General features: G+C 72.3%; 57 protein-coding genes and 2 pseudogenes. 26 read left to right on the forward strand and 33 right to left on the reverse strand.

All coding sequences use genetic code 11. The features are described 5' to 3' along the window. The coding region (locus ACZ7EG_RS19790) for a DMT family transporter (RefSeq protein WP_471080047.1) at positions 1–1,133 on the reverse strand (1,133 nt) is incomplete at its 3' end. Positions 1,134–1,361: 228 nt separating this feature from the next. Between ACZ7EG_RS19790 and ACZ7EG_RS19795 the strand changes: the two genes are divergently transcribed. The 5 genes from ACZ7EG_RS19795 (at position 1,362) to ACZ7EG_RS19815 (ending at position 7,833) form a co-directional block, all read left to right on the forward strand. Next, positions 1,362–2,099, forward strand: coding sequence for a (2Fe-2S)-binding protein (locus ACZ7EG_RS19795; RefSeq protein WP_471080421.1), 738 nt, complete (start codon positions 1,362–1,364; stop codon positions 2,097–2,099). 39 nt (positions 2,100–2,138) lie between these two features. Beyond that, positions 2,139–3,290: a glycogen synthase gene (gene glgA / locus ACZ7EG_RS19800; RefSeq protein WP_471080050.1), complete on the forward strand. Its 1,152-nt coding sequence runs from the start codon at positions 2,139–2,141 to the stop codon at positions 3,288–3,290. Between the two features lie 51 nt (positions 3,291–3,341). Then, entirely contained in the window at positions 3,342–4,562 is a 1,221-nt protein-coding gene (gene glgC / locus ACZ7EG_RS19805) for a glucose-1-phosphate adenylyltransferase (protein ID WP_471080053.1), read from the forward strand. Between the two features lie 319 nt (positions 4,563–4,881). After that, positions 4,882–6,225: a wax ester/triacylglycerol synthase family O-acyltransferase gene (locus ACZ7EG_RS19810; RefSeq protein WP_471080056.1), complete on the forward strand. Its 1,344-nt coding sequence runs from the start codon at positions 4,882–4,884 to the stop codon at positions 6,223–6,225. 105 nt (positions 6,226–6,330) lie between these two features. Next, positions 6,331–7,833, forward strand: coding sequence for an SDR family NAD(P)-dependent oxidoreductase (locus tag ACZ7EG_RS19815; RefSeq protein WP_471080059.1), 1,503 nt, complete (start codon positions 6,331–6,333; stop codon positions 7,831–7,833). 122 nt (positions 7,834–7,955) lie between these two features. On the opposite strand, the gene ACZ7EG_RS19820 is transcribed toward ACZ7EG_RS19815, so the two are convergent. Beyond that, positions 7,956–8,405 carry a hypothetical protein gene (locus ACZ7EG_RS19820; protein ID WP_471080062.1) on the reverse strand — a complete coding sequence of 150 codons (450 nt, stop codon included), beginning with the start codon at positions 8,403–8,405 and terminating at the stop codon, positions 7,956–7,958. Positions 8,406–8,861: 456 nt separating this feature from the next. Here ACZ7EG_RS19820 and ACZ7EG_RS19825 point away from each other — a divergent pair, with 456 nt between their 5' ends. Together ACZ7EG_RS19825 and ACZ7EG_RS19830 are read left to right on the forward strand one after the other, a co-directional pair. Then, a complete protein-coding gene (locus tag ACZ7EG_RS19825) occupies positions 8,862–9,035 on the forward strand; it encodes a hypothetical protein (protein ID WP_387847215.1) in 174 nt (57 codons plus the stop codon). A gap of 56 nt (positions 9,036–9,091) precedes the next feature. Beyond that, positions 9,092–9,574 (forward strand): GNAT family N-acetyltransferase, encoded by a 483-nt coding sequence (locus ACZ7EG_RS19830; protein ID WP_471080066.1) that lies wholly within the window; start codon positions 9,092–9,094, stop codon positions 9,572–9,574. A 22-nt stretch (positions 9,575–9,596) separates the two neighbouring features. Here the strand turns inward: ACZ7EG_RS19830 and ACZ7EG_RS19835 are convergent, their stop codons facing one another. The 3 genes from ACZ7EG_RS19835 to ACZ7EG_RS19845 form a co-directional block, all read right to left on the reverse strand. After that, on the reverse strand, positions 9,597–10,016 hold the full coding sequence (locus ACZ7EG_RS19835; RefSeq protein ID WP_471080069.1) for a VOC family protein: 420 nt from the start codon (positions 10,014–10,016) through the stop codon (positions 9,597–9,599). 207 nt (positions 10,017–10,223) lie between these two features. Beyond that, entirely contained in the window at positions 10,224–11,567 is a 1,344-nt protein-coding gene (locus tag ACZ7EG_RS19840) for an amidase (RefSeq protein ID WP_471080072.1), read from the reverse strand. Positions 11,568–11,697: 130 nt separating this feature from the next. After that, complete coding sequence (locus ACZ7EG_RS19845; RefSeq protein WP_471080075.1) at positions 11,698–12,723, reverse strand: alpha/beta hydrolase family protein; 1,026 nt, start codon at positions 12,721–12,723, stop codon at positions 11,698–11,700. A gap of 167 nt (positions 12,724–12,890) precedes the next feature. Between ACZ7EG_RS19845 and ACZ7EG_RS19850 the strand changes: the two genes are divergently transcribed. After that, the gene (locus ACZ7EG_RS19850) at positions 12,891–13,364 is read left to right on the forward strand and encodes a carboxymuconolactone decarboxylase family protein (RefSeq protein ID WP_471080078.1); all 474 of its coding nucleotides are present in this window, start codon (positions 12,891–12,893) and stop codon (positions 13,362–13,364) included. A gap of 33 nt (positions 13,365–13,397) precedes the next feature. Here ACZ7EG_RS19850 and ACZ7EG_RS19855 read toward each other — a convergent pair whose 3' ends face one another. Then, entirely contained in the window at positions 13,398–14,819 is a 1,422-nt protein-coding gene (locus ACZ7EG_RS19855; RefSeq protein ID WP_471080081.1) for a lipase maturation factor family protein, read from the reverse strand. A gap of 297 nt (positions 14,820–15,116) precedes the next feature. On the opposite strand from ACZ7EG_RS19855, the gene ACZ7EG_RS19860 reads away from it, so the two are divergent. After that, the gene (locus tag ACZ7EG_RS19860; protein WP_471080084.1) at positions 15,117–17,204 is read left to right on the forward strand and encodes a SpoIIE family protein phosphatase; all 2,088 of its coding nucleotides are present in this window, start codon (positions 15,117–15,119) and stop codon (positions 17,202–17,204) included. Between the two features lie 22 nt (positions 17,205–17,226). Beyond that, on the forward strand, positions 17,227–18,090 hold the full coding sequence (locus ACZ7EG_RS19865) for an Fpg/Nei family DNA glycosylase (RefSeq protein ID WP_471080087.1): 864 nt from the start codon (positions 17,227–17,229) through the stop codon (positions 18,088–18,090). A gap of 19 nt (positions 18,091–18,109) precedes the next feature. Here the strand turns inward: ACZ7EG_RS19865 and ACZ7EG_RS19870 are convergent, their stop codons facing one another. The 4 genes from ACZ7EG_RS19870 to ACZ7EG_RS19885 all read right to left on the reverse strand — a co-directional run bounded on the left by ACZ7EG_RS19870 (position 18,110) and on the right by ACZ7EG_RS19885 (position 21,417). Further along, positions 18,110–19,291 (reverse strand): PP2C family protein-serine/threonine phosphatase, encoded by a 1,182-nt coding sequence (locus ACZ7EG_RS19870; protein ID WP_471080090.1) that lies wholly within the window; start codon positions 19,289–19,291, stop codon positions 18,110–18,112. A 110-nt stretch (positions 19,292–19,401) separates the two neighbouring features. Next, positions 19,402–20,055 (reverse strand): zf-HC2 domain-containing protein, encoded by a 654-nt coding sequence (locus ACZ7EG_RS19875; RefSeq protein WP_471080093.1) that lies wholly within the window; start codon positions 20,053–20,055, stop codon positions 19,402–19,404. Between the two features lie 151 nt (positions 20,056–20,206). Further along, the gene (locus tag ACZ7EG_RS19880) at positions 20,207–20,719 is read right to left on the reverse strand and encodes a hypothetical protein (RefSeq protein ID WP_471080096.1); all 513 of its coding nucleotides are present in this window, start codon (positions 20,717–20,719) and stop codon (positions 20,207–20,209) included. A gap of 152 nt (positions 20,720–20,871) precedes the next feature. After that, the gene (locus ACZ7EG_RS19885; protein WP_471080099.1) at positions 20,872–21,417 is read right to left on the reverse strand and encodes a sigma-70 family RNA polymerase sigma factor; all 546 of its coding nucleotides are present in this window, start codon (positions 21,415–21,417) and stop codon (positions 20,872–20,874) included. Between the two features lie 222 nt (positions 21,418–21,639). Between ACZ7EG_RS19885 and ACZ7EG_RS19890 the strand changes: the two genes are divergently transcribed. Next, positions 21,640–22,794 (forward strand): CapA family protein, encoded by a 1,155-nt coding sequence (locus ACZ7EG_RS19890; protein ID WP_471080102.1) that lies wholly within the window; start codon positions 21,640–21,642, stop codon positions 22,792–22,794. 207 nt (positions 22,795–23,001) lie between these two features. On the opposite strand, the gene ACZ7EG_RS19895 is transcribed toward ACZ7EG_RS19890, so the two are convergent. Then, the gene (locus ACZ7EG_RS19895) at positions 23,002–23,463 is read right to left on the reverse strand and encodes a universal stress protein (protein WP_471080105.1); all 462 of its coding nucleotides are present in this window, start codon (positions 23,461–23,463) and stop codon (positions 23,002–23,004) included. 104 nt (positions 23,464–23,567) lie between these two features. On the opposite strand from ACZ7EG_RS19895, the pseudogene ACZ7EG_RS19900 reads away from it, so the two are divergent. Together ACZ7EG_RS19900 and ACZ7EG_RS19905 are read left to right on the forward strand one after the other, a co-directional pair. Further along, positions 23,568–24,025, forward strand: a pseudogene (locus tag ACZ7EG_RS19900) (phosphatidylglycerol lysyltransferase domain-containing protein); the annotation flags it as partial. A gap of 111 nt (positions 24,026–24,136) precedes the next feature. Further along, on the forward strand, positions 24,137–24,982 hold the full coding sequence (locus ACZ7EG_RS19905) for a polysaccharide deacetylase family protein (RefSeq protein WP_471080108.1): 846 nt from the start codon (positions 24,137–24,139) through the stop codon (positions 24,980–24,982). A gap of 40 nt (positions 24,983–25,022) precedes the next feature. Here ACZ7EG_RS19905 and ACZ7EG_RS19910 read toward each other — a convergent pair whose 3' ends face one another. Further along, positions 25,023–25,691: a class F sortase gene (locus ACZ7EG_RS19910; RefSeq protein ID WP_471080110.1), complete on the reverse strand. Its 669-nt coding sequence runs from the start codon at positions 25,689–25,691 to the stop codon at positions 25,023–25,025. A gap of 351 nt (positions 25,692–26,042) precedes the next feature. On the opposite strand from ACZ7EG_RS19910, the gene ACZ7EG_RS19915 reads away from it, so the two are divergent. Then, entirely contained in the window at positions 26,043–26,528 is a 486-nt protein-coding gene (locus ACZ7EG_RS19915) for a hypothetical protein (protein WP_471080113.1), read from the forward strand. Positions 26,529–26,637: 109 nt separating this feature from the next. Here the strand turns inward: ACZ7EG_RS19915 and ACZ7EG_RS19920 are convergent, their stop codons facing one another. The 3 genes from ACZ7EG_RS19920 to ACZ7EG_RS19930 form a co-directional block, all read right to left on the reverse strand. Further along, positions 26,638–27,165, reverse strand: a complete 528-nt coding sequence (locus ACZ7EG_RS19920) for a hypothetical protein (protein ID WP_471080116.1) — start codon at positions 27,163–27,165, stop codon at positions 26,638–26,640. 224 nt (positions 27,166–27,389) lie between these two features. After that, positions 27,390–28,154, reverse strand: coding sequence for a bestrophin-like domain (locus ACZ7EG_RS19925; RefSeq protein WP_471080119.1), 765 nt, complete (start codon positions 28,152–28,154; stop codon positions 27,390–27,392). A 24-nt stretch (positions 28,155–28,178) separates the two neighbouring features. Next, on the reverse strand, positions 28,179–28,310 hold the full coding sequence (locus ACZ7EG_RS19930) for a hypothetical protein (RefSeq protein WP_033308025.1): 132 nt from the start codon (positions 28,308–28,310) through the stop codon (positions 28,179–28,181). Between the two features lie 136 nt (positions 28,311–28,446). Here ACZ7EG_RS19930 and ACZ7EG_RS19935 point away from each other — a divergent pair, with 136 nt between their 5' ends. The 4 genes from ACZ7EG_RS19935 (at position 28,447) to ACZ7EG_RS19950 (ending at position 33,337) form a co-directional block, all read left to right on the forward strand. Next, the gene (locus ACZ7EG_RS19935) at positions 28,447–28,779 is read left to right on the forward strand and encodes a hypothetical protein (RefSeq protein ID WP_471080122.1); all 333 of its coding nucleotides are present in this window, start codon (positions 28,447–28,449) and stop codon (positions 28,777–28,779) included. Positions 28,780–29,071: 292 nt separating this feature from the next. Further along, the gene (locus ACZ7EG_RS19940; RefSeq protein ID WP_471080125.1) at positions 29,072–30,058 is read left to right on the forward strand and encodes an SCO0930 family lipoprotein; all 987 of its coding nucleotides are present in this window, start codon (positions 29,072–29,074) and stop codon (positions 30,056–30,058) included. 325 nt (positions 30,059–30,383) lie between these two features. Continuing rightward, positions 30,384–31,196, forward strand: coding sequence for an SAM-dependent methyltransferase (locus tag ACZ7EG_RS19945; protein WP_471080128.1), 813 nt, complete (start codon positions 30,384–30,386; stop codon positions 31,194–31,196). Next, positions 31,193–33,337, forward strand: a complete 2,145-nt coding sequence (locus tag ACZ7EG_RS19950) for a putative bifunctional diguanylate cyclase/phosphodiesterase (protein ID WP_471080133.1) — start codon at positions 31,193–31,195, stop codon at positions 33,335–33,337. Before ACZ7EG_RS19945 ends, ACZ7EG_RS19950 begins: the two co-directional genes overlap by 4 nt. 115 nt (positions 33,338–33,452) lie before the next feature. Here ACZ7EG_RS19950 and ACZ7EG_RS19955 read toward each other — a convergent pair whose 3' ends face one another. Next, positions 33,453–33,977: a TetR/AcrR family transcriptional regulator gene (locus ACZ7EG_RS19955; protein WP_471080136.1), complete on the reverse strand. Its 525-nt coding sequence runs from the start codon at positions 33,975–33,977 to the stop codon at positions 33,453–33,455. A 57-nt stretch (positions 33,978–34,034) separates the two neighbouring features. Here ACZ7EG_RS19955 and ACZ7EG_RS19960 point away from each other — a divergent pair, with 57 nt between their 5' ends. Then, positions 34,035–34,259 (forward strand): hypothetical protein, encoded by a 225-nt coding sequence (locus ACZ7EG_RS19960; RefSeq protein ID WP_471080139.1) that lies wholly within the window; start codon positions 34,035–34,037, stop codon positions 34,257–34,259. 5 nt (positions 34,260–34,264) lie between these two features. Here the strand turns inward: ACZ7EG_RS19960 and ACZ7EG_RS19965 are convergent, their stop codons facing one another. After that, positions 34,265–35,149, reverse strand: coding sequence for a LysR family transcriptional regulator (locus tag ACZ7EG_RS19965; protein ID WP_471080142.1), 885 nt, complete (start codon positions 35,147–35,149; stop codon positions 34,265–34,267). Positions 35,150–35,232: 83 nt separating this feature from the next. Between ACZ7EG_RS19965 and ACZ7EG_RS19970 the strand changes: the two genes are divergently transcribed. Genes ACZ7EG_RS19970 through ACZ7EG_RS19980 form a run of 3 tightly spaced genes read left to right on the forward strand, consistent with a single transcriptional unit; the run spans position 35,233 to position 38,635 of the window. Continuing rightward, positions 35,233–35,940 (forward strand): succinate dehydrogenase, encoded by a 708-nt coding sequence (locus ACZ7EG_RS19970; RefSeq protein WP_471080145.1) that lies wholly within the window; start codon positions 35,233–35,235, stop codon positions 35,938–35,940. A gap of 2 nt (positions 35,941–35,942) precedes the next feature. Further along, positions 35,943–37,892: a fumarate reductase/succinate dehydrogenase flavoprotein subunit gene (locus ACZ7EG_RS19975; RefSeq protein ID WP_471080148.1), complete on the forward strand. Its 1,950-nt coding sequence runs from the start codon at positions 35,943–35,945 to the stop codon at positions 37,890–37,892. After that, the gene (locus ACZ7EG_RS19980; RefSeq protein ID WP_402700059.1) at positions 37,889–38,635 is read left to right on the forward strand and encodes a succinate dehydrogenase/fumarate reductase iron-sulfur subunit; all 747 of its coding nucleotides are present in this window, start codon (positions 37,889–37,891) and stop codon (positions 38,633–38,635) included. Before ACZ7EG_RS19975 ends, ACZ7EG_RS19980 begins: the two co-directional genes overlap by 4 nt. Before the next feature lie 160 nt (positions 38,636–38,795). On the opposite strand, the gene ACZ7EG_RS19985 is transcribed toward ACZ7EG_RS19980, so the two are convergent. From ACZ7EG_RS19985 to gvpO, 8 genes are read right to left on the reverse strand one after another with little or no spacing between them, the layout of a single operon-like run. Beyond that, positions 38,796–39,089: a gas vesicle protein K gene (locus ACZ7EG_RS19985; protein ID WP_471080152.1), complete on the reverse strand. Its 294-nt coding sequence runs from the start codon at positions 39,087–39,089 to the stop codon at positions 38,796–38,798. Next, positions 39,086–39,334, reverse strand: coding sequence for a gas vesicle protein (locus ACZ7EG_RS19990; RefSeq protein ID WP_471080155.1), 249 nt, complete (start codon positions 39,332–39,334; stop codon positions 39,086–39,088). Before ACZ7EG_RS19990 ends, ACZ7EG_RS19985 begins: the two co-directional genes overlap by 4 nt. Further along, positions 39,331–40,188 (reverse strand): GvpL/GvpF family gas vesicle protein, encoded by an 858-nt coding sequence (locus tag ACZ7EG_RS19995; protein WP_471080158.1) that lies wholly within the window; start codon positions 40,186–40,188, stop codon positions 39,331–39,333. The genes ACZ7EG_RS19990 and ACZ7EG_RS19995 overlap by 4 nt, the downstream gene beginning before the upstream one ends. Continuing rightward, the gene (locus tag ACZ7EG_RS20000; RefSeq protein WP_471080161.1) at positions 40,185–40,529 is read right to left on the reverse strand and encodes a gas vesicle protein; all 345 of its coding nucleotides are present in this window, start codon (positions 40,527–40,529) and stop codon (positions 40,185–40,187) included. Before ACZ7EG_RS20000 ends, ACZ7EG_RS19995 begins: the two co-directional genes overlap by 4 nt. Further along, complete coding sequence (locus ACZ7EG_RS20005) at positions 40,526–40,789, reverse strand: gas vesicle protein GvpG (RefSeq protein ID WP_471080164.1); 264 nt, start codon at positions 40,787–40,789, stop codon at positions 40,526–40,528. The genes ACZ7EG_RS20000 and ACZ7EG_RS20005 overlap by 4 nt, the downstream gene beginning before the upstream one ends. A gap of 4 nt (positions 40,790–40,793) precedes the next feature. Then, positions 40,794–41,561 carry a GvpL/GvpF family gas vesicle protein gene (locus tag ACZ7EG_RS20010; RefSeq protein WP_471080167.1) on the reverse strand — a complete coding sequence of 256 codons (768 nt, stop codon included), beginning with the start codon at positions 41,559–41,561 and terminating at the stop codon, positions 40,794–40,796. After that, the gene (locus tag ACZ7EG_RS20015; protein ID WP_471080169.1) at positions 41,558–42,034 is read right to left on the reverse strand and encodes a gas vesicle structural protein GvpA; all 477 of its coding nucleotides are present in this window, start codon (positions 42,032–42,034) and stop codon (positions 41,558–41,560) included. The genes ACZ7EG_RS20010 and ACZ7EG_RS20015 overlap by 4 nt, the downstream gene beginning before the upstream one ends. A 37-nt stretch (positions 42,035–42,071) precedes the next feature. After that, a complete protein-coding gene (gvpO, locus tag ACZ7EG_RS20020; RefSeq protein ID WP_471080172.1) occupies positions 42,072–42,395 on the reverse strand; it encodes a gas vesicle protein GvpO in 324 nt (107 codons plus the stop codon). 220 nt (positions 42,396–42,615) lie between these two features. Between gvpO and ACZ7EG_RS20025 the strand changes: the two genes are divergently transcribed. Both ACZ7EG_RS20025 and ACZ7EG_RS20030 read left to right on the forward strand, forming a co-directional pair. Beyond that, positions 42,616–43,383 carry a GNAT family N-acetyltransferase gene (locus ACZ7EG_RS20025; RefSeq protein WP_471080175.1) on the forward strand — a complete coding sequence of 256 codons (768 nt, stop codon included), beginning with the start codon at positions 42,616–42,618 and terminating at the stop codon, positions 43,381–43,383. After that, complete coding sequence (locus tag ACZ7EG_RS20030; RefSeq protein ID WP_471080178.1) at positions 43,383–44,198, forward strand: lysophospholipid acyltransferase family protein; 816 nt, start codon at positions 43,383–43,385, stop codon at positions 44,196–44,198. Before ACZ7EG_RS20025 ends, ACZ7EG_RS20030 begins: the two co-directional genes overlap by 1 nt. A 323-nt stretch (positions 44,199–44,521) precedes the next feature. Here ACZ7EG_RS20030 and ACZ7EG_RS20035 read toward each other — a convergent pair whose 3' ends face one another. Then, entirely contained in the window at positions 44,522–46,867 is a 2,346-nt protein-coding gene (locus ACZ7EG_RS20035; RefSeq protein ID WP_471080181.1) for an ATP-binding cassette domain-containing protein, read from the reverse strand. 21 nt (positions 46,868–46,888) lie between these two features. Then, complete coding sequence (locus ACZ7EG_RS20040) at positions 46,889–47,875, reverse strand: LLM class flavin-dependent oxidoreductase (RefSeq protein ID WP_471080184.1); 987 nt, start codon at positions 47,873–47,875, stop codon at positions 46,889–46,891. A gap of 128 nt (positions 47,876–48,003) precedes the next feature. On the opposite strand from ACZ7EG_RS20040, the pseudogene ACZ7EG_RS20045 reads away from it, so the two are divergent. Then, a pseudogene (locus ACZ7EG_RS20045) lies at positions 48,004–48,717 on the forward strand (nucleotidyltransferase domain-containing protein); the annotation flags it as partial. Here the strand turns inward: ACZ7EG_RS20045 and rpmF are convergent. Continuing rightward, entirely contained in the window at positions 48,700–48,870 is a 171-nt protein-coding gene (gene rpmF, locus ACZ7EG_RS20050) for a 50S ribosomal protein L32 (protein ID WP_471080187.1), read from the reverse strand. The pseudogene ACZ7EG_RS20045 and the gene rpmF overlap by 18 nt on opposite strands. Before the next feature lie 114 nt (positions 48,871–48,984). On the opposite strand from rpmF, the gene ACZ7EG_RS20055 reads away from it, so the two are divergent. Continuing rightward, positions 48,985–49,479 carry a phosphatase domain-containing protein gene (locus ACZ7EG_RS20055; RefSeq protein WP_471080191.1) on the forward strand — a complete coding sequence of 165 codons (495 nt, stop codon included), beginning with the start codon at positions 48,985–48,987 and terminating at the stop codon, positions 49,477–49,479. A gap of 33 nt (positions 49,480–49,512) precedes the next feature. Here ACZ7EG_RS20055 and ACZ7EG_RS20060 read toward each other — a convergent pair whose 3' ends face one another. From ACZ7EG_RS20060 to egtA, 5 genes are all read right to left on the reverse strand, one after another. Then, the gene (locus ACZ7EG_RS20060) at positions 49,513–49,728 is read right to left on the reverse strand and encodes a dodecin (RefSeq protein WP_471080198.1); all 216 of its coding nucleotides are present in this window, start codon (positions 49,726–49,728) and stop codon (positions 49,513–49,515) included. Between the two features lie 125 nt (positions 49,729–49,853). Further along, positions 49,854–50,816 (reverse strand): L-histidine N(alpha)-methyltransferase, encoded by a 963-nt coding sequence (gene egtD / locus ACZ7EG_RS20065; RefSeq protein ID WP_471080201.1) that lies wholly within the window; start codon positions 50,814–50,816, stop codon positions 49,854–49,856. After that, complete coding sequence (gene egtC, locus ACZ7EG_RS20070; protein ID WP_471080204.1) at positions 50,813–51,604, reverse strand: ergothioneine biosynthesis protein EgtC; 792 nt, start codon at positions 51,602–51,604, stop codon at positions 50,813–50,815. The genes egtD and egtC overlap by 4 nt, the downstream gene beginning before the upstream one ends. Further along, a complete protein-coding gene (egtB, locus tag ACZ7EG_RS20075) occupies positions 51,604–52,941 on the reverse strand; it encodes an ergothioneine biosynthesis protein EgtB (protein ID WP_471080207.1) in 1,338 nt (445 codons plus the stop codon). Before egtB ends, egtC begins: the two co-directional genes overlap by 1 nt. Beyond that, positions 52,938–54,239 carry an ergothioneine biosynthesis glutamate--cysteine ligase EgtA gene (gene egtA, locus ACZ7EG_RS20080; RefSeq protein ID WP_471080210.1) on the reverse strand — a complete coding sequence of 434 codons (1,302 nt, stop codon included), beginning with the start codon at positions 54,237–54,239 and terminating at the stop codon, positions 52,938–52,940. The genes egtB and egtA overlap by 4 nt, the downstream gene beginning before the upstream one ends. Positions 54,240–54,275: the final 36 nt, after the last annotated feature.

Consider the following 54,275-nt stretch of genomic DNA (forward strand, 5'->3'; position numbering starts at 1 on the left):
CCCGGTACGAGCACCGCCGCCGACATCCCGGACCCCGGAGCGGGTACCGCCGAAGGCGTCGCCGCGCCGGGCCCCGCCGCGAGCACGTCCTCCACCAGGAGTCGCCCACCGGCGGGCACGTCTTCCACCAGGAGTCGCCCACCGGCGAGCACGTCTTCCACCAGGAGTCGCCCACCGGCGGGCACGGCCTCGGCCGCGGCGGCCACCGTCACAGGCTCGGGCCGTCCGCCCGAGTTCTCGGGGGCGGCCACGGCCTCTGTCGCAGGCCCGGTCGCCGGCAGGCTCCCCGGACTCGTCGGCTGCCCGTGCGTGAGCCGCTCCGTCGTCAGCAGGATCAGGCCACCCGCCGCCACCACACCACAGCTCAGCGCGAGCGCCGTCCCCGTCGTGCCGTAGCGGAAGGTTTCTCCGAACATCGTGATGCCCACCGCCGCCGCCACCACCGGGTTCACTACCGTCAGCGTGGCCAGCGGGGCGGCGAGGCCGGCGCCCCGGTAGGAGGCCTGGGACAGCAGCATGCCGGCCGTGGCGAGGACGCCGATCACGGCGAGGGAGGGCACGTCCGCCGCCGACACCCCGCCGGTCCAGTCGACCGCGACGGTCTTGGTGAACACCGAGGACATGCCGAACGCGATACCGGAGGCGGTCGCCAGCAGCATGCTGCGCACCGCCGGGTGCCGGTGCGCCGCCCGGGCGGCGACCATCAGCGCCACGACCACACCCGCGGTGACGACGGCGACGGCCACCCGCTGCGCCGTGTCCAGCGACCGCGCGTCGGACGCGGCGACCAGGGAGAGCAGACCGGCGAGCCCCACCGTCGCCATGATCGCGCCCCGCCAGGCCGTGGCGCCGGCCTTGCGGCCGACGAACAGGGCCGCCATGGGAAGCGCCACCACGATGGTCAGCGCGCCGAGCGGCTGCACCAGGCTCAGTGGACCGTAGGCCAGTGCCACCACGTGCAGCAGTCCACCGAGGCCGTTCAGCCCGACCGCCGCCCACCAGCCCGGCCGGCGCAGCGGCGCGTACTGCTCGCCCGGCGAGGACTCCGCCACCCGCTCCTGCACGATCGCCCCGCCCGCGTAGGCGAACGCGGAGACGAGGGACAGCAGGACGGACAACGCGAGGGCGCTCATCGGCTGCTCCTCTGCGTGAGGCGGGGACGCTCGGCCCGGCGCGGCGAAAGGTGGGCTTTCATGACCAACACCCTGCCGTGTCCAGGTCTTCCCGTCGTCGTCCCTGAGCACTCATTGGGTCCTACTGCCGATGGAGTACGAGGGGACCCCCATCATCCCCAGGGTGGGCGAGTCCGGTCGGGGGCCACCGGGTCGCGTCCCTTAGGGGCCTTGGTACTACTGCTCTTCGTGGACCTCGACCCCGACCTCGCCGCGCTCCGCCCGCTCGCCGGCTTCTTCGTGCTGCGCACGGAAGGAGTACCGGCGGGGTCCCTTCCCACTCTCGCACAGGCGTATGCCACGACATCACCGGATCTGTCAGGAAATCCCCTGATTTTTCGTGTGCGGAAGGTCGCGACCGCCCTGCGCGCCCCGGAGATGCGGGTCGCCGCGTCCGTGACCCATCTGGGCCTCGCCGCCCGGCTCTGGTCGATCGCCCTCGGCTGCGCCGCGCTGTACGGCCGCGTCCCCGACCTGGACGCCCGGCTGCTGCACTGGGACGCCGACGGCAGCGCCCCCGACGATCTGTGGCTCACGGGCGTGACGCCCCGTCCCGGTGACGCGCCGACGGTCGCGGACGTCGTCCTGAACGGCCACCTCGTCCCGCTGGCGGCGGCCCTGCGCGCCCGTCACGGCCTCGCCCCCGGCCTGCTGCGGGGCAACGCCGCCTCCGCGCTGGCCGGCGCCGCCCGGGAACTGGACCGCTGGGCCCGGCGGCACGACCGTACGGACGTCGCCGCCCGGGCCCGCTCCCTGGCCGCGGAACTCCTCGCGCACCCCCTGCTCACCGGCGCCGGAACCCTCACCGGCACCGCCTTCCGGCGCCGCAGTTGCTGCCTCTACTACCGGGTCCCCGGAGGGGGTGTCTGCGGCGACTGTTGTTTCCCACGACCGCCCCGCTCTTCCCCACGCGCCCCATCTGGGTGACCATGAAAGGGAACGGCCGCTGAGAGCAGGGAGTTGCGGGTGCGAGTCGGACTGCTGACCCGGGAGTACCCGCCGGACGTGTACGGCGGTGCAGGTGTCCATGTGGAGTTCCTCGCCCGTGAGCTCCGGCCACTCGTCGACCTGGACGTGCACTGCTGGGGCGAGGGCCGCGCCGACGGTGTGCGGCGGCACCGGCCCTGGTCCGCGCTCGACGGCGCCAACGACGCGCTGCGCACGTTCTCCGTCGACCTCGCCGCGGCAGCCGCCCTCGAAGGGCGCGAACTGGTCCACTCCCACACCTGGTACGCCAACCTCGGCGGCCACCTCGCCAAGCTCCTGTACGGCATTCCGCACGTGATGACCGCGCACTCCCTGGAGCCCCTGCGCCCCTGGAAGGCCGAGCAGCTCGGCGGCGGCTACGAACTGTCCAGCTGGGCAGAACGCACCGCGATCGAGGCCGCCGACGCGGTGATCGCCGTGTCCGGAGCCATGCGCGAGGACATCCTCGGCTGCTACCCGGCGCTGGACCCGGAGCGGGTCCACGTCGTGCACAACGGCATCGACACCACGCTCTACCGGCCCGACCCCGGCACGGACGCCCTGGACCGGATCGGCCTCGACCGCTCCCGCCCGTACGTGCTGTTCGTCGGCCGGATCACCCGCCAGAAGGGCGTGCCCCACCTGCTGCGCGCGGTGCGCGATATCGACCCGGCCGCGCAGGTCGTGCTGTGCGCGGGAGCCCCGGACACACCGGAAATCGACCAGGAGTTCCGCGAGCTGTTCGGGGAGTTGAGCGGGGTTCGCGACGGGGTCTTCTGGATCCCGAAGATGCTGCCGCGCCCGGAGGTGATCCAGCTCCTCACGCACGCCGCACTCTTCGTCTGCCCGTCGGTGTACGAGCCCCTCGGCATCGTGAACCTCGAGGCGATGGCCTGCGGCACACCGGTGGTGGCCTCGGCGGTCGGTGGCATCCCCGAGGTCGTGGACGACGGCACGACCGGCCTGCTCGTCCCGCCGGGCGACGACTTCGAGGCGGGTCTCGGCCGGGCCATGGACGCCGTGCTGGGTGATACGGCGGCCGCCCGGCGGATGGGCGAGGCCGGGCGGGAACGCGCGGTCGGCGAGTTCGGCTGGGACGCGGTGGCCCGGCGCACGGTCCGGCTTTACGAGGAGATCGTCAAACAGGCTTAGCGGGTACTGCTCAGGGGCAGGCATCGGGAAATCGGCGTGAGGGGAGCGGCCATGCGTGGTGGTGGTCCTTCGGTCCTGGGGATCGTGCTGGCGGGCGGCGAGGGCAAGCGGCTGATGCCTCTGACCGCCGACCGTGCCAAACCGGCGGTGACCTTCGGCGGCACGTACCGCCTGGTCGACTTCGTCCTGTCCAACCTCGTCAACGCCGACGTCTTGCGCATCTGCGTCCTGACGCAGTACAAGTCGCATTCGCTCGACCGCCACATCACGACCACCTGGCGGATGTCCAACCTGCTGGGCAACTACGTCACACCCGTGCCCGCCCAGCAGCGCCTCGGCCCGCGCTGGTACCTGGGCAGCGCCGACGCGATCCTGCAGTCGCTGAACCTCGTCTACGACGAGCAGCCCGAGTACGTCGCCGTCTTCGGCGCCGACCACGTGTACCGCATGGATCCGCGCCAGATGCTCGCCCAGCACATCGAGAGCGGCGCGGGTGTGACGGTCGCCGGCATCCGGGTGCCGCGCACCGAGTCCTCGTCCTTCGGGGTGATCACGCCGGGCTCGGACGGCCAGACGGTGGAGCGCTTCCTGGAGAAGCCGACCGACCCGCCGGGGCTCGCGGACGACCCGACCTGCGTCTTCGCCTCGATGGGCAACTACATCTTCACCACCAAGGCCCTCATCGAGGCACTCAAGCGGGACGCGGAGGACGCGTCCTCCGTGCACGACATGGGCGGCTCGATCCTGCCCCAGCTCACCGACCGGGGCGAGGCCGCGCTGTACGACTTCAGCGCCAACCACGTGCCCGGCGAGACCACCCGTGACCAGGGCTACTGGCGGGACGTCGGGACGCTGGACGCCTACTACGAGGCCCACATGGACCTGATCGCCGAGCGCCCCGCCTTCAACCTGTACAACCGCAGCTGGCCCATCTTCACGCACTCGTACCAGCTCTCGCCGGCCCGCTTCAACGCGGGCGGCATCGCCAGCGAGTCCATCATCAGCGCCGGCTGCCTGGTGCGCGGGCAGGTCACGCGATCCGTGCTGTCGCCGGGTGTGGTGGTCGACCCCGGAGCCGTGGTGCAGGGTTCGGTGCTGCACGACAACGTGCACATCGGCCGGGGCGCGGTGGTACGCGGCGCCGTCCTCGACAAGAACGTCGAGGTGCCGCCGGGCGCGACGATCGGCGTCAACCCGGAGCGGGACGCGGAGCTGTACACCGTGTCCAAGGGCGGGGTCATCGCCTTGGGCAAGGGGCAGTTGGTCACCTGACCTCGGGCGCTTTGTCCTGACATGCCCGGGAGAGGCGAGGGCGAAGAGGGGACCGACGGGCGCGTCGGCAGCCCGTCGGTCGTCATGTGGGTGACCTTCAGCGAATTGCGTCGATCCGTGACGCCTCCCGGGTGACTCCCACGGGGTGCCCGGCGACGCAACCTGTGCTGGACTGACGGCACATGCACCATAAGTCCCGCCCCGTTCGCTGGGCGGGACTTAATCTGCTGTTAACTGTACGTAGCCTGATCGTACTTGACCGTAATCGGCTGGGGGCGGTTGACTGCTGGCCCACCCGTCGTCGACGCGAGGCAAGCCCTTGACTGCTGATCTGCTCGCTCCTCTCGACCTGGCGTTCTGGAACCTCGAGTCCGCCGAGCACCCGATGCACCTCGGCGCGCTCGGGATCTTCTCGGCCCACTCGCCCGCCGCGGGCGCCCACGCGGCGGACCTGCTCGCGGCCCGGGCCGCCGGTGTCTCCGGGCTGCGGATGCGCATCCGCGACGTGTGGCAGCCGCTGCCCTCCGCCCTGCGCCGGCCGTTCGCCTTCGGCGGCGCGGCCCGCGAGGCGGACCCGGACTTCGACCCCCTGAACCACGTACGGCTGCACGCCCCCACCGCCGACTTCCACACGGCGGCGGGCCGGCTCATGGGGTGCCCCCTGGAGCGCGACCGGCCGCCCTGGGAGGCCCATGTGCTGCCGGGCGAGGACGGCGTCTGCTTCGCGGTGCTGTTCAAGTTCCATCACGCCCTGGCCGACGGGCTGCGGGCGCTGACCCTCGCCGCGGGAGTCATGGACCCCATGGACATGCCCCCGCCCCGGCCCCGCCCCGCCGCGGCCCCGCGCGGTCTCGTGCCGGACGTGCGCGATCTGCCCGCGATGATGCGTGGTGCCCTGTCCGACGTGAGCCGCGCCCTGGACATCGGCGCCTCCGTCGCCCGCTCCTCCCTCGACGTGCGCTCGACCCCCGCACTCACCTGTGAGCCGAGCGGCACCCGCCGCACCGCCGGAGTGGTCCTCGACCTCGACGACGTCCACCGCGTCCGCAAGACCGTGGGCGGCACCGTCAACGACGTCCTCATCGCGGTCGTCGCGGGCGCCCTGCGTCGCTGGCTCGACGAGCGCGGCGACGGCAGCGAGGGCGTGGCGCCCCGCGCGCTGATCCCCGTCTCCAAGCGCCGCCCCCGCACCGCGTACCCGCAGGGCAACCGGCTCTCCGGGTACTTGATACGGCTTCCGGTCGACGATCCGGACCCGCTGGCCCGTCTGGCCTCGGTCCGGGACGCCATGGATCGCAACAAGGACGCCGGCCCCAACCGGGGCGCGGGTGCCGTCGCCCTGCTCGCCGACCACGTCCCCGCCCTCGCCCACCGGCTCGGCGGGCCCCTGGTCGGCCAGGCGGCCCGGCTCTGGTTCGACCTTCTGGTCACCAGCGTGCCCCTGCCCAGCCTGGGCCTGAAGCTCGGCGGCCACCCCCTCACCGCCGTCTTCCCCTTCGCCCCGCTGGCCCCCGGCCACTCCCTGGCGGTCGCGGTCTCCACGTACCGCGGGAGCGTCCACTACGGCCTCGTCGCCGACGCCGAGGCGGTCCCTGACCTCGACCTGTTCGCCACGGCCGTGTCCAAGGAGGTGGCGACACTGATCAAGGCCTGCCGGCCGTGATCGGGGCGAGTTTGGCGGTGCTGCCCGGCGCTGAAGTAAAATCCGCCCTTCGAAAGCGGGCGCGACCGGCGCGCCGCGACGGCAGAGCAGGGAACTACAGCGGCGATGACGGTGACACAGGACGGCCCGCAGGCCATGGACGAGGCCGACGGACTCTCGTACGGACCCGGCATCGACCCGGAGCGCCTGGCCGTCTGCCTCAGTGTGCTCGAGGAACTCGACAAGCTGGAGGTCGATCACCCGGACGCCATCGCGGTGCGTCGGGCCACCGCCGGGATCTACCGCTCGGTCAAGCAGCGCCGCCGCCAGGAGCGCCGGGCCGCCAAGACCGCCCATGACAAGGCGGTCACGGAGGCCACGGCCACCGGCTCCGCCCAGCGCATCGACGACGAGACCGAGGGCCTGCTGCCGTCGTCGACCACCGAGGAGGGCAGGATCGCGGGGATACTCCAGCGCCCGCGCTCCTGCTACACCTGCAAGACCCGGTACGTGGAAGTCGACTACTTCTACCACCAGCTGTGTCCGGACTGCGCCCGCGTGAACCGCGAGAAGCGCGACGTCCGCGCCGACCTCACCGGCAAGCGGGCCCTGCTCACCGGCGGCCGGGCCAAGATCGGCATGTACATCGCGCTGCGGCTGCTGCGCGACGGCGCGCACACCACGATCACCACGCGCTTCCCCAAGGACGCCATTCGCCGCTTCAAGGCCATGGACGACTCCGCGGACTGGATGCACCGCCTGGAGGTCGTCGGCATCGACCTGCGCGACCCGGCACAGGCCGTGGCCCTCGCGGAGCAGGTCGCCGAGGCGGGCCCGCTCGACATCCTCGTCAACAACGCGACGCAGACCGTGCGCCGGCTGCCCTCCGCCTACGCCGCCCTGGTCGAGGGCGAGAGCGCCCCGCTGCCCGCCGGTGAGCTTCCCGCCCACCACGTCATCGGCGCCTTCAACTCCGGCGCGGTCGACGGCATCGCCGCGCTGCCGCTGGGGACCAGCGGCCTCGACGCCCAGAAGGTCGCCGACCTCGCCCTGGTCGCGGGCAACGCCAGCGTGGCGCGGCACCTGGACGGCACGGCGATCGACGCGGGTGGTCTCGTGCCCGACGTGGTCGACTCCAACACCTGGGTGCAGACGATCGAGCAGATCTCGCCCGTCGAGCTGCTGGAGACGCAGCTGTGCAACTACACGGCGCCGTTCATCCTGATCAGCGCGCTGCGGCCGGCCATGGCCGAGGCCGCGAAGAAGGCGGCGAGCGGGCGCGCGTACGTGGTGAACGTGTCCGCGATGGAGGGTGTCTTCGGGCGTGGCTACAAGGGCGCCGGGCATCCGAACACCAACGCCGCCAAGGCCGCGATGAACATGGTGACGCGGACCAGCGCACAGGAGATGTTCCAGACCGACGGGATCCTGATGACCTCGGTCGACACCGGCTGGATCACGGACGAACGGCCGCACTACGACAAGCTGCGGCTCGCCGAGGCCGGGTTCCACGCGCCGCTCGACCTGGTCGACGGCGCGGCCCGGGTCTACGACCCGATCGTGCGGGGCGAGGCGGGAGAGGACCTGTACGGAGTCTTCCTGAAGGACTACGCGCCGGGTAAGTGGTAGGCGGGATTCCGTCGGGCGTCGGCGGGCGGTGTGGGGGCTGGTCGCGCAGTTCCCCGCGCCGCTGAGTCGGTCATGCAGGCCCCGGGGTGACGAGCACCGCGTATGCCTCCTGTGGTGGCCCGTCAGTCCACCGCCCCGAGGCGGGAGTTGCGGGCCGCCAGCAGTTCCAGAACCGTGCGCCAGTCCTCCAGCACCCCGGCGTCGAAAGCGGCAGTGCGGCCCTCCTCGGAGGCCTGGCACAGGGCGAGGAGGTCGTCGTCGGCCGGGGTGCCCCGGCGGGGGTGACGGCGCAGGAGACGGGCCACCCGCTCACCGAGCAGGGCGCGGACCGCGTCGGCCGTGTGATCCGCGCGGCCGGCGGGGTCGCCGGGCCACAGCAGCCGGCCGAGGGGCTGCACCAGCCCCGCGACCTGGAGTTCCTTGTCGGCCGGGCGCCCGCGGCGCAGCAGCGCCGCCGTCCGCAGCGCATGGTCGTGCAGATCGGCCGGCGGGTGGGCGCGGTCCGGGGCGTCCCAGGTGCCCCGGCAGGCGTACAGCAGATCCATCAGCTCCTCGACGCTGCGCAGCTCCATGCGTCAGTCCTCCCGCGGGACGGCCGTTGCCGTACGGCAGCAGAGCATGGCCGGCTTTCGATTCGGCCAACGGCACCTGAACTGCGCACCGTCCGAAAAGCGCCGTCGTCGACGTACGCCGTTCGAGTGATTCGCGAAACGCCTGAATGTGTACAAATCGGTACGTAAACCGGAGTTGAACGCGGGATGACGCGCGATCGTTACCGGTTGTTTTCAGCCCCATCGAGCGGGGCCCTGCTCATTTGGTTAGTCTGATGCGGACGGACAGCAGCACGGGGTCCTACCCACACCCACGGTCCGTCATGGGACCAGCCGGTTCACCACGGCCTGCTCTCCCGTGAGTCGACCGGCGCCACCGCGTCCGAACTGCATTTGGCATAGAGGCCCGAGCGGGCGTCAGGCGCAGCAGGACCGGCGCGTACGTCCCGAGGGTGACCGACACATAAGGAGTGCGCGGTGACACCGGAGAAGACGAATCGAGAACAGCGCCCCAAGGAACGCGGCGAGCGCGCCGGCCGACGGGCCGACGAGCTCGGCAGCCTCGACGTGTGGGCCCGTTCGGCCCCGATCCGCCTCGCGGGCTATGAGGACGACCTCGCAGAGCCGCACATCCTGCCCAGCGTCGACTGACATCGGGCGCACCCCTCCGCGACCTCCGAGCGCATGGCCGTGCCAGACTCGCGACCATGCTGATCAGGGAAGCAGCGGCTGACGACTGGCCTCGCATCTGGCCGTTCTGGCACCGCATCGTCGCCGCGGGCGAGACCTACGCATGGGACCCGGGCACCTCCGAGGAGGAGGCCCGGGTCCTGTGGATGAACCCGGCGAAGCGCGTCTACGTCGTCGAGGACGACAGCGGTGCCGTCGTCGCCTCCGCCTACCTCACCCCCAACTACGGCGGCCCCGCCGCCCGCATCGCCAACGCCGGCTTCATGGTCGACCCCGGCCAGGGAGGCCGGGGTTACGGGCGGGCCCTCGCCGAACACCTCCTGACCGAAGCCCGGGCCGCCGGCTACCGCGGCATGGTGTTCAACGCCGTCGTCGAGACCAACCCGGCCGTGTCACTGTGGGCCTCCCTCGGCTTCACGATCCTCGGCACGGTGCCCGACGCGTTCGACCACCCCCGCCACGGCCGGGTGGGGCTGCACGTCATGTACCGGCCGTTGTAGGGCGACCGGGAGTTCGCGGCTCTCAGGGTCGGGCGTACCGCCGGGTCATGATCTCCATGTTGTGGCCGTCCGGGTCGTCGAAGTAGGCGCCGCGACCGCCGAAGAGGTCGTTGACCCGGCCGGGCCGGGTGTGGCTCGGGTCGGCGTAGTAGGTGACGCCGATCGCCTCCAGACGGTCGATCATGCCGTCGAACCGCTCCTCGGGCACGAGGAACGCGTAGTGCTGCGACTGGATCGGCTCGTCGGTCTTCTCGTAGTAGTCGAGAGTCACGCCGTTGCCCAGATCGACGGGCAGGAACGGGCCGAAGGGGGCGCCGACCTCCAGACCCAGGACGGCCGCCAGGAACTCCGCGGACAGTTGCCGGTCGGAGGCGTAGACAGCGGTGTGGTCGAGGTGGGCGACCGTGGTGGGCAGTTCGGGGGCGTGCGGGGTGTGGGACATGCGTGGGTTCTTCTCCGAGTCTCGGGATCCGTGAGGAAGCGCCGTTCAGGGGCGCGGGGATGAGGACACGAAGACGGGAGGCGGGGCGCGTGCCCTCTCCGGCTCTCGGGCGGGCCAGGGCGGGGTCACCCCCGCCGCGCTCACTCCGAGGCCGGGCGCCTCACTCGTGCATGGCCCACGGCCGACCCGGCAGTCACCCGGCCGACCCTAGTCCATCGGCGCCGTACGCCGCCACGGGTTTCGCTCCTCCAACTGCCCGGCCAGAGCCAGGAGTCGGGGCTCCGAGCCGGGGCGGCCCACGAGCTGCACGGCGCACGGGGCGCCCGAAGGAAGGGTGCCGCAGGGGACGGCCATGGCAGGCCAGCCGGTCAGGTTCCACGCGGGCGTCAGCGGCGAGTAGTTCGTGTTCGCCAGCACGTTGCTCAGCCAGCCCCGCTCGTGCCAGGGCCCGGCCTTCGGGGCGCGGCGGGCGAGCGCCGGCGTCAGCAGCACGTCGTGCTCGGCGAAGAACGGCTCCAGCCGCCGCCGCAGCCGCTCGCGGCTCGCCCCGGAACTCACGCTGCGCAGGAACGGCCGGCCGAGCCGGGCGTGGACGCGGGTGCGTCGCGTCAGCAGACGAGGGTCGAGCGGCCGGGCGTCCGCGGCGGTGCCCGCCGTCCAGTGGGTCAGGGAGGTCGTGGCGAGTGACATCGGGTAGGGCGGGTCGGCGCGCCGGACCTGATGGCCCGCCCTCATCAGCAGCCCCGCCGCGTCCCGGGCGGCCGCCGCGTACGGGCGGCTGACGGTGACGCCGGCCAGCGGGCTGCGCAGCGACACGGCGATCTTGAGGGCGCCGGGCGCGGGCCCGGGGCCGGGTTCGACACCGGCGAGGACCGAGAACATCAGACGGGCGTCCTCGACGGTCGTGGCGAGCGGGCCGTGCTCCGCCATGCCGAACCAGGTGCTGTCCGCTTCGCCGGTCGGCACCACCCCCCGTCCCGGCTTGATGGTGACGAGGCCGCAGTTGGCGGCCGGTATGCGCAGGGAGCCCATCCCGTCGTTGCCGAGGGCGATCGGCACCATCCCGGCGGACACGGCCGCCGCGCTGCCGCCCGACGAACCGCCCGCCGAGCGCGTGGGGTCCCAGGGGTTGCGGGCGATGCCCAGCACGCCGTCCGTCGTGCCGAAGACACACAGTTCGGGGACGTTCGTCAGCCCCACGACCACCGCGCCCGCCGCCCTCAGCCGGGCCACCGTCACATGGTCCTGCGAGGCCGGGGTGTCCGGCGTGGCGGCCGAGCCGATCCGCCGGGACTCGCCGCGCACGGCGAGGTTGTCCTTGACGGCCACGGGCACCCCGGCCAGGGGCAGTTCGGCGAAGTCGCCGCGCGCCGCCACCTCGTCGGCCTCGGCCAGGGCCGCCTCGGCGCGCACCGTACGGAAGGCGCCGACCCGGCCGTCGAGCCGCTCGATCCGGGCGAGGTGCTCGGCGACCACCTCGCGGGGCGTGACCCGCTTCTCGCGTACGGCGGCGGATATCTCGGCGGCGGTGCGGCCGGCCCACGTGGTCACAGCGGCTCCTCGGAGGGGAGAGGGCGGACTTACTGACGAGTACGTAGGGAGAACTGTGCACCCGGCGAGGACGGTGCGTCGAGGTCGCCGACCGTGTCGGGGCCGAACCGATGCCGTGGGGGCGGCCGGCTCAGCGCAGGTGGCGTGCGAGGAAGGCCTCGGTGACGTCCATCGAGGCGGCCCACTTCGGCCCGAACGTGTGCCCCTCGCCGGAGACGGTGCGCAGTTCGACGTCCTTGCCCGCCTTCTGGAATGTGGCGGCGGCCTCGCGTGACCAGGCCGGGGGACAGGTGTCGTCCGCGGTGCCGTGCTGGATCAGCAGGGGCTCGGTCACGCGGTCGGCGTGGGTGAGCGGGGAGACGTCCCGCCAGAAGCCGGGGTTCTCCTCGGGTGTGCCGTGTTCCTCCTCGATCTCGGCGACGAGGGGATCGCCGTCGGGCCGCTGGAAGCGGTCGATGTTCTCCTCCGGTCGCGCGCTGACCGGGGCGTACGCCACGGCCGCGTCGAACAGCCCTGGTGCCACGACCAGGGTGTTGTACACGACCCCGCCGCCCATGGACCGCCCGAACAGCCCGATGCGGTCGCCGTCGATCTCCGGGCGCCCGGAGTCGCGCAGGGCCAGGGCGGCGCCGATGACGTCCTCGGTGTAGCCGAGACGCAGGTGCACGTCGTTGTCCGGGTCCTTGTCGGAGCCGGCGTGATTGCGGTAGTCGGTGTGCAGGACGACATAGCCGCCGCGGGCCAGGCGGTCCTGCTCCCGCGGCATGCCCTGGCCGCTGACGTACACGTCCGGGTCAATGTAGCCGTGCGCCAGCACCAGCGCCGGGAAGGGGCCCTCGCCCTCGGGAATGTTCATGATTGCCGAGATCGTCAGGCCGTTCGCCTCGTAGGTGGCGGCGTAGCGGGTGTAGGCGGACGTACGGTCGAGCACCGCGCCGAGGCGCAGGCCGGAGCCGGTGTGCTCGCGCTGCATCAAGGCCTGCAGCGAGACGGGACCGGCCGGGGTGGGGGAGGAGCTGGTGCGGGGGCTCTCTCCGGCGGCCCGGGCAGGCGCCGTGGAGGCCACGGGCGCGCGGTCCCCCGCACCACCGGTGCAGCCCAGCGCGACGGCCAGCAGCAGTCCGGCGGCCGCGCAGGCGGTGCCCCGGGGCCGCATACGGTCCAGTGTGACCCCGTGGAGCATGGCAGGACAGGGCCGGCCCGCCGGGAGGCGTGAACCCCACGCCGGACCCTTATGGCGCAGGTCACATGCACCCATGTCACATCGTGACGAGCCGCTGCCTCATAGGGGTGTACGCACCCACAAAGGCAGAGGAGCTCACCATGAGCGCACGACTGGACGTCTTCGCCATCCCGAGCGCGAGCAAGGTCGTCAAGCAGTTCCACTCCCTGGGGCGGCTGGTGGTGGAGTCGCCGCTGCCGGCCGCCACCCGGGAACTGGTCTCGCTCCGCACGAGCCAGATCAACGGATGCGCGGTCTGCGTCGACATGCACACCAAGGAGGCCACTGCCGCGGGCGAGAGCTCCGTACGTCTCCATCTCGTCGCGGCGTGGCGGGAGGCCACGGTCTTCACCGAGGCCGAACGGGCCGCGCTGGAGCTGGCCGAGCAGGGAACCAGGATCGCGGACGGAGCCGGCGGTGTGCCGGACGCCGTGTGGCGGCGGGCCGCCGAGCACTACGACGAGGAACAGCTCATGGCGCTGGTGACCCTGATCGCCTTCATGAACACCGCGAACCGGCTGAACGTCATGCTCGAGCAGCCGGCGGGCGACTACAAGCCCGGCCAGTTCGCGTAACCGCGGAGCGCCAGGGCCGGGCAGGGGCGGCGGCTACGGCCTCTGCCCCGGCCCCGCCAGCCGCGTCGGCGGCAGGTACTCCCGTACGTACGTCCGCTCCCAGCACGCGCCCGTCTGCCGCAGCTCGCGCCATGTCGTGTAGCGGTAGCGGAACAGACGGGCGCGCACGTACCGAGGGGGTTCGTCCGGCGGGAACGGGGAGCGGCGCAGCAGCTTCAGGGTGTCCCGGTCGTTCTCCAGCAGCCGTTCCACCAGCGTCCCGAACCAGGACTCCGCGTAGGCGGGCGAGAGGGCCGCGAACCACATCAGCCAGTCGAGCCGCAGATGGTAGGGCGCGAACTGGCGCGGCCAGCGCCGCGGATCGCCCGGCTTGCCCTTGAACTCGTACTCCCGCCAGCCCGAGTCCGTATGCGGCACGTCGTCCGCGGTGCCCTCCACCACCACCTCGTACCGCACCCGGCTCACACTGCCGAACGCCCCGTAGGTGTTGACCAGATGGAGCGGGTCGAAGGAACGGTTCATGACCTGGCGCCGGGAGACCATGTTCCGGACCGGCCGGTAACCGAGGCCCAGCAGCAGCGCCGACACCGCGAGCACCACGACGACGTACCACAGCGGGGCGTCGGGCACCTTCGGCGGATCGGCCGGGAAGCGCACCGCCGACAGCGCCAGCACGATCGTGATCCAGTTCAGCCAGGAGAAGTTGCCCGACAGCACCAGCCACAGCTGGGTGACGATCATCAGCGACGCGGCGGCCGTCGCGACGGGCTGCGGGGTGAACAGCAGGAACGGCACCACGAGCTGGGTGACGTGATTGGCGGCCACCTCGACGCGGTGCAGGGGCCTGGGCAGATGGTGGAAGAACCAGCTCAGCGGGCCCGGCATCGGCTGGGTCTCGTGATGGTGGTCCAGGCAGGTGAGCTTGCGCCAGCAGGCGTCGCCACGCATCTTGATCAGGCCCGCGCCGAACTCCACCCGGAACAGGATCCACCGCAGCAGGAACAGCACGACGACCGGCGGCGCCACCTCGTCGTTGCCGAGGAACACCGCGAGGAACCCGACCTCCAGCAGCAGCGACTCCCAGCCGAACGCGTACCAGGTCTGCCCGACGTTGACGATCGACAGGTACAGCACCCACGGCACCAGCCACAGCAGCATGCCGCCCCACAGCGGCAGCAGTGAGTCCAGCCCGGCCAGCAGCGCGGCCGACACCGCGCAGCCCGCCCAGGCGCAGAGCGCGAAGAAGCGGTCCGAGTAGTGCCACTGGAACAGGCTCGGCGCCCGCTTGAACGGCACCCGCTGCACGAACCGCGGTACGGGCAGCATGCCGCGCCGGCCGATCAGCGCGCGGAACTGGAGCGCCGCCGTCAGGAACGCCACCAGATACATGACCGCCAGTGCCCGCTGGAAGACCAGCCGGGTCAGCCAGTAGTCGGATGCGGCGAACCATTCCACGGCCGTGGGGCCCTCCTTCCCGTGCGGCGCGGGGCCCGGTCGTCACGCTCGGTGTCCCGTCGCTGCGGTTGCGTGACCCATGTGACCGCAGCAAACAATAGTGCCGGGCCCGACGTAGTACCGGACAGCCCCGATCCTCCCGACGGAGCCGGAATGATTTTCCGGCGGGTGGGCCGCCGACCGCATCCCCGGCGGCCCCGCGGGCGTCTTCAGTGACCGAGGGCCGCTCCGGAGCAGCGGCTCGTACACTCGGCACATCCGGTCGAAGAATCGGACGAATCCTGGCAAGGTGGGCCCATGGCTGATCGGGGAGCGAGCGCCCTGTCCCTCCCGGACGACTGGCCCGCCCACCCGGACCCGATCCTCGCTCTCAACCGGATGGGCAGCTTCGACTGGGATCTGGACACCGGCCTGATGCACATGGACGCCCAGGCCCACGAGGTCTTCGACGTGCGCTCCGACGAGTACGACGACCACCCCGAGACCCTCGCCAAGCGCGTACCGCCCGACGAGTCCCGCCGCCTGGACACCGCGGTCTCGCAGGCGCTGAAGGACGGCAGCGAGAACTACGGCGCCTACTTCCGCATCCGCCGCCGCGACGGCAGCCTGCGCTGGACCCACACGCAGGGCTACATCCGGCGCGACGACACCGGGCGCCCCCGCCGCATCATCGGCATCATCCGGGACGCCACCCAGGAACTCGGCGAGATCGACGCCCGTCGCGACCAGGCCGCCCGGGACGAGGCCCGCCGGCAGCAGACCAGCGTCGTCGAACTCACCACGGCCGCCCTCGCCCACGCCCGCACCGTCCAGGACGTCATCGACGTCCTCAAGGACACCCACGGCCTCGTCCACCTGGGCGCCACCAGTCTCGTCATGGGCCTGGTCGAGGCCGGCCGCATCCGCCTGGTGGCCGAGGGCCCCGCGGACAGCTTCGTACCCGGCACCCGCGTCACCCGGATCGACGAGCCCTACCCGATGAGCGAGGCCGTCCGCACCCTCGGCCCGTGCTTCATCGAGTCGCCGGAGGAGTTCGCCGAGCGCTATCCGGTCCTGTGGCCGCACATCACCGGCCTCGACATCACCTCGGCCGCCTATCTGCCGCTCATCGTCCAGGCCCGGCCGATCGGCGCCATGGGCCTGCTCTACAGCGACCGGTACGGCTTCACGTCCGAGGAGCGCAACATCCTGGTCGCACTCGGCAGCAGCATCGCGCAGAGCCTGCAGCGGGCCATGTTCTACGAACAGGAGATGGACCTCGCGCAGGGCCTCCAGCAGGCCATGCTGCCCCGGACCATCCCGAGCGTGCCCGGCGCCGACGTCGCCGTGCGCTACCGCGCCGCCACCATCGGCGGCTCCGTCGGCCGGGACATCGGCGGGGACTGGTACGACCTGATCCCGCTGCCCGGCGGCCGGGTCGGCGCCGTCATCGGCGACGTCCAGGGCCACGACACGCACGCGGCCGCCGTCATGGGCCAGCTGCGCATCGTGCTGCGCGCCTACGCCGCCGAGGGACACCCCCCGGCCACCGTGATGGCCCGGGCCTCCGTCTTCCTGCACGAACTCGACACCGACCGCTCCGCGACCTGCCTCTACGCCGAGGCCGACCTGTCCACCGGCGTGCTCCAGATGGTCCGGGCCGGCCACATCGATCCGCTGGTGCGGCACCCCGACGGCTCCTGTCGCCGCGTCCCCGTGCCCGGCGGGCTGCCGCTCGGCCTGTCCGCCGAGTTCGGCCGCCTCGAGTACCCCGTGACCACCATGGAGCTCGACCCCGGCGACACCCTGCTGCTGTGCACCGACGGTCTGGTGGAGCAGCCCGGCGCCGATCTCGACGACGGCATGCGCACCCTGAGCGCGCTCGTCGCCACCGGCCCCGACGACGTACGGGACCTCGCCGAGCGGCTCATCGACGTGGCCGCCGAGCGCGGCGGCGACGACGACGTGGCCTTGCTCCTGCTGCGCCGGCGCGGAGCCGAGGGCCCGCAGCCCGGCCCCCGGCTCCAGCGGCGCGTGGCCCCCGGCGACCCCGGGGCCCTCGCCGGGACACGGCACATGATCCGCACCGCGGTCGCCGCCTGGGGAGCCGGCGATCGCGCCGACGAGATCGAACTGGTCGCCGACGAGCTGATCACCAACGCCCTGATGCACACCGAGGGCTCCGCGGTCGTCACCCTGCGGGCCCTCACCGGCTCCGAGCGCCGGCTGCGGGTCGAGGTCGCGGACTCCTCCAGCGCCCTGCCGCGCCGACGCGAGGCGGGCGAGTCGGGCGTCTCCGGGCGGGGCCTGCTCCTGGTGGAGCTGCTCACCGACGTGTGGGGCGTGGAGGCCCGGGGCGGCGGCAAGGCCGTGTGGTGCGAGTTCGTGGTGCCCGGCCGGGAGTGACCCCCCGTGGCACTCTGGACCTATGCCGGAACTCCCCGAGGTCGAGGCGCTCAAGGACTTCCTGACCGAGCACCTCGTCGGCCACGAGATCGTACGGGTGCTGCCCGTCGCGATCAGCGTGCTGAAGACGTACGAACCTCCCCTGTCCGCGCTGGAGGGCCACGAGGTGGCCGCCGTACGCCGGTACGGCAAGTTCCTCGACCTCGCGACGGCGGACGGCCCGCACCTCGTGACGCACCTGGCCCGCGCGGGCTGGCTGCACTGGAAGGACCGCCTCCCCGACGGCCCGCCCCGCCCGGGCAAGGGCCCCCTCGCGCTGCGCGTGGCCCTGGAGACCGGCGCCGGGTTCGACCTGACCGAGGCCGGCACCCAGAAGCGGCTCGCGGTGTACGTCGTGGGCGACCCGCAGGAGGTCCCGGGCGTCGCCCGGCTCGGCCCGGACCCGCTCGCCGACGACTTCGACGAGCGGCGCCTCGCGGAACTCCTGGCCGGTGAACGGCGCCGGCTCAAGGGCGCGTTGCGCGACCAGAGCCTGATCGCGGGCGTGGGCAACGCCTACAGCGACGAGATCCTGCACGTGGCGAAGATGTCGCCGTTCAAACTGGCGGCGTCCCTGAGCGAGGAGGAGACGGGGCGGCTGTACGCGGCCCTGCGCGACACGCTCACCGGGGCGGTCGAGCGCTCCCGGGGCGTGGCGGCCGGGCGGCTCAAGGCCGAGAAGAAGAGCGGGCTGCGCGTCCACGGGCGCAACGGTGAGCCCTGCCCGGTGTGCGGCGACACCATCCGTGAGGTGTCCTTCAGCGACTCCTCGCTCCAGTACTGCCCCACCTGCCAGACGGGCGGCAAGCCGCTGGCGGACCGCAGGATGTCCCGGCTGCTGAAGTGACCCGGGCCGGGTCTCGTGGCTACCGGGACGGCGGTGACCACTCGAACATCAGGATGGTCGCGTCGTCCCGCAGCCGGCTCGTCGGCGAGTCCAGGATGGAGTGGATGAGCCGTCGCAGCGTCTCGGACGGCAGCTCGCCCGCGGCCGTCGCCCCGATGATGTAGTCGGCGAACTGTTCGAGCCCGAACTCCGCGCCGTCGACGGCCCTGGCCTCCGTGACCCCGTCGGTGTACATCAGCACCCGGTCGCCGGGTTTCAGCGCGATCTCGTGCGTCTCCCGCCTGCGCTCGGTCAGCAGGGACGGCATCCCCATCGGCAGGTCCGTCTCCCGCCGCATGGCGTCGACCAGCGGCCGCCGGTCGCGGATGAGCAGCGGGGTGGGGTGCCCGCAGTTGACCCACCGCAGCATCCCCGACGCCAGGTCCAGCTGGGCCAGGACACCGGTGCAGAACTGGTCCGGGAGCCACTGCGACAGCGCGTCGTCGACGCTCTCCACCAGCTCGGGCAGGTCCGCCCCGGTGCGCCGGCCGTTGCGGCACGCGGCCAGCGACACCGCCGTGGTGAGCCCGGACGCCAGGTTGTGCCCCATGGCGTCGAGAACCGCGACGTGCAGGGTCGTCTCCGTCAGGGAGTGGTCGAACGCGTCGCCGCCGAGTTCGTAGGCCGGCTCCAGCACGGCCGTCGACACGACATGCGAGGTGCCGATCGTCCGGGGTGGGAGGAAGGCCCGCAGCATCTCGGCGGGCAGGCGCATCGGCCGGGTGCGCAGACGCCGTACGAAGGAGTCCTGATACGCCCGCGTGGACGTGATCATCATGGCGAGCAGCTTGGCCAGGGCGCGGCCGCGGTGCAGCACGTCGGGTGTCAGCGCGGGGGAGTTCACCGCGATGACGCCGAGGCGTTCGGCGCCGTCCACGAGCGGGATCCAGGCCGTCATACCGCCCTCCTCGGACGCCGCCACGCGCAGGGACTGGGTGCGGTAGGTCCAGCCCGCGAGCGAGCCGTCGATGAGCAGGGGGGAGGCCACGTCGGTGAGCGGTACCAGCCGGCGCTGCTGGATGTCGGAGAGGTAGACCAGGGAGCTCTGGAGGCCGAGGGCCTTGGTGCAGCGGGCCGCCGCGGTGGGCAGGTCCAGGGTCGCGTTCTCCGGGTCGGCGAGGAAGTCCTCCAGGCGGCCGCCGTCCCCGGCCTCTGCCGTCACCTCGTCTCCCCTCGCCGGGACCGCCGGCACCCGGCGATCCTTCGGGTGCCTCGTCCAGCAGTCTCACACCGGGGCGCGCCCGGCGCCCGGCGACAGGGGCGGACGGATGGTCAGCTCGGCTGGATCCTCCACAGGACCTCGCCGGCCGCCGAGCGGATCTCGTAGCGGGCGATGTCCTCCGGATGCAGGGAGGAGCTGGCCATCATCGTGTTGGGGTGGTCGTCGTGGCCGGGCCCGTTCCAGCTGGTCGCGGTCTCCTCGGTGCCGTCGTGGCCGACGATCACCAGGTGGCAGGCGCGCGGGCCCGAGCCGTCCTTCACCTTCAGCTCGACCTGGCTGCCCGAGGCCTCGTCCTCCGTCGTGACCTGCGCCCACACCCCCGTCCGTGTGTCGGTCGCCGCGACGGTCCGGGGCTCCTCGGCGTTGCCCTCGGCCATCATCGCGATGCCGGGGACCGACGCCGCGAAGACGACCGAGGCGGCCAGGGCGAACAGCAGGCGTCTGCGTCCGGCCCGGCGCCGGGTCGCCACCTCGGCCAGCAACCCGTCCAGCATGCGCGGCCCGGGCTGCGCCATGGGGTGCACGAACCGTGGCGTCGACCGCCGGTACAGCATCAACTGCCGTGTGGTGGGGCCAAATTCCGTCACCTCTGCAGCGCACCGAGGGCACTCCATGAGGTGGTCCTCGAAGCGGAAGGCCTCCGCCTCGTCCAGCACGCCGAGCGCGTAGGCCGCGACGTCGCGATGCCTCTCCAGGGACCTCATGCCGAATCCTCGTGCCGTTGGGTGCGGGTGGGGTTACTCCTTGCTCCCACCGGTACGGACCAGGCGGCTGAATCACTCAAGCCGGTGACACAATCGCAACCAAAGGATTCGGAGCCCTCCGGCTCCCGGATTGGTCCGGGGCCGCGGAAATCTAAAAAAGATGGATCGCGAGGTGTCCGAGCGGCAGTCCGAGCTGCCAGGCGGGCGTCCAGACCTTCGGCCCCTCGTCCTCACCGACCACCGGAGCGCCGCCCGGGACCGCGTTCAGATCGGGCGCGAGCAGCTCCGTCTCCTGCAGCCAGCGCCAGGCCTCCTCCGCGAGAACCAGGTCCGGCGCGCGCCGGCCCGACCTCGCGGCACCGGCGGCGAGCTCGGCCAGCCGCTCGCGCACCCACTCCTGCCACGGCTGGTCGTAGGCCGTCAGCGACAGCCACGTCTCCAGCTGCGTGACGACCCGGATGCCGGACAGCTCCCCGTCGGTGTCGGACAGGAAGACGGTCAGCGCCAGGGCATCCCGCCCGGCACGGAACTCGAAGGATGTCGGCGGCATGAGATCGCCGGTCCGCAGCAGCTCGTCGGCGATGTACTCGGCGTACAACCACGCCATGGGGACGGTCAGTTCGCCGTCGGCACCGTCCGTGCTCCCCTGCTCTTCGTCCAGCATCCCTTCCTGCCTTCCTCCGGTACGTGCGCGTCGCCCGACACCGGGCCCCGAGGGCGCTGACGGCCCCCTCCGGAACACGGATGGGAACAGCCGATTACTCAACCGGGGTCGTCGGCAAGGCGCTTTACGGAGGCTTGACCCACCCATTGGTTTCACTGCAGGTCGGTGGCGTATCCCGGTAGCACCCTGCGCAGGGCACGCAGCGCGTAGTACGCGCGGGACTTCACGGTACCGGGCGGAATCCCGAGGGCCGTCGCGGCTTCCGCCACACTCGCCCCCTGGAAGTACACGAGCACCAGGACTTCACGGTGCTGCGGAGTGAGTGTCTTCACAGCCTCGCGGACATCCAGCATCGCCGCTGCCCGCTCGGCGTGGTCGGAGATGACCCGCGCGTTCTCCAGCACCGCGTCGCCGACCTCGGGCGGACGGGCCTGGCGGGCCCGTCGGGCGTCGATCGCGAGCCGCCGCGCGACGGTCATCAGCCAGGGCCGCACGGAGTCGAAGTCGTCGGCGCGCAGGGCCTCGGGGTGCTGCCAGGCACGCACCAGCGTCTCCTGGACCAGGTCCTCGGCGCGCTGCCGGTCGCCGTCGCAGAGCCGCAGCAGCAGCGCGAAGAGGGGCCGGCCGTGCTCCCGCTGCAGTGCGGCGAGCTCGTGCTCGGCGGTCGTTCCGTTCGTGAGAGTGGATCCGGCCGTCATGGCCGTATGCCACCGCAGGGCTCGGCTCCGGCACAGGGCACGTACCCGGCTGTGCGACGGACGGTCGATCGCGTCGACGAACGGTTCGACGAACGGTCGGGGCACCCGGCCATGCGGGTGCCGGACGGGCTGATGAGCGTGTCGGAGACGCGTGGGACACCAGGAGCCTTCTTTCCTGATGGTGCGTAAATATGACCACAACGCCCACAGTGGGGTGAATGCATGCTCACGCGCAGTCGACAGATCGCCCTGGCCCTGACCGTCGTCCTCGCCGCAGGCGCCGCCTGCCAGGCCCGCGGCCACGACGCGTCCGACCGCGGACGCCCGGAACCGGCCGCCGCCGGGCAGCGCGGGTTCACACTGGTCGCCTCCGGTGACGTCCTCCCGCACAGCACGATCATCGACCGGGCCCGCTTCGACGCCGGCGGAACCGGCTACGACTTCCGGCCGATGCTCGCGGGAATCCGCTCCGTCGTCTCCCGCGCCGACGTGTCCCTGTGCCACATGGAGACCGTCTACGGCGCGAACGGCGTCTACACCGGCTACCCCACGTTCAAGTCCCCGCCCGAGGTGGCCCGGGCCCTGGCCGAAACCGGCTACGACGGCTGCTCCACCGCCTCGAACCACACCCTGGACGACGGCGCCGACGGTATCCGCCGCACGCTCGACGCCCTCGACCGCGCGGGCGTCCGGCACGCGGGCTCGGCACGCACCGAGGAGGAGGCCCGCACGGTGACGGTCCTCGAGGCCGGCCCGGCCGAGGTCGCCCACCTCGCCTACACCTACGACACCAACGGCCTGCCGTTCCCGGACGGGCAGCCCTGGGCCGTCAACCTCACCGACGAGGCGAGGATCGTCGAGGACGCCCGGGCCGCGCGCCGGGCCGGCGCCGACGTGGTCGTGGTCTCCCTGCACTGGGGCACCGAATGGCAGGACGCCCCCGACGACCGGCAGCTGACCCTGGCCAGGAGCCTCACCGCCGCGCGCACCGGGGGCCGCCCCGACATCGACCTGATCCTCGGCACCCACGCGCACGTCCCGCAGGCCTACGAGAAGGTCAACGGCACCTGGGTCATCTACGGCATGGGCGACCAGATCGCCGGCGAGATGACCAACCACGAGGGTGCCAAGGATCCGCGCGGCAACCAGTCCACCCTCGGCCGCTTCACCTTCGCCCCGCCCGCACGGCCGGGAGAGCGCTGGAAGGTGACGAAGGCGGAGTTCGTCCCCCAGCTCTTCGACGTCGACGCCGGCCGGGTCGTGAACCTCAACCGGGCGCTCGCCCAGGGCGCCGACGTCCGAGCCGTCCGCGACCGCATCCGCGACGTCGTCCTCGGCCGGGGCGCGGCCGAGGACGGACTGGTGATGGGGGAGTAGCGGACTGGTGATGGGGGAGTAGCGGACTGGCGATGGGGGAGTCGCGGACTGGCGATGGGAGAGTGGCGGCTGCCGTCGCCTGCCGCGCACCTCGCATCGCCGCCCCGGACCGGCGGTGGGAGCAGGCGAAGCGGCCCCCGGCCCCAGCACGGACCGGACGACCGGCCGCACTCGGGCGCGCCCCGACGATCAAGGTGCCGGGCCGTCCTACGGCACCACCGTCACCGGCCACCGCCCCGCCTTCACCAGGCGTACCGCCACCGAGCCGACGAAGCGGTGGCCCGCCTGCTCGGAGGCACCCACGACCACCGCGTCCGCCTTGAGTTCGTCGGCGGCCGTCACGAGGCCGTTGTACGGGTCGCCGCGGAACGTGTGGAACTCCCAGCGGACCTCGAATATCCCCTTGAGCCGCTCGGCCGCGTCGCGGATCTGCGCCACCAGGTCCTCGGCGATCTCGTCCGTCGTCCCGGCCACCGGCGCCCCCAGCGCCGCACCCGCCGCCAGCACGGGCTGCACGTACACCACGGCGAGCAGCGCGTGCTGCCGCCGGGCCAGTCCGGCCGCGTAGGCCGCGGCACGCAAGGAGGAGTCGGAGCCGTCCACCCCGGCCACGATCACCTTCGGCCCGTCCGTGCCCCGCTCGAACTGATGGGAGTGCTGTTCCGTCACGCCGCGAGGCTATCGGAACCCCCAGGTCCGGCTGCCGGGCAGGACGGTGACCGGCGGGCGAAGCCCAGGGCTTCCCGTGCCGCGCGGGGCGCGAGCGTTCGACGGGCGTGCGCAAGGTCTCGCTGAACTTCGCCGTGCTCCGCCGCGTGTTCGAGGAGGGCGCCCGCATCGGCGCCGGGCCGGTGCTCCGCCTCTGGCGCCGCCTGCTGTTGCTCGTCTCCAAGCGGTGGCAGCTGGAGGCTCCTGTACCGCTCCAACGCCCAGTACCACCCCGAGTGGTATCCCCGCTTCCTCTGCTACGCGGAGGCCGCCTCCCTCGCCCGCGTCGGCCTCGCCGAGGCTTCGTCTCCGTACCGTCCATGCGCAAACTCCGGGGAAAAGGGCACCCGAAGGGCGGGCAGCGGCCCGCCACCACGGAGGGGCTGCGTCGTTGGCGGCGCTCGGCCTCGCCGGAGGGGACGGGACCGAGCCCGCCGACCCCCTTTCCGGCCTGTCCGACCAGGACCGCGTCCGGCACCGCACATGTTCCTCACCGGACTCACCATCCGCGAGACCCTGCCCTTCCCGCTGGCGCGCCCCCATTGACCACCCGTCTGGGCCGAAGGGGTGAATGTGTGCCGCCGCACCGGTGTTGCTCGTGTGCGTCGGCCTTCCGCCAGGCGACTCATGAGTCATGAAGAAGGATCAGTTGCCCACCCGGCTGTTCACCAGGCGCCACGTGTTGATCGCGGGCGCCGGCGCCGTGGGAGCGGCCGCGACGGCCGGAGTGGTCACGGCTGTCACCGGGGACGGACCCGGCACCTCGACCCCCGCCTCGGGCCCCCAGGCCCGCCGCCTCGTCAAGTCCTCCGCGTACCGGCTTCAGCCCCTGACCGGCTACGGCCCGCCGCGCGCCGCACCCCGTCGGCCCCTGGTTCACCGTGAGGCGCCGCTGCGCGTGTCCGGCCGAGGCCGCACCATGGTGCTCACCTTCGACGACGGCCCCGATCCCCGCTACACCCCGCACATCCTGGACATTCTGGCCGAGTACGACGTGCGGGCGATGTTCTTCGTGTGCGGCGAGATGGTCGCCGGCGGCAGGAACCTGCTGGCCCGGATGGCCGACGAGGGCCATGTCGTGGGGAACCACACCTGGTCCCACCCCCTGCTCACCAGCCTCACCCGACGGCAGATCCGCTCCGAGATGGAACGCACCAGCGAGGTCATCGAGGACGCCTACGGGGAGCGCCCCGAGTGGTTCCGCGCGCCCTACGGCGCCTGGAACCGCACCGCCTTCCGGCTCGGCGCCGAACTCGGCATGGAGCCCCTCGGCTGGACGGTCGACACCCTCGACTGGACCACCCCCGGGGTCCGGGCCATCGCGAACCGGGTCGAACGCGGCGCCGCGCCCGGCGTCGTGGTGCTCTCGCACGACGCCGGCGGCGACCGCTCGCAGAGTGTGCGGGCCCTGCGGCGCTATCTGCCCCAACTGCTGGACTCCGGCTACCACGTCACCGTGCCCCGGCGGGACTACGCGTAAGGGACGCGTCCGGGCTTTCGCCCGCCCGTGTCGCGAGCGCTCAGCGCACCGCGACCAGGCGGGCGAAGGCGACGACATTCCCCGCGTAGCCGTCCTGCTTCGAAAAACCGCCGCCGCAGGTGATGACCCGCAGCTCCGGCGCGCCCTTGGAGGCGTAGACACGGTCGCCGGGGAAGTTGTTCTTCTCGAACACCTCGACGCCGTAGATCTCGAACTCGGCGGTCTTTCCGTCCTGCCGGGCGACCTCGACGCGATGTCCCTTCCTCAGGGCCCCGAGGCCGTAGAACACGGCGGGACCCTGCTGGTTGTCGACATGGCCGACCACGACCGCGGTGCCCTTCTCGCCGGGGGTGACGGCACCGGTGAACCAGCCGGCCAGGTTGGGGTCCTCCGGCGGCGGCGCACCGACCCAGCCGTCCGCGTCCAGGCCCACGGGGATGATCGGCGCGTCGACCTGGATCGCCGGGATCCTGACCCGGTCGGGGAGGGCGTAGGGCAAGGGACGAACGCTTCCCGCGAAGGTGCCGCCGGGCACCCGGCTGTCGGCCGCTGCCGCACTCGCCGGCTGTGGCGGCCCCTCGTCGAACTCTCCCGAACCGTTCCGGATGAGAGCGAGGCCGGTCAGCAGAACCAGCGCTATCACGCCCCACGGGGCGCGCTTCCTGGGCCGCGCCTCCTCTTCCGCCTGGGCCAGCTCGGACGCAGACATTCGCCATCCCCTCTCGACGCGGCCGTCGCCGTGTCCATCGCGCATAGCAGAACGCTAAGTGGCGTCCGTGAAACCGGCGACGGGGCGGCGGCGAACGGGTGGCCGGGGGCCGTGAGGGGTGGTGTGGGGAGATGAGGTGAGCCATCCGAGTTGCCGCCGGGAGGAAATTTCTGACGGTCCGTGACCTGCGGCGATATCCGAACGGACGCTCTTCCCGCACCGCCTTCTCTCACCGGTACGGACCATTCCCGAAATGCGGCTCGAGGCACGGCAACTGACTGTCTTTCTGGGAGGCGCTTTCTCGCCGATCGACCGGGGACGGGTCCCGGGGCGTCTTCCGCGGAGGTTCACATGCGTAACACTCGTGCCCTGGCGGTCGCCGGCGCAGCGGTCGCCGCCCTCGGCCTCTCCGCCCCCGCGGCCGTCGCGTGGGACACGCCGAGCAACATCACCGCCCTGCCCAGCGTGATCGCCCGGGGCGGCCAGCTGACCATCACGGTCGACGGCTGCCGGGGCGGCGGCACGGCGACCTCGAACGCGTTCTCGCCGACGCATCTGTCTCCCGTCTCCGGCCCCAACGAGAGGGCCAGGGGCACCGCCACCATCAACAGCAACGCCCGCCCGGGTCCGTACGACATCACGGTCGACTGCAACGGCAGGCGGATGACCAAGCCGCATGCCTTCACCGTCATCGGCGGCGTCCGCGGCGGCATCGGCGGCGGCAGCACCACCGGCGCGACCCCGACGGACATGGCCATCGGCGGCGGTCTGGTGGCCGCGGCGGTGGTCGGCGGCGGTGTGTTCTGGATGCGCCGCCGGGCCGAGCGGCGCATCTGACGCGGCGCCCCGCTCCTCTTCGACGCGTCGCCGCCCCGCACGTGAACGCATTTCGCCCCGGCTCCCTGTCACCAGGGGAGCCGGGGCGAACGCCTGCCTCGGAAATGTGTCAGCCGGCGTCCCCGTCGGTGCGGCGGCGCGAGAAGTGATAGGCGACCCCGAGCGACCCGGCGATCAGTGCGGCGCCCAGACCGATCTCCTTGAGGTCGAAGCCGGCGAGGGTGCCGCCCTCACCGGCGTGCACACCCTTGTGGGGGTGGTGCGTCGGGTGATGGGCGCGGTGGTGCGTCGGCCGGCCGCCCGCGATCGTCAGACGCGCGATGCCGCTCGACTCGTCACACTCGAACTCGACCTCGTAGACGGCGCCGGGCTTGGCGTCCCAGTCGACGACCACCGTCGTCCAGGACTCGTCCGGCGGGATGGTGACCGGGTCGAAGGCGGGTGAGTCGACCGCCGCCTCCCCCCGGCATGCCCGGTTGCGCGTGACGTGCAGGGTCACCTCACCCCCCGCCCTCACGGTGGAGGGCAGGACGCTGAAGCCGAAGTCGGTCCGCATCGCCGCGTCGGCGGCGGGCACGCAGGAGGTGAGGGCGCCGGCGCCCAGCAGTACGGCAGAGGCGAGGCATATCGCGCGCATGGTGAATCCTCCGGTCCCCGAGGAGCAGCCGCGGACCTGTTCCGCTCACGTCACACATGCACCTCGATGCCCGAAACGCTAGGAAGACGCGCGCGACGGCGCGATCGCAGTAGTGCGAATGGGGCACGGGTGTGCGCCGCCCGGGGGAACACCGCCCAGGCGGCCGGGGGACGGCGACGGCGTGTCGCGCGCCCCCCGGCCGGGACCCGTGCTGCGGGGCGCCGTCAGTCCCCGACGCCAGGGAAGAGGTTCAGGAACGGATCCGCCGAGGCGGTCACGCCCCTGCTGTAGGGCGAGTCGAAGTCCCAGATCAGGAACAGCAGAAAGGCGATCAACGCCGAGAACAGCCCGGCGAGGACCAGTTCGCGTGTCGTTCTGCGGATCTGCAGCGCGAAGATCATCCCGATGGTGATGACGGCTCCGGCGATCAGCCCGAACCACACCACGCCCGGCATCGTCTCCCCGGTCGACTCGGCCCGGGCGATGCGGGCCTGGTCGGCCGCGGTCACCTGGTCCAGCAGCGGCTGGTAGGCCTGGGCCTCGAAGTCCGTCGCCGGCTGATAGTCGGTGACGTCCTGGCGGATCCGCTCGAAGAGTTCGGTGCCGCGCCCGGTGACCTCGCCCTTGTCGGCCATGGTGTCCCACTCGGTGGTCACGACATGGCTCACATAGGTCCGGATGTCGCCCCGGATGCGGTCGCGTTCCTCGGCCGGATAGACCCGCACCCGCTGCGAGATCTCGTGCAGCGCGGTCGCCTCTGCCTGGACGTGGTCCTGTGCGGCGCTGCGACCCTCCCAGACACCGGCGATCGCCAGGCCCAGGACGATGGCGTAGACCACGCCGATCCACATCGTCATGTACTCGATGACGTCCGGGGTCTCACTGGGGTCCTCGTCCTCGGACGCCGTGCGGTGACGTACGAAGGTGATGACGACCACCACGGCACACGCGGCCAGCATCGCGAGGGTGAGAACAAGCCATTCCGGCAAGAGATACCTCCAGGGCTTCAGGGATCAGCGCGCGCGCAGCGCCGCGACGGCCACCACCGCGGGCACCGTGACGAGCAGGACGAAGGTGAGCGGCGACAGCGTGCCGTTCGCCGGCCGGGGCCGCGGCGGGGCGGCGCGGTAGCGCGGGTAGTGCACGGGAGTCGCGGACGGGCCGGGTGCGGGGGTGGCCGGCGGCGCCGGCGGCGGGGGAGCGGGCTCCGGTGCCGGGGGAGGGAGCGTCGGCGGGACGGGCCTCGGGGCCGGGCGCGGCGGGGGTGGTGCCGGGCGCGGCGTGGGCGGTGCCGGTGTCGGCGGCGGCTCGGGCTTGGCCGTGGGGGTCGGTTCCGGGGGCGTCGGCTTCGGTGGGGGTGGTGGGGGCGGCGTCGGCTTCGGCGGTGGCGTCGGCTTCGGCGGCGGAGTCGGGGTCGGCGTCGGGGAAGGGGTCGGCGTGGGTGTCGGGCACGGCCACGTCTTCTTGCTGCCGGCGTACGCCACCGCCTCGATACCGTCCGGCCCCGTCGAGGCGTACGCGCAGGAGTCGGCCACCGCGACCCCGGCCGGTGCGCCGACGAGCGCCCAGGTCAGCGTCGCCGCCGCCAAGGCCCTTGTCGCAAGGGCGGCTTGAGTCGAAAGGGGTCCATGCACGACGAAGATCATGTGCCCTGTGCCGCCCGGACGGGCCGGGGTGCAAGGGGATTGCCCCGAAAGAGGGATATCCGGGCATCGCCGGTTTGATCCGCGGTCGCCCGCAGGAAGCTCGAGGTGCACTCGTGTGCGACGACCGGCGGCACTCGTCACAGGTTCCGGAAAGAAATTTGGCCGACGGTTGAACACAATCACCGTCCCCATGCGTACTCATGACCGTGCGGCGGCGCAGCAGGGCGCTGCAACACCCTTGCGATTATGGGGAGTTGACGATGAAGACCTCCTGGCGGAGCGCCTCACTCGTGGCGAGCGCCGCGGCGGTCCTGGCGCTGACGACGGCGTGCGGTCAGGACAGCCCACCGGCGGCCAGCCAGAACGTGGGCGCCACGGCGGCGCCCGGGGACTACGGAAACATCGGCTCGGGCACCGCGGGCACGGCGGGCGGCGCCGCGACCGGCCAGCCGGCCGCGCCGAGTGCCTCCAGCCCCTCCAACCCCGCCGGCAAGCTGTCCGTCTCCACCGCCGAGAAGGTCGGCAAGGTGGTCACCGACAGCCTCGGCCTCACCCTGTACCGGTTCGACCAGGACACCGAGCAGCCGCCCAAGTCGAACTGCGACGGTGACTGCGCCAAGACCTGGCCGCCGGTTCCGGCCGATGACGCCGAGGCCGGCGAGGGCATAGACAAGGCGCTGCTCGGTTCGGTCACCCGGGCCGACGGCACCAAGCAGCTCACGGTCGCCGGCTGGCCCGCCTACCGCTACGCCAAGGACGTCAACGCCGGTGACGTCAAGGGCCAGGGTGTGGGCGGCAAGTGGTACGCGCTCGCCCCCGACGGCAAGAAGGCGCAGGGCGGTGCCGAGGCCGGTGCGGAGGGCGGCGGCGAAGCGGTCCAGGCCGGGCTGTCCACGCGCGAGGACCCCAAGCTCGGCGAGATCGTCGTCGACAAGAACGGCATGACCGTCTACCGGTTCAAGAAGGACGAGGCCTGGCCCAAGCCGGTCTCCAACTGCACCGGTGCGTGCCTGGAGAAGTGGCCGCTCGTGGAGCCCGTCGACTTCGCCGACACCAAGGGCATCCAGAAGAAGGGCTACATGATCTTCGACCGGACCGACGGCAAGGGCAAGCAGCAGACGATCAACTGCTCGCCCATCTACACCTTCGCCGGCGACAAGGCTCCGGGCGACACCAACGGCCAGGGCGTCGGCGGCACCTGGTACGCCGTCCGGCCCGACGGAAAGCTGGTCGGCGCGTCGGAGTAGTAGAGAGACCTCCCCAGGGTTGATCAGCTCGTCCACCCGATGCGCAGACCCGGTCCACCCCTCCGTGCCTCACGGAGGGGTGGACCGTTTTGCCGTGCTTCACCTGAACTCATCGAATTACTCCCCCCTCCGACCCGGGACTCTCCGGAATGCCCCGGACACTGTTCGCCATGTGTTCGAAGCGCATGCGCAGGGGTATCAATGCGGCACGTGCCGCAGGCAGTGACCGGGAACGGATGGTCAATTTCCGTTTCGGGTCGCTCCGTTGGCGGGCGATCAGTAGCCTCTGCTCGAACACCGGATCGCCTACGCCTTGGAGAGATAGATGGAGCGTCCCGCCTGGGCCCCACGGAGCATCGACATCTCGGTGCCCAGCGTTTCCCGGATGTACGACTACTACCTGGGCGGATCGCACAACTTCGAGGTGGACCGGGAAGCGGCCCGCAGGGCCATGGAGTTCATGCCGGGACTTCCCAAGGTCATGCAGGCGAACCGCGCGTTCATGCGCCGCGCCGTGCGCTACGCGGCCGACCAGGGCATCTCCCAGTTCCTCGACATCGGCTCCGGCATCCCCACCTTCGGCAATGTGCACGAGGAGGCGCAGGCCGCCCGTCCCGGCGCCCGCGTGGTGTACGTCGACCACGACCCGGTTGCCGTTGCGCACAGCCAGGCGGTCCTGGAGGGCGACGAGGACACGGGAGTCGTCGCCGCGGACCTGCGCAAGCCCCAGGAAATCCTGCGCAGCCCCGAGGTGGAGCGGCTGATCGACCTGAATCAGCCAGTGGCGCTGCTTCTCGTTGCCATACTGCACTTCGTGGAAGACGAGGACGACCCGTACGGGGCCGTGGCCGAACTGGGCGAGGCGCTCGCGCCCGGCAGCCTGCTCGTGCTCACCCACGCCTCCTACGAGGGGATCCCGCTGCCGCCGGAGCGGGCCGGGGGTGCGGTGGACGTGTACAGGGACATCCGCAACCCGCTGATCATGCGCTCGCGCGAGGAGATCGCGCGGTTCTTCGAGGGGTACGACATGGTGGAACCCGGACTGGTGGCGATGCCGCGCTGGCGGCCCGACACCGCACCGGAGGACGAGGATCCGTATGCGTTCTCCGGGTTCGCGGGCGTGGGGCGTACGGCGTGACCGCGGAACCGGACGGGCCGGAGGACAGACTGCGCCGGTTCGCGACGATCTGGAGCCGGGCCGTCTTCCCGGTGACCTCGACGTCGTCGACCCGGCCCGAGTTCGAGGCGCAACTGCTGCCCCAGGCGCGGCGGCTGAGCGAGGCACTGCTGGCCCGGACCTTCGACCCGGAGGCGGGCAGGGCGGTCGGAGCCGCCCTGGTGAACGTGCACTGCACCGATCCGGAGGCGCTCAGCCGCACCCTGGACTGCGTCGACGCCTACCTGGTCCTGTACTGCGGGGGCGACGGCGACCAGGAGGACCTGCGGGCCCGGTGCGCGCGGCTCCAGCACGCGATGGCGGCCGGTTTCGCCCGGGCGCTGCGCGAGCGGACCCTGGCCGAGCAGGAGGCCATCGCGCAGGCCGCCCTCCAGGCGCAGGGCGTGGTGGCGCAGGCCCTGCACGCGAGCGAGGCGCGGTTCCGCGCCGTCTTCGAGGGCGCGGCCATAGGCATCGGCATGGCCGACCTCAAGGGGAACATACTGCAGGTCAACAACGCGCTGCTGCGCATGTTCGGGGTCTCCGAGCAGTCGCTGCGCAGCCGCAACGTCCGGGAGTGGACCCATCCCGACGACGCTCCCCAGACCTGGCGGCTCTACGACGAACTCGTGCGGGGCGAACGGGAGCACTACCACCTGGAGAAGGCGTTCTACCGCCCGGACGGAACCGTCCTGTGGACGAACCTGACGGTCTCCCTGCTGCGCGACGCCGACGGCGATCCGCAGTACCAGCTCGCCCTCATGGAGGACACCACCGAGCGGCGGCTGCTGAACCTGCGGCTGCGCTACGAGGCCACGCACGACGCGCTGACCGGACTGCCGAACCGCACGTTCTTCTTCGAGCGCCTGGAGAAGGCCCTGGGCGCCGGGGAAGGCCAGCGGTTCGGGCTGTGCTACCTGGACCTCGACGGTTTCAAGACCATCAACGACAGCCTCGGTCACGCGGCCGGCGACCGGCTGCTGGTGGAGGTCGCCGACCGGCTTCAGTCCTGCGCCACGACACCGGGCGAGATGGTCGCGCGGCTCGGCGGTGACGAGTTCGTGGCGCTGACCACCGGAACCGACACCCAGCGCGACGTCGACGAGCTCGCCGGGCGCATCATGAACGCGCTGCTGGCGCCGATCAGCGTGGACGGCCGGGAGCTCACCGTGCGCGGCAGCATCGGCATCGTCGAGGGCCCGGCCGGGGAGCGCAGCCCGGCGGAGGTGCTGCGCAGCGCGGACATCACCATGTACCGGGCCAAGTCGGCGGGCGGCAACCGCTTCGAACTCGCAGATCCGGAGGCGGACGCCCGGGCCATCACCCGGCACGGGCTGACCACGGCACTGCCGACGGCGTTGGAGCGGGGCGAGTTCTTCATCGAGTACCAGCCGCTGGTGCATCTCGGCGACGGCAGTGTCCGGGGAGCCGAGGCCCTGGTGCGCTGGTTGCACCCGCAGCACGGGGTGCTCGGGCCGGACCGGTTCATCCCGCTCGCGGAGCACACCGGCCTGATCGTGCCGCTGGGCCGGTGGGTGCTGGAGCAGGCGGTGCGCCAGGCACGCGAGTGGCGGGAACTGCAGGGCGGCGCCGAGGCGGTGGGGCCGCTGCGGATCAACGTGAACCTGTCGCCGTGCCAGTTGACGCATCCCGGACTGGTTCAGGACACGGTCGACATCCTGGAGCGCACGGGCGTAGAGCCGGACGCGCTGTGCCTGGAGGTCACGGAGTCGGCGTTGATCGGGGCGGACGACGATCTGCTCAAGCCGCTGCGGCGGCTGGCGGAGATGGGTGTCGACATCGCCCTGGACGACTTCGGGACGGGCTACTCGAACCTCGCCAACCTGCGCCGGCTTCCCGTCAGCGTCCTGAAGCTGGACCGGTCCTTCACCCAGAGCATGCAGCAGTTCCCGGCGGACCCCGTCGACCTGAAGATCGTCGAGGGGATCGTCTCCCTGGCCCACAGCCTGGACCTGGCGGTGACGGTGGAAGGCGTGGAGACGGGAGCCCAGGCAGACCAACTGCGCATACTCGGCTGCGACACGGCCCAGGGCTGGTACTACGCGAGGCCGGGCCCGCCGGAGCGGCTGCACGAACTGGCACTGGTGGACGCGACGGGCTGACGCCCGGGCCGCTGTGCGCGGCAGGGTCAGGTGTCCAGCCCGCGCAGCAGCAGCGCGAGACCGCCCAGGAACTCCCGGTCGGCACTGACCTTCCGGGCGTCCCGGGCGGTCTCGGTCATGTGGGGGAAGGCGTCGGCCGGCAGCTCGGTGATGGCGACCGTGCCCTCGCCGGACAGGGGCCCGAGGTGCTCCAGCTGGATGGCGCCGATGACGTACCCGAGCAGGCCCCGCAGCGCGACCACCCGCCGGGTGCCGTCGAACCCGGCCCCGTGAGCACGCCGAGCACGGATTCCGACCAGCGCAGCCCGGGGAGGGACCGGTGCCGGTGGGCGACGGTCAGGGGCACGATCTCCGGATGGGCGGCCACGGCGTCGCGCAGCCGCCCCACCAGCACCTCGATGCGTTCGTGCCAGTGCGGTCCGGGGCCGGGAGCCTCGGTGTCCACGGTTTCGAGCACGAGGTCGACGACCAGCCTCTCCAGCTCTTCGCGGTCGTCGACGTACCGGTAGAGGGCCATGGTGCTCATGCCGAGTTCCTTCGCGACCGAGCGCATGGACAGCCCGGCGAGCCCGTCGCGGTCGATCACGGCGAGGGCGGCCGAGGCGAGTCGGGCGTGGCTGAGTGAGCGGGGACGTGGCATGACGCCGTTTCCCGGGCGCTGCTCAGCCCGCGCGCGTGGGGGCCGGTCGTCCGGGCGGTGCTGCGCGGCGGACGGGAGGTCCTCCGAGGCCGTGAGCGGCTCCCCGCGACCAGCCGGCCCGGTGGCAGGCTCGGTCTGCCCGCCGACTTCCTGATCGGCTCCGACGGCCGGATCCTGGAAGCCAAGTACGGCGAGCACGTCTACGATCAGTGGCCGGTCGACGACATCCTGCGCCTGGCGTCCTCCCACCGGCCCGCCGCCGGCCCTCTTCCGGCGCGGTAGCCGCCTCACCGCTCGAGCAGCATCCGCTGCAACTCCCGAGCGGCCCGGGGCGGGGCCACGTCACTGCGATGCGCCAGCGCGATCGTGCGATGCAGTCCGGGTCGGGCCAGCGGCGTCACCCGCAGGCCTCGGCCCGACCTCGCCGCGACCATCCGGGGCACCACGGCGACCCCCAGCCCGGCCCGCACGAAACCCAGCACCGCGTCCATCTCCCCGCCCTCGAGCGCGAAGTCGGGTTCGAAGCCCTCCGCACGGCACGCCGCCACGGTCAGCTCGCGCAGGTCGTACCCGTGCCGGAACATCACCAGCCGCTCACTCTCCAGGTCGGAGACCCGGACGGTACGCCGTCCCCGCCCCGGCCTCGGCGCGTCCGGAGAGGAGACCACGACAAGGTCCTCCCGCAGCAGCTCCACCGTCGTCAGCGCCGGTGACGGCGTCGGCACCGGCAGCACCACCAGCGCCAGATCCAGCGCCCCGCGGGCCAGCTCCCGCACCAGATCGTGCGATCCGCCCTCCTCGATCACCAGCCGGATCCCCGGGTAGCGGTCGTGAAAGGCCCGCAGCACATCCGGCAGCAGGCCCGTGCACACACTCGGCGTCGCCCCCAGCCGCACCCGGCCGCTGCGCAGCTGCACGAGTTCCTGCACCTCGTGCCGGGCCGTGTCCGCGTCGGCCAGGATGCGGCGGGCCAGCGGGAGGAGCGCCTCCCCGGCGTCCGTGAGCGTGATGTTGCCCCGGGCGCGCAGGAAGAGATCCGCCCCCAGCTCCCGCTCCAGCGCCTTGATCTGCTGCGACAGCGACGGCTGGGCGACATGGACGAGATCGGCGGCCCGGGTGAAGTGCCGGGTCTCGGCCACGGCCACGAAGTACTGGAGCTGCTGGAACTGCATGCTCCCACCATAGCCGCAGCCTATGGAGTCAAGCCGGACCATGTCTTGGACCGATCGGACGTGGATCCGTAGCGTGCTGTTCCATGGCTCTGGCAACGCGGACGGACCGGCGGCCGTCCTTCGCACGCACTGTGTGGGACTCCACCGTCGGCAAGAAGACCGTTATGGCGGTCAGCGGTCTGATCATGCTGCTGTACCTGGTCGTTCACATGATCGGAAACCTGAAGATCTTCTTCGGGGCGGGCGAGTTCAACCACTACGCCCACTGGCTGCGCACCGTCGGCGAGCCGTTCATGCACTACGAGTGGACGCTCTGGCTCGTCCGGATCGTGCTGGTCGTCGCCGTCGTCGCCCACGCCACATCGGCGTACCAGCTCAGCCGCCGCGACATCAAGGCCCGCCCGAGCAAGTACGCGCACAAGAAGGCGCGGACCAGTTATGCGACACGCACCATGCGGTGGGGCGGCATCATCCTCGGGCTGTTCATCGTCTGGCACATCCTCGACCTGACCACCGGCACCGTGCACGCGGGCGGGTTCCAGGAGGGCCACCCCTACCAGAACGTCGTCGACACCTTCTCTACCTGGTACGGCAACGTCATCTACATCGTCGCGATGCTCGCGCTCGGCCTGCACATCCGGCACGGCTTCTGGAGCGCGGCCCAGACCCTCGGCGCGGGCAGCCGCACCCGCGACCGCGCCCTGAAAGCCGCGGCCAACGTCCTCGCGCTGCTGCTCACGGCCGGCTTCATCGCCGTACCCGTGGGCGTCATGACCGGAGTGGTGAGCTGACCATGACCTCGTACGCCGACTACACGACCGGTGAGCCGGTCGTCGACACCAAGGCCCCGTCCGGGCCGGTCGCCGAGCGGTGGGACAAGCGCCGCTTCGAGGCCAAGCTGGTCAACCCCGCCAACCGGCGCAAGCACACCGTGATCGTCGTCGGCACCGGCCTCGCCGGCGGCTCCGCCGGGGCCACGCTTGCCGAACAGGGCTACCACGTCGTCCAGTTCTGCTACCAGGACTCGCCGCGCCGCGCCCACTCCATCGCCGCGCAGGGCGGCATCAACGCCGCGAAGAACTACCGCAACGACGGCGACTCCGTCCACCGGCTGTTCTACGACACCGTCAAGGGCGGCGACTTCCGGGCCCGCGAGTCGAACGTCCACCGGCTCGCGCAGATCTCCGTCGAGATCATCGACCAGTGCGTGGCCCAGGGCGTGCCCTTCGCCCGCGAGTACGGTGGGCTGCTCGACACCCGCTCGTTCGGCGGCGTGCAGGTGTCGCGCACGTTCTACGCCCGCGGCCAGACGGGCCAGCAGCTGCTCCTCGGCGCCTACCAGGCGCTCAGCCGGCAGATCGCCGCCGGGAACGTCGAAATGCACCCGCGGACCGAGATGCTCGACCTGATCGTCGTCGACGGGCGGGCGCGCGGCATCGTGGCCCGTGACCTCGTCACCGGGAAGATCGACACGTACTTCGCGGACGCCGTCGTGCTCGCCTCCGGCGGCTACGGCAACGTCTTCTACCTGTCGACGAACGCCATGAACTCCAACGCCACCGCGATCTGGCGGGCCCATCGGCGCGGCGCCTACTTCGCCAACCCGTGCTTCACCCAGATCCACCCGACGTGCATCCCGCGCACCGGCGACCACCAGTCCAAGCTGACGCTGATGAGCGAGTCGCTGCGCAACGACGGGCGGATCTGGGTACCGAAGGCGAAGGGCGACCAGCGGCCGCCGAACGAGATCCCCGAGGACGAGCGCGACTACTACCTGGAGCGCATCTACCCGTCCTTCGGCAACCTCGTCCCGCGCGACATCGCCTCCCGCGCCGCGAAGAACGTCTGCGACGAGGGCAGGGGAGTGGGGCCCGGCGGCCAGGGCGTGTACCTGGACTTCACCGACGCCATCAAGCGGATGGGGCGCACCGCCGTCGAGGCCAAGTACGGCAACCTCTTCGACATGTACCAGCGGATCACCGACGAGGATCCGTACGAGGTACCGATGCGGATCTACCCCGCCGTGCACTACACGATGGGCGGTCTGTGGGTCGACTACGACCTGCAGACCACGATCCCCGGGCTGTTCGCGATCGGCGAGGCCAACTTCTCCGACCACGGCGCCAACCGGCTCGGCGCCTCCGCGCTGATGCAGGGACTCGCGGACGGATACTTCGTCCTCCCCTCCACCATCAACGACTACCTGGCCCGCCACCCGCACCACGAGGCGGTGTCCGAGGAACACCCCGCCGTCCAGGAGGTGCTGGCCGAAACCCAGGACCGGCTGAACCTGCTGCTGTCCGTGGACGGCGACCGCACCCCCGACTCCTTCCACCGCGAGGTGGGCGAACTCATGTGGGAGTTCTGCGGCATGGCCCGCACCGACGCGGGGCTGCGCAAGGCACTGGAGCGCATCCCGCAGATCCGCGAGGAGTTCTGGCGGCGTATCAAGGTGCCCGGCACCGGCGAGGAGTTCAACCAGTCGCTGGAGAAGGCCAACCGCGTCGTCGACTACCTGGAGCTCGCCGAATTGATGTGCCTCGACGCACTGCACCGCGAGGAGTCCTGCGGCGGCCACTTCCGCGAGGAGTCCCAGACGCCCGACGGCGAGGCCGCCCGCAAGGACGAGGAATTCGGGTACGCCGCCGCCTGGGAGTTCACCGGCACCGGCGAGGCTCCCCTCCTGCACCGGGAAGACCTGGTCTTCGAGTACGTCCACCCCACCCAGCGGAGCTACGCATGAAGCTCACCCTGCGCGTCTGGCGGCAGAAGAACGCCGACGCCGACGGCACGATGTCCACGTACGAGGTGGACGGCATCTCGCCCGACATGTCGTTCCTGGAGATGCTCGACACGCTCAACGAGGAGCTCATCGTCAAGGGCGAGGACCCCGTCGCCTTCGACCACGACTGCCGCGAGGGCATCTGCGGTGCGTGTTCGCTCGTCATCAACGGCGATGCGCACGGGCCCGAGCGGACCACCACCTGTCAGTTGCACATGCGCTCCTTCAAGGACGGCGACACCATCGACGTGGAGCCGTGGCGGGCGTCGGCGTTCCCGGTGATCAAGGACCTGGTCGTGGACCGGTCGGCCTTCGACCGGATCATCCAGGCCGGCGGGTACATCACCGCGCCGACCGGGGCGGCCCCCGAAGCACACGCCACGCCGGTGCCGAAGCCGGACGCCGACCTCGCCTTCGAGCACGCGGAGTGCATCGGGTGCGGGGCGTGTGTGGCGGCCTGTCCCAACGGGGCGGCGATGCTGTTCACGTCCGCCAAGATCAACCATCTGAACGTGCTGCCGCAGGGGGCGCCCGAGCGGGAGACGCGGGTGCTGGACATGGTGGAGCAGATGGACGAGGAAGGGTTCGGGGGGTGCACGCTCGCGGGCGAGTGCGCCACGGCCTGCCCGAAGGGGATCCCGTTGATGTCCATCACCAGCATGAACAAGGAGTGGCTGCGGGCCGCGCGGAAGGTGAAGCGGTAGCGCCGCAGGGGCTTCGGTGCTTCGGCGGCTGCGGGTGCGTCGGGGTTGATCGCGCAGTTCCCCGCGCCCCCAGGGGGTCGCAGTGAACGTTCGCCGGTAGGTGCGGACGGACGGGGCCGGGAGTGGTGCTCATCCCCGGCCCCGTCTCGCGATGCGCGCGTCACGGGCGGGGGTCGGCCAGCAAGGGGCCCAGCGGGCCGAGGTCCAGGTTGAGGTCGCTGCGCCGCAGACCGTGCTGCGCGCACAGCTCGTCCATGCGCTCGTCCAGCAGCATCAGCGCGGTGCCGAGCCGGTCCTCCTGCTCGGCGCTGAGCGTCCCCTCGTCGAAACGGCGCACCGCCTGGCGTTCCATGAGCTGCCGGAGGAGTTCCACCACGGTCAGGACAAGGGCCGCCAGGTCGTTCGTGACCCGCTCGGGATCGAGGTCCATCGCGTGGGTGCGCGGCGCGGTCACAGCGGCCCGCTGTCCGACCAGGGTGCGGGGACCCGGTCGCTGACCGATGCCAGCAGGGCGTGCAGGGAGATCCGCACCAACGGCACGTCGGCGATGGCCAGCACCAGATCGCCGCTGACCACGACGCCGGTCGCCAGCACCCGGTCGAGCAGGTCGACGAGCGGCACCCCGACGGGCGCGTACGGCTCCTCCCCGTCCCAGGGCACCGCCGTGCGCTCGGCGCCGCCCGCGACCGGCACGGTCATGCGCCGGCCTCCGGGTGTGCGGCGCACTCCACCTCGTCCGGCCGGGCGAAGGAGTACGGGATCCAGGGGCCCGACATGGTGACGTCCACGGCCGAGAGGCGGGCGTCGCGGGCCAGTTCGGCGACGGCGCTGACGAACTCGTCACGCCGTCCGTCGTCGACCAGATAGGCGACATTGAGGAGTTGGGGGACGCTCCGGCCCGTCAGTTGTTCACTCTGCGGCCGGTGCCGGGTCGCGGCGACCGCGTACCGCCGCAGCTCCCGGTCGACGGCGTGCGCCTGCGCCAGGGCCCGCTCGCGCGACTCGCGTTCGGTGCGTCGCCTGTCGCTCGCCCGCCGCAGGTACGACCGCCCGTCGGCCGGTTCCGCCCCGGCGGCAGCGGCAGCCGGCGCGGCGGCGGTGCCGGGGCCGTGCACCTTCACCGCCCACTCGGTGCGGTCGCGCAGCCGGTCCAGCAGGGCGCGCAGGGACGTCTCTTGGGCGGTCACGGCCCGGACCGCGTTGCCGTCGTCCAGATACAGCGTCGCCATCGGTAGAGGCACGACGGGGCCCGCGCTCGCGGCCGTCTCCACGCCCCGGTGGTGGGCGCGGGCACAGCGCTCCAGCTCCTCGGGCCGGTTGAGCCGCTCCGCGAGCGACGCCTCGCCGAAGTCGGCCGCCGCAACGTCCTGCACGACCAGGTGGAGAGGGCCCGCGGCCAGGATCCGTAGCGGGCCGCCGCCGTCATGGCCCGGCGTCACCGAGAGCAGCTCGTCCGGCGGTGGGGTGTCCGTCACGGCGAACACGCAGGTGACGGTGGTGCGCGACGCGTCCGGTCGCGTCGCTGCCGCGCGGGCGGCCCGGACCCCGCTCATCGGGCCACCTCCGTGCTGTCGGGACCGGCTTCCTCCAGGGCCTCGAGACGGGCACGCAGCCGGGCGTTCTCCTCGCCGAGCGCGTCACGCGCGGCCCGCGAGGACAGCGCCGGGTCCGTCTCCCACCAGTCGATGCCCGCTTTCTTGGCGGTCTCGACCGAGGCGATGAACAGGCGCAGACGGATGGTGAGCAGTTCGATGTCGAGCAGGTCGATCTTGATGTCGCCCGCGATGACGATGCCCTTGTCCAGAACGCGTTCGAGCAGGTCCGCGAGGCTCCCGCTGGGTGGCCCGGCGGGCTGCGCTCCCGGGCCCGCGGGCCAGGTGCCGAGGTCGGTCACGAAGCGCCCCCGCGGTGGTGGTGGCCGGTGTACCGGACGGGGCTGTCGAGGCGTGCGAGCAACCGCTCCTCCTCTTCCTCGAAGGCCGCCTCGTCGATGGCGCCCTCCTCCAGGGCCCGGTTGAGTGCCGCGAGGCGTGCCTGCACCGCACGCGGGTCGCCCATCTGCCGTTCGGCCTCCTTCAGCAGGTGGTCGGCGACCCAGAGCGTGCCGCGCACCGGGGCCAGCGGCAACAGCAGCAGTCCGCTCACGAGTCCCACCGCGTCACCGGCCGGCCGGTGCGGACTGCGCGTCGACGAAGCTGTAGCACGGCAGCGGACCGGTCACACTGAGCGTCAGCCTGTCCCCGACGTCACGTGCCTGCGCGGTCACCGCCTGCCGGAAGCGCTGCTCGTCGGCGGAACGCACCAGGAACGACGTGCTCAGCACCTGCTCGTCGTCGACCGGTCCCGGCGCCGTGCGCACGGCGAGGGGGGTCAGGCGGGCCAGCACCTTCCGGGCCGCGTCCCGGGCCTCGCGCGCGACACCCTTGGCGAGCGCCTCGCCGAGCCGTACGTTCGCCTCGTAACCGGGGCGCCGGCGAGTCCGGCGGGCGAGCGCGCGCAGGGCCTCGTCACGGCGTACGAGGTCGGCGAAGTGTCCGGGGACGACGGCGCCCTTCACGTTCATCTCGACGCAGCCCCTCACCCTGTCGAGCTGTGTGGTCAAGTGGGCGCGGTCGGAGCGCAGTTGGGAACACAGCGCCACCGCGTCGGGGGCGAGGACGGCGAACCGCATGGGCAGGACGGGGCCCTGCGCGGCGAGTTCGCCGAGCACCGCCTGATGCGCCATCAGGTCGCGCCGCCGCGCCCGGACCGACGCCGGGGCGTCCGAGACGGCGGCGCACAGCCCCGCCTCGGTCAGCAGCCGCACCGCCGCACCGTCCACCCCGGGTGTCCGCGGGGGCCGGATGCCCGCGGCGGCGATGCCGTAGACGTACAGGGTGCCGAGCGTGCCGGCGGTGGTGAGGGCGGTGGTGGCCGTCACGGTCATTCCTCCTCGGCCTTGCGGCGCCGGGGCCGCGGGCGGTCGTCGTCACTGCGGCGCTTGCGCGCCGGCCGCGGGGCTTGCTCGGCACGGGCGTCGGCATCGTCGTCGGCCACGTCCTCCTCCGGCTCGTGCTCCGGGCTGAGGACGTCGCGGACCTTGTCGGTCAGGGAGCGGGCCGTGCGCTTGGCACCCGCCTTGCCGATGGTCCTGGCCACCGGCCCACCGAACAGCTCGGGCACGGTCTTGGAACGCGCATCGTGCTCGAGGTCCAGGCGGTTGCACGCCTCCGCGAACCGCAGATACGTGTCGACACTGGCGACCACGATGCGCGCGTCGACCTTGAGGATCTCGATCCCGACCAGCGAGACACGCACGAAGACGTCGATCACCATGCCGCGGTCGAGGATCAGTTCCAGCACGTCGTAGAGGGTTCCGGCGCGGGGCGCACAGACGATCTCGTCGCTGTAGACGGTCATGAGGCGGTCCTTCCGGTCGGCGGTTGCGGCGGTCCGGTCACTGGTCCTGGGCGCCGCGCCGGAAGCGCGCGATCCGGCGGTACTGCACCAGCTCGCCCGCCGCGTCCAGTTCCACCCGGTACGTCGCGAGCAGACTCGTGGTGTCCGGGATGCGGGCCAGTTCGAGCACGTCGACGTCGACGACCCAGCCGTCGTCCTCGCCCCGGCACACCGCGGAAACCCCTTCGAGGCGGTGGCGGATCAGCTCCGTCAGCGCCTCGGCTGCGCGCCGGGCCGCCTCCCCGGCACCGCGCACGGGGCGTCGCCGCTTGGTGGACGAGGACGAGCCGCCTCGTCGCTCGTCGCCTCCGTGTTCTGTCATACCGCTCACTCTGGCCGCAGCAGCCGGAGGGCGCGTGCCGGGCTGGGCCATCCGGGGCCGCACCCGGGGGCGCGAGCCGTTCAACAACCTCACACCCGTTCTCTCTGCACATGACACGCGACGGTCAGGCGACGTCGGGAGAACAGAGGAGAAGGCCCGCACGACACCGCTCAGCGCCCCGCCCCGCCTCACCGAACCGGCCCGTGACCAGGAGAGAGCCATGACCGGCGTACTGACCGTCGACCGCCCCGCGCAGCCCGCGGCCCCCACCCGCTACACCGTCGCCCTCGCCCGGAACGAGGAGGACGTGCGGGCCGCTCAGCGGCTGCGGCACGACGTCTTCGCCGGCGAGCTGGGCGCCCTGCTGGCCGGCCCGCAGCCGGGCCTCGACGCCGACGCGTTCGACGCGTACTGCGACCACCTGCTCGTACGGGAGGAGACGACCGGCCAGGTCGTCGGCACCTACCGGCTGCTGCCGCCGGAGCGCGCGGCCGTGGCCGGACGGCTGTACTCCGAGGGCGAGTTCGACCTGAGCGCGCTCGACGGGATCCGGCCGCAGCTCGTCGAGGTCGGCCGCTCCTGCGTGCACCCCGACCACCGGGACGGCGCGGTCATCAGCCTCATCTGGGCCGGCATCGCCCGCTACATGGTCGACCACGGCCACGAGTGGCTCGCCGGCTGCTGCTCCGTCCCGCTCGCCGACGGCGGCACCCTCGCGTCCGCCACCTGGGACCGGGTGAGCGGCCGGCACCTCTCCCCGGAGGAGTTCCGGGTCCGGCCGCTGCTGCCGTGGACGCCGGGTCCCGCGCCCGCTACCCGTGTCGAACTGCCCGCCCTGCTGCGCGGATACCTGCGCCTGGGTGCCTGGGTGTGCGGCGAACCGGCCCACGACCCGGACTTCGGCGTCGCCGACCTGTACGTACTGCTGCCGATGAGCCGCGTCAACGGGCGCTACCTGCGCCACTTCCTCTCCCTGGCACCGGCCTGATGAGTGCCTGGCTGCCCACCGCGCCCTGCACGCCCGAGGCCTGTCTCCAGGCGCCGGCGGCCGTGCGGGCGCGGGATGTGCCGCGTGCCGTACTGCGGCTCGGCGCGGTCGTGGCGCTCCTCCTCGTGGGGATCGCGCTGACGCCCCTCGGCGCCCGGATACCGGCGTCGCTGGTCCGGCGCTGGTGCCGGTGGGTCGTACGGGCCGCCGGCGTCCGCGTCCGGGTCACCGGTGCCGCCGCCCCCACCGGGGGTCTGCTGCTGGTCGCCAATCACATCTCCTGGCTGGACATCCCGCTGCTCGCCGCCGTACGTCCCGCCCGGATGCTGGCCAAGACGGAGGTGCGGCGCTGGCCCGTCGCCGGTGCGCTGGCCGCGCGCGGCGGAACCCTGTTCATCGACCGGGACCGGCTGCGAGCCCTCCCGGACACCGTCGCCCGGATCGCCGCGGCACTGCGCGAGGGCACCGCGGTCGCGGCCTTCCCCGAGGGCAGCACCTGGTGCGGCCGGGCCCAGGGCACCTTCCGCCGGGCCGTCTTCCAGGCCGCCCTGGACGCCGGGGTGCCGGTCCAGCCGGTCCGGCTCGGCTACCGGCTCGGTGACGGCAGGGCCACCACGGCCCCCGCGTACGTCGGCGAGGACACGCTGCTCGCCTCCCTGTGGCGGGTGACTACGGCCCGCGGCCTGATCGCCGAGGTCGAGGTACGGGAGGCCCTCCCGCCGGGCAGCAGCCCCGACCGCCGCGCCCTCGCCCGAGCGGCTCAGTCGCGGGAGACCGCCGCGCCGGCCTGGACGCACACGGTGCTGGTGGCGTAGGGGCGCCCTTATTTCGACGGGGCCCGGCTGGGTGCGCACTGCCGGACCTCAGCGGCTGGGGCCCGGCCGGGTGCTGCCGGAGTTCTGCGGCTGGGGCCTGGCGTGGGTGTGTGCTGCCGGAGTTCTGCGGCTGGGGCTCGGTGTGGGTGTGTGCTGCCGGGCCTCTGCGGCTGGGGCTCGGTGTGGGTGCGCACTGCCGGGCCTCTGTGGCTGGGGCTCGGTGTGGGTGTGTGCTGCCGGGCCTCTGCGGCTGGGGCTCGGTGTGGGTGCGCACTGCCGGGCCTCTGTGGCTGGGGCCCGGCGTGGGTGCGTGCTGCCGGACCTCAGCGGCCCCCGGACAGCGCGCGTGCCAGATACGGTGCCGTCCGGCTGTCCGTCGAGCGGGCGACGTCCGTGGGCGGGCCCGCCGCCACGATGCGACCTCCCTCGTCGCCGCCGCCCGGGCCGAGGTCGATCACCCAGTCCGCGCCCGCGACGACGGACATGTCGTGCTCGACGACGACCACCGTGTGCCCGGCGTCGACGAGGCCGTGCAACTGGCGCATCAGGACCTCCACGTCCGCCGGGTGCAGCCCGGTCGTGGGTTCGTCGAGAAGGTACAGCGTGTGGCCGCGCCTGCCGCGCTGCAGTTCGCTCGCCAGCTTGATGCGCTGGGCCTCGCCGCCGGAGAGCTCGGTCGCGGGCTGGCCGAGGCGGAGGTAGCCCAGACCGACGTCGAGCAGGGTGCCGAGACTGCGGGCCGCGACCGGGGTGTCCGCGAAGAACTCCGCCGCGCTCTCCACCGTCAGATCCAGCACCTGCGCGATGTTCCGCCCCCGGTACGTCACCTCCAGCGTCTCCGGGTTGTAGCGGGCCCCACCGCAGTCCGGGCAGGGCGCGTACGTACTCGGCAGGAACAGCAGCTCGACGCTGACGAACCCCTCGCCCTGGCAGGTCTCGCAGCGCCCGCCCGCCACGTTGAAGGAGAACCGCCCCACGCCGAAACCGCGTTGGCGCGCCCCCTCGGTGGCCGCGAACACCTTGCGGACGACGTCGAAGAGGCCCGTGTAGGTGGCGAGGTTGGAACGCGGGGTGCGGCCGATCGGCCTCTGGTCGACCGAGACCAGCCGGCCCACGCCCGCCGAGTCCTGGGTGATCTCGCCGATGAGCGTGGACTTTCCGGAGCCGGACACGCCGGTGACCGCCGTGAACACGCCGAGCGGGAACTCCGCCGTCACGCCGCGCAGGTTGTGCCGCGTGATCGGGCCGGTCCTCAGCCGGCCCGTCGCCTCGCGCACCTTCCGGGCCGGGGCGGGGGAGTCGCCGAACAGGTAGCGGGCGGTCGCCGACTCCTCGACGCCGGCCAGCCCGGCCACCGGGCCGCTGTGCAGCACCCGCCCGCCGTGCTCACCCGCGTCCGGACCCACGTCGACCAGCCAGTCGGCGGCGCGCACCACGTCCAGGTGGTGTTCCACCACGAACACCGAGTTCCCGGAGGCCTTCAGCCGCGCCAGCACCGTGAGCAGCGCCTCGGTGTCCGCCGGGTGCAGTCCTGCCGACGGCTCGTCGAGGACGTAGACGACCCCGAACAGGCCGGAGCGCAGCTGGGTGGCGAGGCGCAGGCGCTGCAGTTCGCCGGCGGAGAGGGTGGGCGTCGGCCGGTCGAGGCTGAGGTAGCCGAGACCCAGCTCGACGACCGGCGCGATACGGGACCTCAGGTCGTCGGTGAGCACCCGGGCGGCCTCCGAGCTCGCGTCGAGACCGGCGGCCAGTTCCACCAGCGGCAGCGTCGCCAGCTCGGCGATGGTCCGGCCGCCGAACGTCACCGCCAGGGCCTCGGGGCGCAGCCGGCTGCCGCCGCAGGCGGGGCAGGGCGCACTGGTGAGGAACCGCTCCGCCTTCGCTCTCAGGGTGGCGCTCTTGGAGTGCGAGAACGTCTTCATCACGTACCGGTGGGCACTCATGTACGTGCCTTGGTACGGCCGTTGGATCCGGTCGGCGTCCCGCACGGGGTGCACCGTGACGACCGGCTGCTCGTCCGTGAACAGGATCCACTCCCGCTCGTCCGCGGGCAGCTCCCGCCACGGCCGGTCGACGTCGTGGCCGAGCGCGTCGAGGATGTCCCGCAGGTTCTTGCCCTGCCAGGCGCCCGGCCACGCGGCGATCGCCCCGTCCCGGATCGACAGCGAGGGGTCGGGGACCAGCAGTTCCTCGCTCGTACGGTGCACCTGCCCGAGCCCGTGGCACTCCGGGCAGGCCCCCGCCGTCGTGTTGGGCGAGAAGGCGTCGGAGTCGAGCCGCCCGGCGCCGGGCGGGTAGGCGCCGGCCCGGGAGAACAGCATGCGCAGGGAGTTGGAGAGGTTGGTGACGGTGCCGACGGAGGAGCGTGAGGTGGGCGCCGCCCGGCGCTGCTGGAGCGAGACCGCCGGGGGCAGACCCGTGAGCTCCCCGACCTTCGGCGCGCCGACCTGGTGGATCAGCCGGCGCGCGTAGGGCGCCACCGACTCGAAGTAGCGCCGCTGCGCCTCCGCGTAGATCGTGCCGAACGCCAGCGACGACTTGCCCGAGCCGGACACGCCGGTGAACACGGCCAGCACGTCGCGGGGGATGTCGACGTCGACGCCCCGGAGGTTGTGCTCACGGGCTCCGCGGACACGGACGTACGGGTCATGGGGGTCGCGGTCGTGCATGGGAGACGACTCTAACCGGATCTAACCGGAGGTGATCGCGGCCAGCCGCCGGTAGGAGTCCAGCAGGGCCTCACGGTCGTACGTGCTGGTCGTGACGAGCACCTCCTGGGCGCCCGTCTCCTTCAGCACCGTCTCCAGCTCGTGCGCCACCTGCTCCTCGGTGCCGGCGATGTGGCCGGTCAGGCCGGACTCGTACAAGCCGCGCTCCTTCGCGGTCATCGTGCGTGCTTCCACGCGCTCTGCGGGCGGCAGCGGCGGGAAGGTGCCGTGGGTGCGGGAGTGCGCCATGGACCAGGCCTCAGGAATGAGCAGCCGACGGGCCTCCTCGGGGGTGCCGGCCACGGCGATCGTGCCCGAGACGACGACGTAGGGCTCCGCGGCCCAGACGGAGGGGCGGAAGTGGTCGCGGTAGTGGTCGATGCCGCGTCGCATCTTGTCCCGGTTCCTCAGGTCGCCGATGACCATGGGCAGGCCCGCGCGGGCGGCGATGCCGGCGCCCTCGCCCATGGCCAGGACGAACGGCGGCACGCTCAGGCCCTCCGCGGGCCGGGCGTGGACCCCGGTGGGGGAGGTGCCCCGGAACCAGCCGAGCAGCTCCGCGAGCTGGGCCTCGAAGTCGTCGGCGTCGCCCTTGCCGCGGCCCAGGGCCCGCCGCACCCCGTCCGTGAAGCCGACGGACCGGCCCAGGCCCATGTCGATCCGCCCGGGGAACAGCGACTCCAGTACGCCGAACTGCTCGGCCACGACCAGCGGCCGGTGGTTGGGCAGCATCACCCCGCCGGTGCCGACGCGGATCGTCCGGGTCGCGCCCGCGACGGCTGCGGCCAGCACGGTCGGCGCGGAGCCGGCGACCCCGGGCACGCCGTGGTGCTCCGAGACCCAGAGCCGGTGGTAGCCGAGCCGCTCCAGCTCCCTCGCCAGCCGCACGGTGTCGCGCAGCGCCTCGGGATGGGTGTGCCCCTCGCGGGTGCGGGAGCGGTCGAGGACGGACAGGCGCACGGGATCCATACCAGGTTCTACGCCGGGCGGTCCCGCCGGTATTCCGCCCTTCCGCGTGGACCGCCGCCGGAAAACCGGATGACCGCGTCCCGGCACGTCAGGACAATGTTCCGGTACCTCGTAGCGAAAGGCGGCCGACCGTGACCGTCCCCAACGTCCTGCTCTCCGGCATCGTCGGATCGACCGCCTACGGCCTTGCCCGCCCGGGCTCGGACATCGACCGCCTCGGCCTGTTCGCCGCGCCGACCGAAGAGCTGCACGGCCTGCGCCGGCCGAAGGAGTCCCACGTCAGCACGGCCCCGGACCGGACCCTGCACGAGGCCGCCAAGTGGTGCCGGCTGGCCCTCGGCGGCAACCCGACCGCGATGGAGCTGGTGTGGCTCCCGGACGACCTGTACGAGGTGCGCACCCCGCTCGGCGACGAACTCATCGGCATCCGTTCGGCGTTCCTGAGCGCCAAGCGCGTCCGGGACGCCTATCTCGGTTACGCCACACAGCAGTTCCGGCGGCTGGAGGCGCGCGGTGACGGTTCGTTCTCCGCCGACACCCGTAAGCGCACGGCGAAGCACGCCCGGCATCTCAAACGGCTGTGCGGGCAGGGCCTGGAGCTGTACACCACCGGGCGGTTGACGATCCGCGTCGAGAACCCGGACGAGTACCACGCCTTCGGTGAGCGCGTCGCCGCCGATCCCGCGGCCGCCCTGCCCCTGCTCCGGCACTACGAGGCCGCCTTCGACGAGGGCCCCACGGCACTGCCGGACGAGCCCGACGAGGCGCTGGTCGAGGCCTGGCTGCGCCGGGTCCGGGCGCACTTCTGGGCGGAGACGGCGTGCTCAGCCGTCGGGGCGTAGCAGACCGCGTTCGTAGGCCTTGACGAGGTTCTGCGGTACGAGGTGGCGGACGCCGTCCACGGTGACGGGGACCAGCGTCGGCGTGGTCGCCTTCCACTGGGCGCGGCGGTGACGGGTGTTGCTGCGGGACATCTTCCGCTTGGGGACGGCCATGGGGCTCCTCCTCGGTGGTCGGGCACCGAGACGCTACATGAAAATGGATCCCATTAACAATATGCGTTCCGGTGCCGGCCGCCGCCACCCCGAGCACCACTTAGGCTGGGCGGCGTGAGTGACGACCGCAGCAAGGCCCCGCTGGCCGTGTTCGACCTGGACAACACCCTCGCCGACACCACGCACCGGCAGGGCTTCCTGGAGCGCAGGCCGAAGGACTGGGACGGTTTCTTCTCGGCGGCGCCGCAGGACCCGCCCGTCCCTGAGGGCGTCGCGCTGGTCCGGGAGCAGGCCCGGGAGTGCGAGATCCTCTACCTCACCGGGCGGCCCGAGCGCTGCCGGCGCGACACGCTCGACTGGCTCGCCGCCCAGGGGCTGCCCGACGGACGCGTGTACATGCGGCGGGACGCCGACCGGCGGCCCGCCCGGTTCACCAAGCTGGAGATCCTGCGGCGGCTCGCCCGCACCCGCGAGGTCCGCGTCCTCGTCGACGACGACGAACTGGTCTGCGCCGACGCCCGGCGCGCGGGCTTCACCGTCGTACGGGCCGACTGGGTGACCCGGTCCGCCGAGATGAAGGCGGCACAGGAGCGCGAAGGGCGCACCTGAGAGTGCGTGCCGGGGGAGAGCCGGAGCCCCCGTCTACTCGGACTCGTCCAGCCGGAAGCCCACCTTCAGGCCCACCTGCCAGTGCGCGATCTGCCCGTCCTCGAGCTGGCCGCGCACCTGCGTCACCTCGAACCAGTCCAGGTTGCGCAGCGTCTGCGAGGCCCGCTCGATGCCGTTGCGGATGGCCTGGTCGACGCCGTCCGGTGAGGTGCCCACGATCTCCGTGACCCGGTAGGTGTGGTTCGACATGCCGCCGCTCCTCTTCCAGTGACGTTCCGGTCCGGGATTGTCACGCGTCATTCCACCGTGCCCCAAGCGGCGGCGAAGCGCGAGACGTCGTCTCCCGCCGTCGCCGCCGCCCCGGGCTCACCGGTTCAGCGCGCCACGCTCAGCGACAGCGCGAACCGGCCCGGACCGTCCGTCCACCAGTGGGTCAGGTCCAGCCCCGCCGCCGACAGTTCGGCGCGCACGCCGTCCTGCCGGAACTTCGCCGACACCTCGGTCCGCATCTCCTCACCCGCCGCGAAGTCCACGGCGAGATCGAGTGCCGGCACCTTCACCGTCTGTGCCCTGCGCGAGCGCAGCCGCATCTCGACCCACTCGTGCCCGGCGTCCCACAACGCCACATGGTCGAACGCGGCGGGCTCGAAGTCGCCGCCGAGCTCACGGTTGATCACGCTCAGGACGTTCTTGTTGAACGCGGCCGTCACCCCGGCGTCGTCGTCGTACGCCCGGACCAGCACCTCCTCGTCCTTGACCAGGTCCGTGCCCAGCAGCAGGGCGTCGCCCGGGGTGAGCAGGGCGCGTACGGACGCCAGGAACGCGGCGCGTTCGGCGGGCAGCAGATTGCCGATCGTGCCGCCGAGGAAGGCCACCAGCCGGGGCCCCGGTGTGTCCGGCAGGGTCAGTTCCGCGGTGAAGTCGGCGATCAGCGCGTGCACGTCCAGGCCCGGCCGCTCGGCGGCGAGCGCCCGTCCGGCCTGGGCGAGGGCGCTCTCGCTGACGTCGACCGGGACGTAGGTGTGCAGGTCCGTGAGGGCGTCGAGCAGATGCCGGGTCTTCTCCGAGGAGCCGGAGCCGAGCTCGACCAGGGTGCGCGCAGGCATCGCCGCGGCGATGTCGCCGGAACGCGCGAGGAGGATCTCCCGCTCCGCGCGCGTGGGGTAGTACTCCGGCAGTTCCGTGATCTTCTCGAACAGGTCGCTGCCATGGGCGTCGTAGAACCACTTCGGCGGGAGCGACTTGGGGCGGCCGGTCAGACCCCGGTGGACATCGGCGCGCAGCGCGGCGTCCGTGGCGTCCTCGGGCAGGGTGCGGGTGAGGTGGAACGGGCTCACGTGCGGGGCTCCTTCGCGAGTGCGGGCACGGTGGCGTCGGCGGGCTCCTTCAGCGGCGTGAGCAGCACGTCGGTGCGGCTCGCCACGAGCAGGGTGCGGTCGGGGACCTCCTGCCAGTGCGGATCGTCGTCGTAGGGCTCGGAGGCCACGACGGTGCCGCCGCCGGGCCGGGTGAGGTACCACAGGGCGTCGCCCCATGCGGTCGCGCTGATCGTGTCGCCGTTGGTGAGCAGGAGGTTGAGCCGGGAATCGGGGGCCGCGGCGGCGACCTCCAGGACCGTGTCGGCCATCGCCTGGCCCTCCTCGTCGCCGCCTCGCAACCGCGCCAGCACCAGCGCCCACACGAGCGCCGAGTCGTTGCGTGCCTCCAGGGACAGCAGGTCCTCGTGCGGCAGGGTCCGGGAGACGGCGGCCAGCGAGCCGGGCCACCCCTTCACCGCCCCGTTGTGGCTGAACAGCCACGTCCCCGCGGCGAACGGGGCCGCGGCGGCCTCCGCGTCCGCGCCCGACAGGGTCGCGTCCCGCACCGCGGCGAGCAGCCCCGTGGACCGTACGACCCGGGCGAGATCGGCGAACGACAGGTCCGCCCAGATCGGCCCCGCCCGGCGGTAGCGGGCCGGCACCGGATCGCCCTCGGCGTACCAGCCCACGCCGAAACCGTCGGCGTTGACCGTCCCGTACTTCTGGTGCCGGGGCGCCCACGACTGCCGGTACAGTCCGTGCGGGGGCTCCACCAGGAGCCGGCCCAGTGCCTCCGGTGGTCCCACGTACGCCACATGACGGCACATCAGACGTCCTCCGACCGGGCCGTGCGGAACCCGGAGAAGATCTGCCGCCGGATCGGATAGTCCCAGTTGCGGAAGGTGCCCCGGCAGGCCACCGCGTCCACGGCGAACGAACCGCCCCGCAGGACCTTGTACTCGGGCCCGAAGAAGACCTCCGAGTACTCCTTGTACGGGAACGGCCTGAACCCCGGGTACGGCAGGAAGTCGCTCGCCGTCCACTCCCACACGTCGCCGATCAACTGCCGCACGCCGAGCGGCGATTCACCGGCCGGGTAGCTCCCGGCGGGCGCCGGACGCAAGTGCCGCTGGCCGAGGTTGGCGTGCTCGGGCCCGGGGTCGGCGTCGCCCCACGGGTAGCGCATCGAGCGGTCGCCGGCCGGGTCGTGCCGGGCGGCCTTCTCCCACTCGGCCTCCGTGGGCAGCCGGCGTCCCGCCCAGCGGGCGTAGGCGTCGGCCTCGTACCAGCACACGTGCAGCACCGGCTCGTCGGGCGGGACGACCTCGGTGACGCCGAACCGGCGCCTGAGGAACTGCTTCCCGTCGCGCCGCCAGAACAGCGGCGCGTCGATCCCGTACCTGCGGATGTGCGCCCAGCCGTCGGCCGTCCACCACCGCGGGTCGTCGTAGCCGCCGTCCTCGATGAACGCCTGGTAGGCGCCGTTGGTCACCGGCGTGGTGTCGATGTGGAAGGCGGCCACCTCGCGCCGGTGCGCGGGGCGTTCGTTGTCCAGGGCCCACGGCTCGCCGGAGGTTCCCATCGTGAACGGGCCGCCGGGGACGAGGACTTCGGACGGTCCGGTGAACAGCGGCGCCGGTTCCGGGTCGGGTGCCGTCAGGGCCGGCGGGCCGGTGCGGAGCTGATGGGTGATCAGCATGGTCTCGTCGTGCTGCTGTTCGTGCTGCGCGATCATCCCGAAGGCGAACCCGGCCTCCGTCAGCCGGGTGCCGTGGAACGCGGCCCGCTCCAGCACGTCCAGTGCCCGGCCGCGCACGTCGGCGGCGTAGGTGCGGGCCTCGGCCGGTGAGAGCAGGGGCAGCTTCGGACGCTCGGCGCGGGGGTGCTCGAAGGCGTCGTAGAGGCCGTCGATCTCGGGGCGTATCGCCTCGTGCCCGGCGACGGCCCGCAGCAGCCACTGCTCCTCCTGGTTGCCGATGTGCGCGAGGTCCCACACCAGCGGCGACATCAGGGGCGAGTGCTGTGCGGTCAGGTCGGGGTCCTCCACGCAGCTCGTCAGCAGGGTGGTGCGGTCACGGGCGACGACGAGCGAGGCGACCGCCCGCTCACGCAGCACCTCGGGGTCGACGGTCCCGGCCTCGACGGTGGATTCGGTGTCGGTCATGGGCGCAGGTCCTTCCCGTGGGCGCGACCGTCCGTGCCGCGCTGTCGGTCGAGCAGGTCGTCGGCGGGGCAGCGGCCCAGGACGACGTAGCGGTCCAGATAGGCCGTGACGGCCTCGATGACCTCGGGGGTGGCGCCGAGCCGGGGCAGGGCGTCCAGTGCGGTCGTGAAGCACGTGACGGCCACCTCGCGCAGCTCCGCGTCGGCCAGACCGCCGCGGGCCGCGTCGAGCCACAGCGGATTGTGCGGCGCGGGCAGCCCCAGTGTCCGTTCGGTCAGCGGCTTCACGGCCCGGTACGCGGTCTCGGCGGCCTCCGGGTCGTCGAACAGCGCCGCCGTCACGGCGAGCGGCACGATCCAGCCGTCGTCTCCGGGCTGCGCGTCGATCATGCGCAGTTCGAGATGGCCGCGCGGCCTGACCGGCGGGAAGAGCGTCGTGACGTGGTAGTCGAGATCCTCCCGGGTGGGCGGCCGGGGCGCGCCGGTGCGGATCCAGTCCCGGAAGGTGAGCCCCTCGGGCACGTCCCAGGGGCCGCCGTCCCGCCGCACGCACATCACGGGGGAGTCCAGTACGTGCCGGGCCCAGGCGCCGCGCGGGTCGGTGTCCAGCCGCGGTCCGCCCGCCCGGCCGGCGCCGATCCGGGTCCACACCAGCTGCCGGGTGGACAGCCAGCCGGTCGGCCGGTTGCCGGCGAGCGGGGAGTTGGCGAACGCGGCCACCAGGACCGCGCCCAGATGGTGGGCCAGCCACCAGCGGCGCACCAGGCCCAGCGGCCCGGGCTCCTCGTAACCGGCGTCCAGGCACACCTGCACGGAGGCGGAGGTGCACATCATGGAGCGGCCGGCGGGGCCCGTGCGGTCCAGGCACGCCTCCATGGCGTCGTAGCGCGGTTCGCGCAGGAACCGGCGGGGTTCGTGCCAGGGGTCGTGGCCGAGGCCGACGAGGGCGAGGCCCTTGTCGCGCAGCACCGCGCGGACGGCGTCGAGGTCGGCGGAGACGGTACCGATGACTTCCGTCAGCGAGGCGGCGGGGAGCGAGCTCAGCTCCAGCTGGCCGCCGGGTTCCACGGTGAGCGCCGACTTCAGAGGAACGGTACGCAGTGCGGCGTAGGCCGCATCGAGTCGTTCGGGTGTGACGGGGAGCTGCGGTGCGCGCAGCTCGTGGACGAGCCATTCCACCTCGACACCGAGGCGGCGTGGCGGGCCGGTCTTGAAACAGATGCCGCGGACGAGAGCCTCGACCTCGGCTTCGGACAGTGAGGTGCGTGGCCGGGTACAGCCACCTACCGAATCGGACATGTAGGGATCCTCCTGAGATTCCACCATGCCACCGGT

It is taken from the genome of Streptomyces sp. NPDC037100 (genome assembly GCF_055606225.1).

Bases quoted from the DNA above. Each gene is read 5' to 3' on its own strand.
- glgC (WP_471080053.1), top strand. From the start codon at position 3,342: ATGCGTGGTGGTGGTCCTTCGGTCCTGGGGATCGTGCTGGCGGGCGGC.
- ACZ7EG_RS19815 (WP_471080059.1), top strand. From the start codon at position 6,331: ATGACGGTGACACAGGACGGCCCGCAGGCCATGGACGAGGCCGACGGA.
- ACZ7EG_RS19820 (WP_471080062.1), bottom strand. From the start codon at position 8,405: ATGGAGCTGCGCAGCGTCGAGGAGCTGATGGATCTGCTGTACGCCTGC.
- ACZ7EG_RS19830 (WP_471080066.1), top strand. From the start codon at position 9,092: ATGCTGATCAGGGAAGCAGCGGCTGACGACTGGCCTCGCATCTGGCCG.
- ACZ7EG_RS19835 (WP_471080069.1), bottom strand. From the start codon at position 10,016: ATGTCCCACACCCCGCACGCCCCCGAACTGCCCACCACGGTCGCCCAC.
- ACZ7EG_RS19845 (WP_471080075.1), bottom strand. From the start codon at position 12,723: ATGCGGCCCCGGGGCACCGCCTGCGCGGCCGCCGGACTGCTGCTGGCC.
- ACZ7EG_RS19850 (WP_471080078.1), top strand. From the start codon at position 12,891: ATGAGCGCACGACTGGACGTCTTCGCCATCCCGAGCGCGAGCAAGGTC.
- ACZ7EG_RS19860 (WP_471080084.1), top strand. From the start codon at position 15,117: ATGGCTGATCGGGGAGCGAGCGCCCTGTCCCTCCCGGACGACTGGCCC.
- ACZ7EG_RS19865 (WP_471080087.1), top strand. From the start codon at position 17,227: ATGCCGGAACTCCCCGAGGTCGAGGCGCTCAAGGACTTCCTGACCGAG.
- ACZ7EG_RS19875 (WP_471080093.1), bottom strand. From the start codon at position 20,055: ATGAGGTCCCTGGAGAGGCATCGCGACGTCGCGGCCTACGCGCTCGGC.
- ACZ7EG_RS19880 (WP_471080096.1), bottom strand. From the start codon at position 20,719: ATGCTGGACGAAGAGCAGGGGAGCACGGACGGTGCCGACGGCGAACTG.
- ACZ7EG_RS19885 (WP_471080099.1), bottom strand. From the start codon at position 21,417: ATGACGGCCGGATCCACTCTCACGAACGGAACGACCGCCGAGCACGAG.
- ACZ7EG_RS19890 (WP_471080102.1), top strand. From the start codon at position 21,640: ATGCTCACGCGCAGTCGACAGATCGCCCTGGCCCTGACCGTCGTCCTC.
- ACZ7EG_RS19905 (WP_471080108.1), top strand. From the start codon at position 24,137: ATGAAGAAGGATCAGTTGCCCACCCGGCTGTTCACCAGGCGCCACGTG.
- ACZ7EG_RS19910 (WP_471080110.1), bottom strand. From the start codon at position 25,691: ATGTCTGCGTCCGAGCTGGCCCAGGCGGAAGAGGAGGCGCGGCCCAGG.
- ACZ7EG_RS19915 (WP_471080113.1), top strand. From the start codon at position 26,043: ATGCGTAACACTCGTGCCCTGGCGGTCGCCGGCGCAGCGGTCGCCGCC.
- ACZ7EG_RS19920 (WP_471080116.1), bottom strand. From the start codon at position 27,165: ATGCGCGCGATATGCCTCGCCTCTGCCGTACTGCTGGGCGCCGGCGCC.
- ACZ7EG_RS19940 (WP_471080125.1), top strand. From the start codon at position 29,072: ATGAAGACCTCCTGGCGGAGCGCCTCACTCGTGGCGAGCGCCGCGGCG.
- ACZ7EG_RS19945 (WP_471080128.1), top strand. From the start codon at position 30,384: ATGGAGCGTCCCGCCTGGGCCCCACGGAGCATCGACATCTCGGTGCCC.
- ACZ7EG_RS19955 (WP_471080136.1), bottom strand. From the start codon at position 33,977: ATGCCACGTCCCCGCTCACTCAGCCACGCCCGACTCGCCTCGGCCGCC.
- ACZ7EG_RS19965 (WP_471080142.1), bottom strand. From the start codon at position 35,149: ATGCAGTTCCAGCAGCTCCAGTACTTCGTGGCCGTGGCCGAGACCCGG.
- ACZ7EG_RS19970 (WP_471080145.1), top strand. From the start codon at position 35,233: ATGGCTCTGGCAACGCGGACGGACCGGCGGCCGTCCTTCGCACGCACT.
- ACZ7EG_RS19975 (WP_471080148.1), top strand. From the start codon at position 35,943: ATGACCTCGTACGCCGACTACACGACCGGTGAGCCGGTCGTCGACACC.
- ACZ7EG_RS19980 (WP_402700059.1), top strand. From the start codon at position 37,889: ATGAAGCTCACCCTGCGCGTCTGGCGGCAGAAGAACGCCGACGCCGAC.
- ACZ7EG_RS19990 (WP_471080155.1), bottom strand. From the start codon at position 39,334: ATGACCGTGCCGGTCGCGGGCGGCGCCGAGCGCACGGCGGTGCCCTGG.
- ACZ7EG_RS19995 (WP_471080158.1), bottom strand. From the start codon at position 40,188: ATGAGCGGGGTCCGGGCCGCCCGCGCGGCAGCGACGCGACCGGACGCG.
- ACZ7EG_RS20010 (WP_471080167.1), bottom strand. From the start codon at position 41,561: ATGACCGTGACGGCCACCACCGCCCTCACCACCGCCGGCACGCTCGGC.
- ACZ7EG_RS20015 (WP_471080169.1), bottom strand. From the start codon at position 42,034: ATGACCGTCTACAGCGACGAGATCGTCTGTGCGCCCCGCGCCGGAACC.
- gvpO (WP_471080172.1), bottom strand. From the start codon at position 42,395: ATGACAGAACACGGAGGCGACGAGCGACGAGGCGGCTCGTCCTCGTCC.
- ACZ7EG_RS20025 (WP_471080175.1), top strand. From the start codon at position 42,616: ATGACCGGCGTACTGACCGTCGACCGCCCCGCGCAGCCCGCGGCCCCC.
- ACZ7EG_RS20030 (WP_471080178.1), top strand. From the start codon at position 43,383: ATGAGTGCCTGGCTGCCCACCGCGCCCTGCACGCCCGAGGCCTGTCTC.
- ACZ7EG_RS20035 (WP_471080181.1), bottom strand. From the start codon at position 46,867: ATGCACGACCGCGACCCCCATGACCCGTACGTCCGTGTCCGCGGAGCC.
- ACZ7EG_RS20040 (WP_471080184.1), bottom strand. From the start codon at position 47,875: ATGGATCCCGTGCGCCTGTCCGTCCTCGACCGCTCCCGCACCCGCGAG.
- rpmF (WP_471080187.1), bottom strand. From the start codon at position 48,870: ATGGCCGTCCCCAAGCGGAAGATGTCCCGCAGCAACACCCGTCACCGC.
- ACZ7EG_RS20060 (WP_471080198.1), bottom strand. From the start codon at position 49,728: ATGTCGAACCACACCTACCGGGTCACGGAGATCGTGGGCACCTCACCG.
- egtC (WP_471080204.1), bottom strand. From the start codon at position 51,604: ATGTGCCGTCATGTGGCGTACGTGGGACCACCGGAGGCACTGGGCCGG.
- egtB (WP_471080207.1), bottom strand. From the start codon at position 52,941: ATGACCGACACCGAATCCACCGTCGAGGCCGGGACCGTCGACCCCGAG.
- egtA (WP_471080210.1), bottom strand. From the start codon at position 54,239: ATGTCCGATTCGGTAGGTGGCTGTACCCGGCCACGCACCTCACTGTCC.